We start from the raw sequence: 57,671 nt of genomic DNA, 5'->3' as shown, positions 1-57,671 counted from the left end.
AAAAGACTTTCAAGGAATTGATGTAAACGGTAAAGTGGCATTAATTTCGCGTGGCAGTATCGCCTTCGTTGATAAAATTGCAAATGCAAAGGCAAATGGAGCTGTCGCAACTATTATTCATAACTTTGCAGGTGGATCAAATGCACCGGACATTTCGGGCACATTCCTTGGTGATGCATTCGAATATCTGCCAACATTTGATATGTCCCAAACGGATGGCAATGCAATTCGCGCTGCATTAGCGGGCGGAAAAGGCAAAGTAAGCTTTAGTAAATTTGCTTCTACAAAGACACTAGGAGATGATGTAAACTCTTCTAGTTCACGTGGACCATCTACTCCAAACTTTGATATTAAACCAGATGTAAGTGCACCTGGTACAAATATTATGTCAACGATTCCAATGTATAAAAAGGATTTCCCAGATGCGGATTATGCGGAAGCTTATGGTCGCAAAACAGGAACTTCTATGGCAACTCCTCATATCGCAGGTATTGTGGCATTAGTTAAACAAGCCAATCCTAATTGGAATGCGTTTGATGTAAAAGTGGCATTGTCTAATACAGCACAGGTATTAGATAAAACAAAATACGATGTGTTTTCTCAAGGTGCTGGGCGTGTCAATGCGTATGCTGCAGCTCATCCAGAAATTCTTGCTTATGCACTTGATAGCGCAATTCTAGATGGAACGGGTGCAGTTACAGAAAACTTGAAAGGTACAGTTACTTTCGGTCCACAAACAATTAAGGATCAGGATATTTCTGTAACGAAACAAGTTTTAGTAAAAGACATTAAAGGAAACGGTGGCAATTATAATGTATCGGTTGATGTGACCAAAACATTTGGTGATGCAACTGTTACAGTAGATCAGCCAACATTTAACCTAAACGGTGAGCAAATTTTAAATATTACATTAACTGCTTCACAAGCTACGGCGCCAAACGGCTCTGAAATACTAGGATATATTTACATTAATGGAGGAGATACAGAAATCTCATTACCATTCGCTGCTGACCTTGGCGGTGAGGCAGTAACGGAAATTAAAGATTATAAGATTACAGAAACAGACCTATCCTTTAACGGAGATGGCGTGAAAGACTCAGCGGTCCTTTCATTCACATTAACTGGAGATGTAACAACTAACTATATCGAGCTTTGGGATATTATGAATCCTGAAGGTGGAGAATACGGAGACGGCTATATTGGTTATCTCCATGCAGGTACAGCGCTAGGAAAAGGCTCTTATACACTGAATGTTGGTGGGCAGTACAAACCATGGGGATCAGAACCTGCCACAAAGATTCCAGATGGTCTATATACAATTGACTTCACTGGTCTTGCAGCATCAGGTCAAGTTTCCGGTTATGTTGGACCTATTGTCGTGAAAACGACTAAACCAGAAATTACGGGTTCAGTGGCTGAAGGTGTCGCTACAGGACAAGTAACAGATAAATATATCGACTACAATGAAGAGTTAGCTTTATATGATTTAAATTACAATTTAAATGATAAATTAAAAGCTTCCTATATTGCGACGGTAAATGGCCAAGTAAAAGCGCCAGTTGCTTTTGAGTTAAATCAAGATGGTAGCTTTACATTCCCAGTAACAGCGGAAACTAATGCTGTCTCAGTAGTAATTACGGATGCTGCCGGGAATGTTGGTGAAGCAAAAATATATGAAAAAGAGATAGTAGAACCTGTAGTTACCCTGTCTGTAAATCCAACTGAGCTAGACCTAACAGTTGGGGAAACTGCACAGCTTAAGGTAACGGAAACCTCTACACCTGCAGAAGGTGATGCAACGGAGGAAGACGTAACGTCAAAAGCTACGTATGCTGTTGAGGATAAAAATGTTGCAACAGTAGCAAATGGATTAGTAACTGCCGTAGGTAAAGGCACAACTACAATTACTATTTCATACGGTGAAAATACTGTTACGTTAAATGTTACAGTTGAAGAACCTGTTGTAGTAGAACCAAACGTAACACTAGAAATTGACCAAGCACAGGTTGAAACTAGTATCGGTAAAGAAGTTACCGTTAAGATTACTGAAGTAACTACTGTCAATGGTCAAACAACAGTAAAAGATGTTACCAAGCTTGCAACCTACGAAGTAGCGAATGATCAAATAGCTACTGTCAGAGCAGGCATTGTAAAAGGAAAAGGTCAAGGGACTACGACAATTACGGTAACGTATGGTGACCACACACTAACATTTGATGTGTTAGTTGAAAAGCCAGGCAATGGCAATGGTAATGGCAACGGTAACGGCAATGGTAACGGTAATGGCAACGGCAATGGCAATGGCAATGGCAATGGCAATGGCAATGGTAACGGCAATGGCAATGGCAATGGCAATGGCAATGGCAATGGCAATGGCAATGGCAATGGTAATGGTAATGGTAATGGTAACGGCAATGGCAATGGCAATGGCAATGGCAATGGTAATGGTAATGGTAATGGCAATGGTAACGGCAATGGTAACGGCAATGGTAATGGTAATGGTAATGGTAACGGTAACGGTAACGGCAATGGTAACGGCAATGGTAACGGCAATGGTAACGGCAATGGTAATGGTAATGGTAATGGTAATGGTAATGGTAATGGTAATGGTAATGGTAATGGCAATGGCAATGGCAATGGCAATGGCAATGGCAATGGTAATGGTAATGGTAACGGTAACGGTAACGGCAATGGTAACGGTAATGGTAACGGTAATGGTAACGGTAATGGTAACGGCAATGGTAATGGTAATGGTAATGGTAACGGCAATGGTAATGGTAACGGCAATAAAAATAATCTTGAAGTTACAAAACTTGAGCCATAATTCACCTCCATTCAAACAAAAAGGGAAATTGCTCTATGCAATTTCTCTTTTTAATTTCTTATAAGGACATGCTTACTATGACTTATTCTTATAGATGCTCTCACTAAATACTTTAAATCAATCCAAAATAGCATCATTTATTGTAGATGCTTTTTCGTTTTCAACATAATGCATATATACATACCGTACTTACTTATGATATGGTTCATCGTATTTAGTGTAATGGTGGTTTTATTTAACTCTCTACCTCTCCCAAATTAATGTCATCTGTTGTAAATGTATAAACATTATCATATTTAGCCCTTAACGAATCAGGTATCTTCATTACAAAAATAGGATCATTTAATAGTAGCAATATAATTGCAATATAAATGCCATGAACGAAATCAAATTAACACCCCCTTGTTCTTTTTCTCAGAAAAATCTATGTTACGATGACTTTACATTAACAACTAAGAACGCACATGGAGGATTAATGAATGCTTAAAAAAATAATTTCAATTGTACCAGTTGCAATGCTTTCGGCAACTTTAGGTGCTAATGTTCAAGCCGCAACAATTACCGTACAAAAAGGAGATACTCTTTGGGATTTATCTCGTGCACATAATACTTCTGTAGAAAATATCAAAACATTGAATCATATTACTACTAACCTTATTCAACCTGGCGATGTCCTTACCATTGCACAACAATATACCGTTAAGCAAGGTGATACACTATGGGACATAGCTCTAAATCATCAAGTCACTGTTTCCCAAATTAAAGAATGGAACCAGTTACATACAGACCTCATTCATCCGGGTTTACATCTATCTATTATTGATGGGACAAAAACTAATACAGCTATAACTGACAAACCAATAAAGCCTGCAAAGGAAACTACAACTTCAGTAACAAATCATAAAACTGCAATGGAGAGTAAACCTGAAGAAACTGTTTCATCAACAAGTAAAACAGCTTCAAAGGATCGTGTCCCAGAAGTGACCGCTCCATCAACAAATAATACTGCTCCAAAAGAGAATACGCCTGAAGCAATTACGCCCTCATCAAATACTACTGCTTCAAAGGAACTTATAGTAGAAGCTTCGGCCTATACGGCCTCATGTGAAGGATGTTCCGGTATTACTGCTACTGGAATTAACCTTAAAACAAACCCACATGCGAAGGTCATCTCAGTTGACCCAACTGTCATTCCATTGGGTAGTAAAGTTTATGTGGAAGGCTACGGTGAAGCAATCGCAGGAGATACTGGCGGTGCCATTAATGGAAATCGAATCGATGTCTTTTTTCCTTCTCAACAAGATGCCATTAATTTTGGAGTGAAGCAATTAAAGGTCACAATATTAGACTAGCTTAACCAGCCTAATAAACAGCGAATGTTAAATTGTTAGAAGATGAGAATGATGGGTATAAGTTATCCATTAACTTACAGATTAATCGTAAAAATATTGGAATTAACAAATTGAAACATTATGCCACTAGAGAAATGGACCCTGAAGTATTGTTCTACAGGGTCTATATTTCGTTCATTTGTACATATCATCAAATAAAAAATGTAAAAGTTTAATACATTTCCCGTAAAACATAAGCCGCTCTATAAAAACTTAATACATATGACTTTTAACTATTTAATAGGTTTATACCTGCATATTGATAGAAAAATGAATGGAGTTGATAGCTTGGGAAAGTTCGACCCAGAAAAACTATTCGTTCAATATAGGCATGGTATAACTACAATGAAACCTGTCATTCCAAGACGTTATACACTTACTCACTCAGATGATACTGGCGATCTATTTTTAACGATAGGAAATGAGTATGCTTGGGATAAAGTGAATACTAAGATGAGAGATGAGGTCTTAGGTGAGTGGATTACTAATGGGGAATGCTTTTATTTCTATTTATATTTATATATAGAACAAGGAGAATACAATCAAAATGCAGCTGCAAAACGCAATGAAATATTTAGGCGTGAGTTACCACTTGCACTAACAGCCATTCGATATGGAGATAGATCACTATTTAATCAATACCCTAAACTTGATAGCGCTCATATTATCGTGAACTTTATATCCACTTATCCTCAATTTGCTAGGCAAGAGAATTGGGGTACATTCAGTAGTTATAGCAATCATTGAAGAAAACTCGCTATATTGATTTCCACCAACACAAGAAAAAGGACATAAAGGCGAAAAACAATGATAAATAAAATTAAACCACCTAAAACGCTGACATTCCAACGCTCTAGGTGGTCTTTTCAAAACCGCACTTACTTATGATACGGTTCACCGTAATAAGGATAAGTGAGGTTTTTATTTAAGTTACATTAGTTTCTTATTTTATAGACAAGTTTTTCTTATTTTTGTCCTCATTCAGACATAAACAACTCCGATTATCAGTAATAGCAAAGAGTTTAAACTGTTAGTACAGATCCATCTATTCAATCTACTACACTACTTGCTCTAAGTGATTCATTAATAATATCAGTTACTGCTAAATATAAATTTTCTGGTTGTTCTGCAATTCGATGACAAAGGTACAAATACCACTCACTTCCATACGTTAAATAGACTCTACAACGATATTCCTTCGTTCTTAATTCATTGAGTAACTCTGGACGTACACCATACAGCATCTCTACTTCAACATTCGATTTATGAAGATATTGACGTCGCTCTATCTCTTGAATAAGCGTTTCATCATGCGTGGCGATTGATATCGGGTGGTTTGCATTCACTAACTGTTCAACATACTCAAGATAACGGCTATTCAGTTCTTCTGATCTGATCATGGCTATATCAACAGGCTCTTGAAAAGCCCCTTTTACAAGTCTTATTTTTCCTGGATATTGAATAAGTTCTTGTAAATCTACCTCTGTACGATAAAGATGAGCTTGTATAGTTATTCCAATATTTGTGTAGTTTTTTGCTATTTTTTTATAAAGAGTGAGAATATCACTTGTCTTAGAGGATTCTTCCATACTTATCATTAAAGTTATTCCATACCATTGAGCTTTTTGTGCGAGCTCTTCAAGGTACTGATAAGCAATCTCATCGTTAATAGAAAGGCCTATATGAGATAAATCAAATGATACAGTTTGTTTTAAAGACAATATCCCCATTTCCTCAATTACTTGTAGAATCTCATCCTTTGCCCTTTTACATTCCGATAAATCGGTTGTATTTTCCCCAATATATTCTATGGAGATATTATAATTATCCTCGAGATATTCACGTGCAACCGTGATGACATCCTCTCTCTTTTCTCCTGTTACATATCTTTTTGCTGCTTTCCATAATAACGGATAGAGCTCTGTTGATTTTTGCACAGCATATTTCAAGCGCTCATCTCGTGCTGCGCTTTTTAAGGCTTGAATCACTAATTCTTCTGCTTTTTTCATATTTATTCCTCCTCTTGGATATTGATAAATACTTTATCATGATATAATTGGTTACTGTAGAACCACTTTAAGGAGATTTTAAAGGTACCACTTTTATATCGGAGGGATGAAAAATGTTATGGATACCTATTGATCGAGCATTAGATATTCCTTTAAATCGTCAAATCTATCAACAAATACGCGAAAAAATTTTACGTGGACACCTCCATGCAGGAGAAAAGCTAGCATCAACACGCGAGCTTTCAGTAGAATTGAAAGTATCAAGGAATGTCATTTTAGAAGCTTATGATCAGTTACTGGCCGAAGGGTTTTTAATTGCACGAAGAGGAGCCGGTACATTTGTTGCAGAGGGGGCGTTATTAACACAACAGACAAAGCCTTTTATTACAGATAAAGTAGGAAATTTGATAGCAGGGAAAGAAGTTATAAATTTTCGCTCGGGTATCCCTGCACTCAACTTGTTTCCTCGTAAAACATGGGCTAAGATAAGTCATCAACTTTGGCACGATAGTGAACCTTCCACTTTGGGATATGGAGTACCAGAGGGGCGCATAGAATTAAGGCAAACCCTTGCCTATTACCTATTAAAAACAAGAGGCGTTGAATGTCATCCAGAGCAAATTATCATTACATCTGGTGCTACACAAGCAATGATGCTTGTATCGAGATTGCTGTTATCACCTAATGATATAGCTATTATGGAAGATCCTATTACGAATGATATTCAAACCATCTTTAAGAACTCTGGTGCCACAATCTATCCAATACCGGTAGATGAATTGGGAATGAAAACGCCTCTATTACCCGACAATATGGACCCTAAACTAGTGTTTTTAACACCCTCTCACCAATTTCCATTAGGAAGTACATTACCAATTCAACGTAGAATTCAATTAATTGAGTATGCTAGAAAGAATCATTGCTTTTTAATTGAGGATGATTATGACAGTGAGTTTCGCTACGAAGGCCCACCTGTTAGCTCTTTGCAGGGCCTTGATCCAGAGCTTGTTCTCTACATCGGCTCTTTTAGTAAAATTCTCTCTCCGGCACTACGAATAGGATACATTGTCCTTCCAACACAGCTTATCGAAAAATGTCGCCAATTGAAATGGTTTACAGACTTACACACACCTTCCTTGGATCAACTTACCCTTTCTCGTTTTATCCAGGAGGGCTACATGGAAAGACATATCACAAAAATGAAAAAGTTTTATAAAAGTCAACGTGATTTTCTTATACAATGCTTACAATTAACTTTTTCACATAAAGTAAAGATATTCGGCTACTCTACAGGTATGCATTTAATTGCAGAATTTGAGAAGATAGAATTTACGCAAAACTTATTACTGAAAATTGAACAATTTGGTGTAAAGGTTTACCCTGTAGAGGATCATACAATTAAAAAGGGAATTTATAATAACAGATTAATTATTGGCTATGGTCATTTACAAAAAAATGAAATTGAACTAGGCGTCACTAGACTATTTCAAGCCATCAATAATTAGGAGAATATCTATGTTAGCTTCTATTGAAAAACCATCCAATCGCCATATCATATCAACTGCCCCTTTCAGTAGATGCCTTAGATGATTCTCCCATGCCGATGTAAATTATATTCATTTCAAAGTAAAAAAGCTTAAGCTGAAATATCAGCTTAAGCAAAAACCACCTTAACTTATTATGATAAGGTTCTCCGTAACCTGTCTAAGTGCGGTTTTAACTAGTAACCTACTTTACACGGAAACGGTCAACACTCTGTTTCAATTCATCCGCCAGCCCATAAAGCATAGCTGCAAAACTGGCTACCTCTTGCATGGCTGCAAGTTGTTCTTCTGATGAAGCGGCGATGTGAGCGGAATCGGCTGAAGAAGAATCTGCGATACCCTCCAGCACTGTTAGTGAAGCTGCAACTAACTCACTTCCTGATGACAGTTGTTCCGAAGCAGCAGATACTTCGTCAATCTGATCGGACACTTTCTGAATCGACTCCACGATCGAACTAAATGTTTGCCCTGCCTTATTTGCAATGTGTGTACCTACCTGGGCCTCTGTCATTGATTTATCCAAAGAAACCACTGTTTTACTCGTGTGATCGCTGATACCTTGGAGGATGTCAGTTATTTTCTCCGAAGAGATTTTGGACCGTTCAGCGAGTATACGAATTTCTTGAGCCACAACGGCAAAACCTTTACCATGCTCGCCTGCTCTCGATGCCTCAATCGATGCGTTAAGTGCAAGCAAATTGGTCTGATTAGCAATGCTACCTATTAATGTAACCATTTCACTAACTTGATCGCTTAATTTCTTCAGTCCATGGATTGCTTCGACCGATGTTTTCAAGTTTTGTTCAATTGTGCTCATTTGAGCAACTGTTGTTTCTATATCCTTCATTCCTGCATTTGCGCTATCTGCTGTAACCGAGGCCAATTCTGATACGACGGAGGATGCATCTACGATTCTATGAATACCCATTCCCATTTCCTTCATTGATTGTTGACACTCATTAGTGTGACGAAGTTGTTCATCGAGCCCAACAGCAATGTTTTGAATGGCATCTGTGATTTCTTGTGTAGCTGTTTCGGTTTGGGCAGCGCTTTCTTGTAATTGAGAAGAAGATACAGCAACTTCATTCGAAGATTTTTGTATGTTATGGGTCAATACCCGAAGTCCGTTAATCATCTGATTAAATGAACTTGCAGCCTTACCAATCTCATTATGGTTCAGTACAGGAATTTCAACGGTTAAATCACCTTTCGAAGCATGTTCAGACACTTCAGCTAAACGTGCAAGCGGGCGCAACATTTTACGAAGAATGAATACAACCAACCCAATTAACATAAGTACAAAAAAAATACCAACCGTGATATTCGTCCATAGAATCCGTTGAAGTTCCTTTTTAACAATCCCGTAATCGAAATCGACACCGAACAACGCAACTGGTTTCCCACTTTCGTCATTAATCGGCGCTAAATACGAGATGAAAGTCCCACCTTCATCAGTGTAAACATCAGTTAATGTGCTACCGTTTCTCATTGCATCTTCGTAATTTTTAAGAAATTCCGAATCTATTTCATATAACGTACCTAACTCTTCAGCATATTCACCTGGATCTCGACCATACTCTGAGTTATATAAGTATTCTTTGCCATCCTTCCTGATAATGTCCGGTGTTAATAAATAGACATCCACTACCATTTCATTAGATTTCATGGAATTCAAACTATTGGGGAGTTCCTCGAATGGTTTTCCCTCCAATGGTTGATGCTCAAGAATTGTCTTCGTTGCTTCGGCAACAAGAGGTTCATTTTGTTGAGTTATAGATTTGAATACTTTTCCATATTCATCAAATTGGCGAAAATACGCTCCACGTTGATCGCGTATGGACAGGGAAATCATTAATCCGATAACGATAATTATAAGGGCGGAGAGAAATAACGAGCTCGTCAATACTAAACTTCTAGATTTTGCTTTTTCAGAGAACTTAGTGTTCCTCCTGGTATTTAATAATTTTTTTCTTCCAATCAAGGGAAAACCCATTTTCATTACACCTTCTATTTTAGCTTTTATCTATAATAATACATATTGTTACGATTTAGATCCCTGCTTCACGCAAATATGTAATCCTTTTTATTGTGATGGAGGGCTTAATATTTATAGTAATACACTGTTTCAAATCAACCAGTTATACATAAGTTATACATAAATTATACAATTATAAAATATTTGGAGCAAAGTTTATTTTAGTTCCTCTTTATCCCCTGTTCATCAAAGTTAGCAGCAAAGGTATTGAGCTATATTATAAAATAATTTAAATTTTGTTTACTTGAATTTTAGCTGTCAGGGAAGAACCAGGGTTTTCTATAACAATTACAATCGGATAAAATTTAATAATAATAGAGAATGTACTTTCATAATCTCTATGTGTCATAGCATTATACTTAGCAAAAGAAAATAAAAACAGCCCAACTAATCTCTTAGTTAGACTGTCATCTCACAGCTATTTTCAACTTTATTAATAATTAATCTTCAGTACTGTAGAATACCTCACTTACTTATGATATGGTTCTCCGTAACTGATGTAAATGCGATTTTATACAAGTTTGATAGTTAATTCTATTAAATTTTCTTCATTACCATTCTTGTCCCTCTACAAATTATTGCAACAGTAATTTGTCATCATTGATATCCAAGTGTTAAAAAAGTATTACTATTGAATTAACTCTATTTTAGAATAGATTTCTATTACTCGAAAAATCAATTAAGTAATCTTTGTTGATGCCCTATTTAATCAGCTTCAACGAGAAAACATTCTGCAAATTCTATATGATTTAAATTTTATTTCGCTAATAGTGAATATATATATTGAAAACTTGGCTAATTACCTTAAAATTTTTAGGCAACGTACATACAATAATTTGATTAGATTAAAAAGGAGCGAATAAATGTCTATGAACAAACTTAAGTCGAGTAATGGGCAGTTATGGTAAGCGTCGTTTCCTGTTTTCTATCCGATAATCAGGGGCTGCCACTTGAACCAAATTTACCTGGAAGCATCATTTATAAAGAATTAACTTCAGAAAATTCACGTTCTGAAAAATGTGTAGTTCTCCCAGATGGATCCCATGTCAAACTTCAACAAGTAAAGATTCTAATCAGTGGCTTTGTGACTATTGTATTGGATAACGGAACACAACATACAGAACCTTTTTCTGAAACAAAACTAATCGTGCTATGTGCACCTAATGGCACACAAATTACCTGTTCATATACTGATTTTCATTGTTTCTCTCAAACCGTTTATTCTGATGACATCTTCCAAGGACTATTACTTTTTGTGGATTTTTGTTTATCGGTACAATCTTCATTTAACACTGTTATAAATATTACAACTCAATTTTGTAATCCAAGGGAAAATATATCAATTATCAAGACTATTCTTCCAGACCAATACCCTTTAATTTTACTTGATAAAGATCCAAAAACATCTACACCTCAACAAGATGAAAATCTATGTATAAAAGTCCCTAAAGTATATGATTGGGTTACCACACCAATTAAAATTCCACAGATTAATATCCCCTTTTCTTGTGTATACGAAGTAGCGCTCACTACTGGTCCTTGTAATGGGATTGCCGTAGGAGATTTTATTTGTAAACCTTGTACAGGTATGTGTGAAGAGACTTTAATTTGTAGTAATCAAAGTTGTACATTATTTTTAACTAGTATTTCTACCGACTGTATGTTTTGCCCTATAGGTGGAATTATTCTCTCATCAGACTTTGTTTGTACTACACCAAGTGGACGTGTACTTAATGTTAATTCAGGTAAGTACTATAACGACATTCAACCAGCGATTAATGACGCTGTAACTGATAATACTCTTATTGTTTTTCCAGGGACCTTTGTTGAAGCTACTCCTATTACTGTAAGTAAGCCGCTAACAATTACAGGTCTTTCCGCACTAAATACAGTTGTTGAGTTTCCAAATCCACCAGTAGAATCGAATCTGTATATAACTGCAGATAATGTAACTATTAAAAATCTTCATTTTATTAGCCCGACCATTACAGCTGCTGATGATGTATCGTTATTGAGAATAGAACATGCTCCTGGAAATGGTCTATATGATAATATTACGTTTGATAACGTAATTATTGAAGGAGGACCAAAGCGTCTCGCCATTATCAATGCTTCAAATATTTCCATTATTAATTCAACGTTTATTCATACAGGTACTCGTCACGCAATAGAATTAAGAAGCGGAACAGGCACGATGAATATCTCTGGCAACACTTTTTCAGGTGGACCCAATAGCCAAGACGCTATTATATTTCAGGTTGACACACCTACAGACACTTTTAGCGATGCCACTTATATTATCCAAAATAACAACATGACACGATTTTCTCATTTCGTATTATTTAACCTGGCAGCTAGCCAGAATATCTCTATAAATGTATCCCATAATACTGTTAACCAACTAGATCGACCTGGACCGACCATTACATTTATTCCTCCTACAGATCCCTATACTTTTTCAACAATTACACCTATTCTCATTGAAAATAATCAAATTACAAACCCAAATCCACCTATCGATAATATAGACCCGTTTTCAGTATCAAGTAACCTATCCGTTTATGTAGACTACACCTACACACTTGGGTTGCCGACATCCATCCCAGCAAATGGCCAGATACAAGTCTATAACAACAGTTTTAATGTCGCCTTACCATGGGGATTGGTAGCACCTCTCCCATTTGTTTATGATGTCGTTTTTTCAAGTGATCCAGTTGGTTATAATACAACTTTTGCACCTGGAACCATGTCATTAAGTGCTTTTGATCTTATGGGTAATGTCTCAACAGCTATTGTATGATAGATTCATTAATATAGGCCTTTCAATGAAGGAAAGATTGGTCCTCTTGTTGATATACACTTTCTTTTAAATAGTTTTCTCCGTTGAAAAACCGCACTTACTTATGATACGGTTCTCCCTTCATAATTCTAAAGCTTCGGTAAACCTGCTCTACGAGTACGAGCTTCATGAGCTGGTGGGGTAAGGTCATTTTGCCGAAGGATTGTTGCTCGTCGGCTCTTTTTAGGACGTCTTCGTGTAAGCCCAGAGAGCCGCCGATAACGAAGGCAATTTTGCTTTTGCCGTAGGTCATGAGAGATTCAAGATCAGCCGCCATTTGTTCAGAGGTTTTCATTTTGCCATTGATAGCGAGAGCAATTACATATGTGTCTGTACTTATTTTGGCTAGTATGCGTTCTCCCTCTTTTTTCTTCACGATTTCCATTTCTGCATCACTAAGCTGCTCGGGTGCTTTTTCGTCAGCTACCTCAATCAAATCTATTTTTGCATAGCCACCAAGTCGTTTTACGTACTCATCAATCCCCATTTTTAAGTACTTTTCTTTTAACTTACCGACTGATACAATCGTTATATTCACACGTTATCCACCTTTACAATTCATTTACAAACAAATTATCCACAAAAGTTATCAACATATCCACAAGTCGTTGCTATATATTGTGTAAAGTTATTTACTTGATACAATATATTCTGCTGGCTTTTCGCAGTAGCTACACTTTGTGGATAACTTTTGATCCTCTTCGATTTTATCCATAATTGGGAACACTTTTTGCTCTGCTACAAACATGTCTAAAGCGTGTTCTATATGGCTTTCACAGCTGTAATTTTCCATTTTTTGATGTCTCCTTATTTTCCGAAATTTCCACAAACTTATTCACATTTCGGTCTATGTTATCCACAATCTATTGTATCAAAGGAATAGCATCTATGGAAGAAGCCCCTTTTTCTCACTGTTTATTGTATAAAATCAGTATTCGCAATTTTCTAGTTATCCACAATATTTTATTAAAATACTTCTTTATCTCCACAAAAAAGCAGTGGAGATTATTTTTCAATCCCCACTGCTATTCATCTTTTTTACAATGAATTACCGTTTGTTAATGTAAGTGATAGTTCTACTAATTTACCTTGTCGGTAAACTTTTAATGTTAATTGATCACCAATTTTTTTCTCATTATATAGGTGTTTACGCAAATCAATAGCTGTTTCAATTTTTTGACCATCCATTTCCACAATCACATCATATTGTTGGACACCTGCTTTTGAAGCTGCAGAGTTATTCATTACATCTGTGATTACAACACCTGTTGTTACCTCAGCAGGTAATTTTAATGTTTGTTGTTGATAGAAGGCTGGGACATCTGTTAAGTCAGCTAATGAAATTCCCATAGTTGGACGTTTCATTTCACCATTTTTCTCTAGCTCCTCAATAATTGGAATGGCTGAATTAATTGGAATAGAGAAACCTAGACCTTCTACAGAGGATTGTGCAATCTTCATGGAGTTAATTCCTATTAACTCCCCAGCTAAATTGACAAGTGCTCCTCCACTATTCCCTGGATTAATGGCTGCATCTGTTTGTAATACTTCTTGTTGCCAGTCTTCTGTGCCATCACCGTTTAAGTCTACTGGTACAGAACGATCCTTACCTGAAACAACGCCTGTTGTCACAGAGCCATAGAAGTCTAAGCCAAGTGGATTACCAATTGCTATAACAGTTTCCCCTTGCTTTAACACATCAGAGTTACCAAATGTCGCTACTGTTTTTACATTCTTTGAGCTAATTGAAATGACAGCAAGATCTGTCCAAACATCGTGGCCCACTAATTCTGCCTGCTCTTTTGTTCCATCAGGCATTGTGACCTCTAATTGTTTAGCTCCTTCAATTACGTGATTATTTGTTACAATAAAGGCTTTATTACCTTCAATTTTATAAACTACACCGGAACCGCTTCCCGCTTCTTTTGTTGTTGTCGATTGAGGGCTCCAAAATCCTCCACTTGTTACTTCTTGGATATTAGTAATACCCACTACGGCCGGAGAGGCTTTATCAACGGCTTTTGTAACATCTGTCGTCACCTCTGTGGCAACTTGGTTTATGGTTGTATCATTTTTCCCTGTATTACTCGATGTTGTACCAGGCATTTGGTTGACCAGACCCGGCATCATCAGCCATACAAGTAAGGCACCAATAATGACACCGACCAAGCCACTAAAGAAATAACCACCTTTTCCTCCGCCTCCACCTTTCTTTTTATGACGCTTGGCTTGCATTTCTTGCTCCTCGCGCTCTAATCTTTCTTGAAGAGGTGATTTCGGGATTTCTTCATTTTTTAGGAAATCACTGTTTTTATCATCATCTTGAAAGTAACTCATGTTCCTCATCCTTTCCTATACTGCTTTTGTTAATTGTTACCCTAATCTTACGATTCAAACATTAAAATCAGATGAAAAACAAATAAAATGGACATAAAAATAGCTGCTCGACACATTACTTCAAATGTGTCGAACAGCTTTAAGTCTTACCTAAATAAATAGTCGTTAAACCGTAACCAATTTTGTTGGCTCCTCTGCATCGGTATCAAAGAGATGAACATGCTCGCCAACCATAATGCCACAGGACTGTAAGGTTTGTGAGACACTCATGCGTGCTAGTTCTTTCATATTATTATCCTTACTTAAATGCGAAAGATAGATATTCGTAGTCTTATCAAATACAACCTCACTCATTGCAATCGCTGCATCTTCATTGGATACATGTCCTACATCGCTTAAAATACGACGTTTAATGGACCAAGGATAACGTCCCATTTGAAGCATATTAACATCATGATTACTTTCAAAAACAAACGAGTCAGCTCCGCGTATAATACCTTTCATACGATCACTAACATACCCTGTATCCGTGATAATAACAAGCTTGCGATTATCCTCATGGAACGTGTAGAACATTGGATCTGCTGCATCATGTGAAACAGCAAAGGATTCAACCGCTAAAGAGCCAAAATGCTTCACTGTATCCATATCAAATTCAAAGCGTTGCTCTACAGGAACTTCACCAATTAGTCCGTCCATTGCCTGCCATGTTTTGGCGTTTGCATAAATCGGTACACTATATTTTCGTGCCAGTACGCCTATCCCTTTAATATGATCACTATGCTCGTGTGTAACGAAAATACCACTAAGCTGCTTCACATTACGATCGATCTTTGTAAATAGCTGCTCCATCTTTTTGCCACTAAGGCCCGCATCGACGATAAAAGCGTAATCATCATTCTCTACATAAATCGAATTCCCTGTACTGCCACTTGCTAAAACACTAAATCGCATTATTCAACTCCCCAGTCTTCTTCTTCGCCCTCTTGCTTGTCCTCCTGGATTTCAATGACTTTGCCTTCGACTGCATTGACAAAATACTCTTCTGTTTCTCCATCCGATAATTTCACTCGTATCTCCCATGTTGGCACTAATACCTGTGTACGAGTTAATTTAACAAGTGTTGAGTAACCTAACTTCATTTGCGTAATACGTGAATCTGGCTTGAGCGGTCCTTTTGCATATAAAGTTTGAATAATTTGAAGTGGAGGAATGACAGTTTCCTGTTGTTCCATTTCTTCAATATTATCAATCATTGTTTGTTCATACATTGTTACTTCATTGTTGGTATTCCATTTAATTTTCAATGAACCATTATAATAGAACATTCGATTATTCGTTTTTTGGAAAAAAACAGCGACTCGTTCTTCACAGTCTACTTTCCACAAAGCATAGGATGCTCCTTCATTTACGTTTGCAAGAGCAAAATCCGTAAAGCTTGCATCATCACTCACATTACGTAATTTAACAGGCTTGATGAAAATAGCACGTGCCTTTGTATTATTGTCCCTAAATTTTATTTGTTGATTGCTATTACTAAATTCATCTGTTGTGAATTTATGCACTTGAGCTGTCATATACGAAGCAGATTCAATATTATTTGGTAATGTGCCGTACGTAATATTATCATCCTTTAAACGAGCTTCTATTGTTTTTTCACCTGGAACCTCAATATCTTTCGCCTCATTATAGCGATTTACATAAAGTGAATATAAGAAGATGTTTAGAATTAAAAAAACGAATATAAAAATAGATTTTGTTCTATTCCAATCCATTTTTAACACCTCCTAAAACTTCAGGGGTTAGTTTAATCCAAGATCCATTACGAATGACAAACCAACATGGTTCAAATGTAAATATATTTAGTTCTTGATTTTGTGTTAAATAATAGCCCAAAACAATTTCATCAATATCTGCTAAGGCAATATTATTCGCATTTTTTAATCTTTCAGCAATATCTGCACCCGAAGGTAATTCCTTGATTTCCTTTTCAGCCTCAATATCCATATCTAATGAGAAATATGGACGTTTATAATGGAAAATCCGGCTATCTCCCCAAATTGTCGTCATTCGGGTAATGACATGATTACTATAGACCGGTAATCCCTGCAAATATAATTGATAATCCATTTGATTTTTATTGGTGCTAGTTGAAGCATAGCGGAAATCTGCAGTAAATCCTCCATGCTCGTTAATAAATTCAAAGCTATCTTTTAGAAGTTTTGAAGGCTCAATTCTAATACTGCTTTCTGCAGCTGGATAAACATAGTTTAATGACTTTAGATTTGTATCTAATGTCATTAATGACATACCATCTGTATATTTTTCAGAAGATGCACTTTCAACATTACGTCGCACTATATTTGGATCTGTAAATAACACATTTTTAAATAATTCTGGTGTGATTTCTTCAATATAGTACGTAAATTTTACAGATTCCATTTTATTGCTATCTACATAAAGGGCTGTTTGATTTTCTCGCTCAATTTCTTTAAAAGCGCCATATTTTTTTGCAGGCTCTATGACTTCTTGTATAAATTGGCTCATGTTTGGCACGCTGACATGTGAGCGGAATAATGATTGGTTATTCCCACTAATGTAATAAACCATTAACTCTTTGGTGTTCGAATTACTCCAGTCAATAATCATACGATTGAAGGTTGTTTCTGGTAACTCTTTTTCAGCAAACTGAAAAATTGTGTTAAATGCTGAAAATGGAACCTCACCAGTGAAGAAGATGGTCATTCGATGATCTGCTCCAATAATTTGATTCACATAGTTTGGTGAAAGATTGTTGTTAACAGGCTCTAAATCTAGGACGTTCCAGCCTTTAAATGTTTTCATCAAATTCTTCATCGCATTGTTAGATACTGTGCCTGTAAATTCTTCATCAAAACGGAAAATAGCCTTGTATGGACGAATAATATCCTCCATTTCCTTTTGCGGCTTAATTAAAATTTCCTTTCGCTCTGTATTTTCAATATATTTATAATCCGGTGTGTACGTCCAAATTAAAAAGGTTAGAATCACACTTAGCATGACAAGTAGAAATAAAACAGCAGATTTAACTGGCTCTATATATTTCATTCCCACTCACCCGCCTCACCAAATTCATCTGCATCGTATGGTAATGTGAAGAAAATTGTCGTGCCTTGCCCTTCCTCACTCTCAGCCCAAATCTTCCCGCCATGTGCTTCAATCATTTCCCGCGCAATAGCAAGTCCCAAGCCTGTTCCTCCCATGGAACGAGCACGGGCACGATCAACACGGTAGAAGCGATCAAAAATGCGGCCTACATTTTCTTTAGGAATCCCCATGCCATCATCTGAAATCATGACTTTCAACATATCGCCTTGTCCAGTGAACCCAAAGCGTATATTCCCACCGTCTGGTGAATATTTGATGGCATTTGAAATGATATTATCAATGACCTGTGTCACCTTATCCGTATCAATTTCTACATAAAAGGAGGTTTCAGGGAATAATCGTGCAAACTGTACTTTATCAGACTTGGACATTTCAAAACGATCGATAATTCGGTTAAAGAATGAATTGAATAAGACAATATCTTTATTTAACTCATAATCTGAACTATCCATTCGTGATAATTGCAATAAATCATTGACTAGTCGAATCATACGTTCTGTTTCAGTTTGCGTTACATTTAAAAAGGTAGGCGCAATATTTTCATCCTTCCATGCACCATCTGCTAGTGCCTCGAGATAGCTACGCATTGTTGTTAATGGTGTTCTTAATTCATGTGATACATTCGATACAAACTCTCGACGATCCATTTCTATCTTTTCCTGCTCTGTTATATCGTGTAGTACAGTTATAAGACCATTAATAAAGCCTGTCTCTTTTTGAATAACCGAGAAATTGGCACGTAATATATAAGGAGCATCTGACGTACTAAAATTTAAATTGATAGCATCGCTCATATGAATTAAATCTTCAAAGCTATATTCCTGATCAATCCCCAATACCGAGGCAATGGGACGACCTAATGTAATATCTCTTGAAATATGCAGTAACTGCAGCGCCGGGTCATTAATTAAAATAATACGTCCCTTGCGATCTGTCGCAATAACGCCATCCGTCATATTACTAAGGACTGAGTCTAACTTTCGCCGCTCTGCATCAGTAGTGGATTGTGCCTCTTGCAAACGATTCGTTAAATGATTAAAGGTAACGGCAAGCTGACCTATTTCATCCGTACCATATACTCTTACCTTGCGAGAATAGTTGCCCTTTGCCATCGCTTGAGCCTGCTTTCGCATATCAGCAATTGGTTGTGTAATTGTTCGCGCAACGAGAATACCTAAAAAGATGGTAAAGACTAACGACATAGCTGTACCGCCAAGGAAAATACGGTTAATTTCATTCATTTGTTCAAAAACGGACTCAATATTCGCTTCAATATATAGAACACCAATAATTTCATCATCTGGCCCTGCACCAGCTCGAATTGGGTTTGCTAATACCCATACTCGATTCCTCGTTTTGTTATCAAGTTTAATGATATCAAAGAGCGTTTCAGCAGATATAGCACGACGCACAAGGTCTGTGTTAGAGCGTTGTCCTATTAAATTTTGATTCTCAAGCTCAGATGTTGCCAGTATCCTTTGTCTATCATCAATGACACGAATTTCTAAAATATCACCATTAGAAACATCTCTTAAACCAGTTGAAAACTCCATAACGATTGATTTCAAGCTTTCCTCTAGTTTAGGCATGCTTTCATCGCGTTCCTTTAAAATTTCCTCACGAAGACTATATTGCATCAAGTCAACTCGCTGAAAAATAGAATCTTGGAAGTTGCTCTTCAAATTTTGTTCTAACTGACGGGCGAAATAAATACCGATAATTTGTAAAGCAAGCAATATTAATAAAATATAAATTAGCACGAGTTTGACATGAATGGATTTAAAGAAGCTCACTTTCTGCATTCCTATTACTCCTGTTCAGGATTTCGTAAGTAATAACCTACACCACGTCTTGTGACAATCCAAGCAGGGTGACTAGGATTATCCTCAATTTTTTCACGTAAACGACGAATTGTTACGTCAACAGTACGAACATCACCAAAATAGTCATAGCCCCATACCGTTTGTAATAAATGCTCACGGGTCATTACTTGGCCAATATGTTTGCCTAAATAATGTAGCAGCTCAAATTCCCGATGTGTAAGCTCAATGGCCTCATCACGCTTCATTACTAAATAAGCATCTGGTTGAATAACAAGGGATCCTACAACAATTTCGTTTGATTCCTCTTCTGCCTCTTCTGCTACAGGTGCAGCAACCTGTAAACGTCGCATATTGGCCTTTACACGAGCAATAAGCTCTCGTGTACTAAATGGCTTAGTAACATAATCATCTGCACCCATTTCTAAGCCTAAAACTTTATCAATCTCAGAGCCTTTAGCCGTCAGCATAATAATAGGGAAGTCATATTTTTTTCGTACCTCTCTACACACTTCCATACCATCACGCTTTGGCAGCATTATATCTAGGAGCATTAAATCTGGTTGTTCCTCCTCAACCCTCTTTAGTGCCTCATCCCCATCATAAGCACAAATCACTTTATATCCTTCTTTTATTAAATTAAATTGCAGAATATCTGCGATTGGTTTTTCATCATCAACAACTAAAATTGTTTTGTTCATTCATTTTCTCCCTTTCGTTTTTTATCTATTCTTAAACATTTTGTAATTGTAAGTTCACTACTCTTAACTCTATCATGCTTTCAGTTTCCTTGCATTAATCGTTCATCAATCACTTTAAATACTTTGACATAATGGGCTATATTTCAACAAATATTTCTCGGGAAATAATAGAAAAGACAGCCCACTATTTGGACTGTCTACTATTCAAAATGTTTATCGACCTACATATGATAACGGGTTAACTAATGAACCGTTCTTTTCAACTTCAAAGTGTAAATGTGTGCCTGTCGAATTTCCAGTAGAACCCATAATACCAATAACAGAGCCCTTTTCCACTACTTGTCCCACTTCAACATTAATAGAAGATAGATGTCCATATAGTGTTGTATAGCCATTATTGTGATTAATAACAATGCGATTACCATAGGTACCAGACGTACCAGCTGCACTAACTACACCATTATCAGCAGCCAAAATATTATAGTTACTTGGACGAGCGATATCGATTCCACGGTGGAAGGCGCCCCAACGTTCACCCATACCACTTGAGATATAGCCTCCTACTGCTGGCCATGAAAATTCTCCTGTTCCACGTGAAGAGATTACCTTTGTCCCTACTACTTCAATTTGATCCACTGGCTCTTGGACAATAGTTTCTTCTAATGCTACTTTTGATGTTTGTTTACCATTTTCAGATGTTAAAGCGTATGTTGTTTCTTTTTTACCGTTAGCGCCTTCTTGCTTGACGACCTTTTCACCTTTATACATGGTAGGATCTTCTTCCACTACTTTTTTGAATGGAATTACATCTGCTACTTTCTTTTTCTTTTTAACCTCAAGATTTACAAATGGCTTAGCCACTGTTACATTTAATTCCTGCCCAACTTGTAAAACAGAATCAACTGTTACATCTGGGTTTAAAGCTAGAAGCTCACTTGTCGTTAGATTATGCTTTTTGGCAACAGAACCTAATACATCGCCAGATTGAATTTTATAGCTATCTTGTTCAAGGAAGCCGCTCATTAAATAGTTTACAGCTTGCTCAGGTGTTAAGATTTGAGTCGGTGTAACTTTTTGTGATATCCCTGAAACTTCCTGTTTAAACGAAATATCTAAAAGTCGTGATTCACCTGCTTGTAATTCTGGCAAATTAATGGTAGATTGCTGGTTTTTCGTTAATTTATCTAACTCTTGCTGAGAAATATATTGTAGCTTCAACAATTGAACTGTTTTTTCATAGGCCTCTGTATTTTTTAATGATACGACTGGCTTATGATTTACTAGTAATGTAAAAGCATCGGATTTTGCTACTAATGATTGCTTAAGTTTTGATAATGTTTCTGCATCTTTTGTTTCATTCGTAAAAACTTGTTCCGGGATTATTTTGACAGATGAGCGAGCATCCATTGATAATTCTTTGAATTGCTGACTCGCTTCTTTTTCTTTTGATGTAATAATTTCTTGAATAGCATTCTCGTTAGATACTGCACCAATATAGTCTTCTCCCACATAGACGTGGTATATTTTATTTAAATTTTCTTTCGTATGTTCTTTAGCAAAACCCATATTTATCGTTAGGCTCGTCATTAAAACTGCTATAATCGAAACCTTTTTGAAAGAAGAAAAATTGTAGGTGAATCTATTGTTTTCTTCTTTTTTATTCCAAAACGAATTCATCAATAAAGCCCCTTCCAACTTTCCCCTGTGGTAGGATGATTTACCCACAAGGATTTTTTGCACCCTTATAATGTACCATAAAGAAAAAAGCGTTTGAATGATTTCACTCTTTTGTAATGTAAATGTATTATTTATCTACTAATTGTTACATAGAAAACATTTTATATAGTTGATAAATACTGTATTTTTATTCATTAAATGGGTGTTGAACAATGTTATTTGTTTTATGAATAACCATATACTTTGCCATTGGTATAGTATTCTTTTGTTATTTTCAAGTGAATTTAGGCATAATACTTTTTACTTTTTTAATATTCCGATAAAATATAAAAGAAGGCACATTATGGATTGGAGCGATTAAATTGAGTGATTCACAGACCTCTGATATGGCAACTAAAATGTTGCGGCATCAGAAAAGTAACATGCGTAAAACATTGCTAAGAATTATTATGGTATCGTTAGGTGCAATCATTATGGCTTTGGGCTTAGAGTTATTTTTAGTACCCAACCATATTATGGATGGAGGCATTGTAGGTGTTTCCATTATTACATCTCATTTATTACATTTACCCCTTGGTATTTTCATCTTCATTTTAAACTTACCTTTTATTTTTTTAGGCTATAAACAAATTGGTAAAACCTTTGCACTGTCTACAGGTCTAGGTATTACAGTACTCTCTACAGCAACACTTGCCTTACATAACCTACATCCATTTACGGAAGACACATTATTGGCTACAGTTTTTGGTGGAATGATTTTAGGAGTTGGTGTCGGTATTGTCATCCGTTATGGCGGTTCTTTAGATGGAACTGAAATATTGGCTATTTTATTTAATAGTAAGACTCCTTTTTCAGTTGGGGAAATAATAATGTTCTTCAACATCATTATTTTTGCAGTGGCTGGATTTGTATTTAACTGGGAACAAGCCATGTACTCCATCATTGCTTACTATATTGCTTATAAAATGATTGATATTGTCATTCAAGGTTTGGAAGAATCTAAATCAGTTTATATCATAAGTGATGCTATTGATGAAATTGGACAAACCATCATGGATCGACTTGGCCGTGGTGTGACGTTTCTTCACGGTGAAGGGGCTTATACAGGAAATGATAAAAAGGTCATCTTTACTGTCATTACTCGTTTAGAAGAATCCAAACTGAAAACAATTGTTGCGGATATTGATGACAATGCATTTTTAGCCATTGGTAATATTGCAGAGGTAAAAGGTGGTCGCTTTAAAAAGAAGGATATTCACTAAGAAAAGGGCGTACCATATACGGCACGCCCTTTTTATTGTTTTTATTTAATTATGCTTCCCAAACATCTACTAAAACGTTTGTTTGCTCACGAGCAGGTCCAACTGAGAAAGTAGCGATTTGAATACCTGTTAATTCGCTAACACGCTCTACATAGCGTCTTGCATTTTCAGGTAGCTCTTCTAAAGTACGGCATGCTGTTACATCCTCAGACCAGCCTGGAAGCTCTTCATAAATTGGTTCACATTGTTCAATAATATGAAGGTTTGCTGGGTACTCTGTAATCGTTTCACCTTTATAGTTATAGGCAGTACAGATTTTTACTGTCTCTAAACCAGATAAAACATCAATTGAGTTAAGTGCCAGATGTGTAATACCACTTACGCGGCGTGAGTGACGAACAACTACAGTATCGAACCAACCTACACGGCGTGGACGGCCTGTTGTTGTACCATATTCTCGACCAACTTCACGAATTTGCTGACCTACTTCATCAAATAATTCAGTAGGGAATGGACCATCACCTACACGAGATGTATAAGCTTTAGATACCCCAATAACACTTGTTACACGTGAAGGACCAACACCAGCACCAATCGCTACACCACCTGCTACAGGATTTGAAGATGTAACATAGGGATACGTACCTTGATCGACATCAAGTAAAATCCCTTGTGCGCCTTCGAATAATACTTTACCGCCCTCATCAAGTACATCATTCAAAATTTTAGATGTATCTGTCACATATTTTGCAATTTCTTGGCCATAGCCATAGTATTCCTCAAAAATTTCTTCAAAAGTAAGACCTTCAACTTCATAGAATTTCTCGAACAATTTATTTTTAATGGCTAAATTATGACGTAGTTTTTCTTCAAAAATATCCTTATCAAGTAAATCAGCCATACGGATACCAATACGAGCTACTTTATCTTGATAACATGGTCCGATTCCTTTACAAGTTGTTCCGATCTTATTATCACCGCGGCTTTCTTCATCCGCAATATCTTGCTTGATATGATAAGGCAAAATCACATGCGCACGATTAGAAATACGTAAATTATCTGTATTTATGCCACGCTCTTGTAAGCCTTTTAGTTCTGTTACTAATGATTTTGGATTGACAACTAATCCATTACCAATAACTGAAGTTTTTTCTTTATAGAAGATACCTGATGGAATTAAATGAAGTTTATATGTTTCACCATCAATTTTAATAGTATGTCCTGCATTATCTCCACCTGCAAAACGAGCGATTGCATCGGCTTTTTGCGAAAGGAAATCTGTAATTTTACCTTTTCCTTCGTCTCCCCACTGTGTTCCTACAACTACTACTGATGTCATAATCAGCACCTCCGTTAGATACCTGTGTATCTCAATTTTTAAGCCTCAACCATTGTAACAATGATAGAAACACCTCGTCAATAAAAAACAGTGAAAAAACACGAACATAAAATCAAAAAATCTGATTTAACGTTCGTGTTTAATAACAGAATGGTATGAATATTATCGAACATTCAGATTAATTCAGTCTAAGGTTAATTTGAAAAGGCAATTTATCTGAATGACGAGCAACATGACTAATCACGTGGCGGTGGCGGTGGCATTTGTGACCAATCCACATTAATGAATTTATTGAACTCTTTTTTAAAGGCAAGTGTAACTGTCCCCGTTGGACCGTTACGTTGCTTTGCAATAATAATTTCGATCATATTTTTACTTTCAGACTCTTTATCGTAATAGTCATCACGGTATAAAAAGGCTACAATATCTGCATCTTGCTCAATACTTCCCGATTCACGTAAGTCACTCATCATCGGACGTTTATCTTGTCGTTGCTCAACTCCACGAGATAGCTGTGATAGGGCAATAACAGGTACCTTTAATTCACGTGCTAGTCCTTTTAACGATCGTGAAATCTCCGATACCTCTTGCTGACGGTTTTCCCCTGGTTTCCCGCTACCTTGAATAAGCTGTAAATAATCAATAAGGATCATTCCAAGCCCATTTTCTTGTGCTAAACGTCGACATTTTGCACGAATTTCATTAATGCGAACACCTGGTGTATCATCAATAAAAATCCCCGAATTCGATAAACTACCCATTGCCATAGTTAGTTTACCCCAATCTTCCGTAGTTAAAGCACCTGTACGTAAAACTTGTGCATCAATATTTCCTTCTGCACAAAGCATACGCATGACAAGTTGCTCTGCCCCCATCTCTAAAGAGAAGATGGCAACATTTTCTCTTGCCTGTACGGCAACGCTTTGCGCAACATTCAATGCAAAGGCAGTTTTCCCTACGGATGGGCGGGCAGCTACAATAATTAAATCGTTGCGTTGGAAGCCAGCAGTAATGTTATCTAAATCACGGAAGCCTGTCGGTATACCCGTTACATCTCCCTTTTGCGATTGAAGCTGCTCTATGTTATCGAAAGTTTCCACTAGCACGTCTTTCACATGCTTAAAGTCCCCAGCATTCTTCCGATTAGCAACCTCCATCATTTTTTTCTCTGCTTCGCCTAGTAATGCCTCTACTTCGTCTTCTCGTGTGTAGCCATCTTCAACAATTTTAGTAGCAACACGAATCAATCGACGTAACAGTGCCTTTTCCTCAACGATTTTGGCATAGTGAGCGACATTGGCAGCTGTAGGGACAGCATTGGCGAGCTCTAGTAAATAGGATAGCCCGCCAACGTCTTCAATCTCTTTTTTAGCTGATAATTCTTCCGTAACTGTTACAACATCTATTGCTTTCCCTTGATCACTTAACCGCAGCATTGTTTCAAAAATTTTCTTATGGGCATTTAAATAAAAATCATCTGCCAATAAAATTTCCGATGCCGTGATTAAAGATTGTGGCTCAAGGAAAATAGCACCGATAACCGATTGCTCCGCCTCCCGGTTATGCGGTGGAACGCGGTCCATCATCGGTTCGTTCATGGATCGTCGCTCCTTATTCTTCCGTTACATGTACTTTTAATGTAGCAGTTACTTCATGATGTAGTTTTACAGGAACATTTGTAAAGCCCAGTGCACGAATCCCGTCATTCAAAGTCATTTTACGTTTATCAATTTTAATGCCATGCACTTTTTGTAAGGCATCTGCAATTTGCTTTGTAGACACTGAACCAAATAGACGGCCACCTTCACCAGACTTTGCTTTTAGCTCAACTGTTAATGTTTCTAATTTTTCCTTTAACGCTTGTGCTTCTGCTAGTTCGGCAGCCGCATTTTTTGCCTCTAATTTTTTCTGACCATCTAATTGACTTAGAGCTTGAGCGTTTGCCTCTGCTGCATAACCATTTTTAATTAAGAAATTTTGTGCGTAACCATCTGCTACGTTTTTAATCTCACCTTTTTTTCCTTTTCCTTTAACGTCTTTTAAAAATACTACTTTCATTAGTCAGAACTCCCTTCAAAGACCTCTTCTATGGCCTCTTCTAATTGTGTTTTCACGTTATCAATGGTTTTGGCTTCTATTTGGCAGGCGGCGTTTGTTAAATGGCCACCACCGCCAAGTCTTTCCATAATAAGCTGTACATTGACTTCGCCTAGTGATCGGGCACTAATTCCTATTTTTCCATCTGCCCGATGTGCAATCACAAACGATGCACCAACATCCTTCATAGTTAGTAAAATATCTGCTGTTTGTGCAATTAAGACAGAATCATACACTTTCGATTCCTCACCTACAGCCACAGCAATTCCTGGTTTAACGAATTTAACTGTTTGCACTATTTTGGATCGTTCAATATAAGTGTCTACATCTTCTTTTAAAAGACGTTGCACTAATACTGTATCTGCTCCATTCGTTCGTAGATACGAAGCTGCTTCAAATGTACGTGCTCCCGTTCGAAGTGTAAAGCTCTTCGTGTCGACAATAATACCTGCTAGTAGGGCAGTAGCCTCTAGCATATTAATCTTTGCACGCTTGGGCTGATATTCTAATAACTCAGTGACAAGCTCAGCTGTAGATGAGGCATACGGTTCCATATAAACAAGTGTTGGATTTTCAATAAAATCCTCACTTCGACGATGATGGTCGATGACAACAACCTTTTCAGCTAGCTTTAATAAGTGTGCATCAATAACTAAATTAGGTTTATGTGTATCCACAATAACAAGCAAAGATTTTTCAGTCATTTTCCCAGCAGCTTCCTCTGGTGTTAGGAAGTTTTCATAGAAATCTGATTTACTCTCTATTTCATTCATTAAACGTGTAACACTACCATTTAATTCATCAAAATTTATAATGACATAGCCCTTTACATCATTCATTTGTGCCATTTTCCGAACACCGACGGACGCACCAATAGAGTCCATATCAGGACTTTTATGTCCCATAACAAACACTTGATCACTATCTTGAATTAAATCACGTAATGCATGTGAGATGACGCGCGCTCTAACACGTGTGCGCTTTTCAACCGGATTGGTTTTCCCACCATAGAATTTAAGCTTTCCAGTAGGTTGCTTAATTGCGACTTGGTCACCACCACGGCCTAATACAAGATCCAGACTTGATTGTGCCAATTCACCTAGCTCCACTAGGGAGGACGAACCCGCTCCTACACCAATACTTAATGTTAAAGATAAATTCTTTTGCGCTGTTTTTTCTCGGATAACATCTAAAATAGCAAATTTTTTCTTTTCAAGCTCTGTTAAAATTGATTCGTTTAATACGGCTAAAAAACGATCTGATGATATTCGTTTTACAAATACACCATGCTCAGCAGCCCACTCATTGACGATTGAAGTAACCATCGTATTCGTTAAACTACGCGGCTGGTCATCCATGGCTTGTGTGATTTCATCATAATTATCAACAAATAAAATAGCGATAACTGTACGATCTGCAAAGTATTGCTTCTCAATAGCAATCTGCTCAGTAATATCAAAGAAGTATAGTAATCGTTCCTCTTTTTTATAATAAACACGATATTTACGATCACGTAATGTAATTGTAGCCTCATTTGTTTCTTCAGTCTTCATTAGTACGTAGATATCATCAGAAATATTAACAATTCCCTCTCCTACTAATGATTCCATATTTAAGATACCTTGCATATATGGATTCGACCATTCTATTTCATATTGCTCGTTTACCAACAGTATTCCAATTGGCATTTCAAGCAATGCTTCTTCCCCTACTTTTTTCATGCGGAATGAAATGGATTCTATATGCTTTTCAGTTTCTTCAAAAGCAATCTTTTCCACCTTCCATGTGTAGACCATCAGTAAAGCAAAACCTATTCCATAACCTAGACCTATCCCGATATTCCAAATACATAGAAGTACGAACGTCACAATTCCAAAAATGGAAAGAACAAAAAGCGGATAGCGAATTGGTCGTTTTCTAAAAGTTCCCATTACAATCAGCCCCTTATTCTTTAGTCTTCCCCTTTACAAGTGAACGTACGTCAAAACCTAAATCAACGATACCTAGTAAGATCATGAAGGATGATAATGGAATAGCTAATATGGTAGCAACCCATTTAACACCATTTGGCATCCCTTTTCTAGAAATGAAATAATGGATAAATGATATCCCTTGTAGAATGAGCAGCACCCATAAAATATAAGAAACATTCAATACGATAATATCTAGTGTTGAACCAGCCTCTGGACGCATGAATAAATTAATGCATAAAACGATCATATAATACCATAAAATAGAGCGTGGTAAGCGCATATTCTGAAATGGCGCAAATTTTGGAACATCGACACCAAGTCGTTTTAAAGCTGGTAAATTTAGCGCTATGATAATAAATGCGGCAAAAAATGCTAACATTGTTATTGTTGCAGGCATTGTCAGCTCGATCGTTTTAAACATAGCCTCGAGCTGTTCGGGCTTTATCGCTACTTGCCCTGTTACGTTTTTCGCAAATTCATTTGATTGCTCATAATTTTTGCGAGTCATCTCTAAACTCATGCTAATGAAATCAATCCCTGCAAATTTCACATAGGCAACATAAACAAGTGCCATCGAGATTAGATTAGCAATCCCCGTTGCCATAAATAAATACAGCTTACTCTTCTTCTGATAAATAGCGTTACCCATCACGACACCCAGTAACCCTAAAACAAAGGCAAATGGTAACATCGACATTCCAGTCGCTATACTTGTTAAAAAACAGCCTACTGTTGCTAATAGTATTGATGAGGAACGTTTGTAATTTGCACTATACCAAGCAACCGGTAGTGGAGCGAATATTAAAGCTACTATAAAAACGAATGGTACATATGCGGAAATCAGCATTAATATTGTAAAAAGTGCAACCATCATCGAGCCTTGGACAAGCGCTTTTGTTTGATTATTCGGCATTGAAAACCTTCCTTTTTTTCAGTCAAACTTACTACCCTTTATTGTACCATTTTTTCATAGTATTGAACAAAAAACGCTTAGCTCACTATATGCTTTATTAAGAATTTTATCTAATAATCTTCTACTTCATTTTTCGATAAAAAAAACCAGCATATCCGATACGAATATCGTAATATGCTGGTTTTCAAAATTGATGTAAGGTCCATTACCTTAACGTCATCAATCTTATTTATCTTCTGCTACGAATGGAAGTAATCCCATGATACGAGATACTTTGATAGCTGAAGTTAATTTACGTTGGTACTTAGCGCTAGTGCCAGTTACGCGACGTGGTAAAATTTTACCGCGCTCAGAGATGAATTTTTTTAATAAATCTACATCTTTATAGTCGATATGCGTAATGTTATTAGCAGTGAAGTAGCAAACTTTACGGCGTTTGCGGCCTCCGCGACGTGGTGCCATAGTGTGTCTCCTCCTTATCTTTTTTTAATATTCTTGAAGCATTAGAATGGAAGATCATCCTCAGATACTTCTATCGGTCCCTTGCTATTAGCAAATGGGTCCTCATCTACACGTGTATAGTTTGGCTGATTCATAGGTGGTTGATTTTGCTGATAAGCATCGCCGCCATAGGAACCCTGTCCTGGCATAGCGCCACCAAACTGCTGCTGTGGTTGACCACCGCCATAGGACGGTTGGTTATTACCGTAAGTTTGTCCACCACCGTATTGAGGAGCAGGAGCACTGCTACCATTACGTGGTTCTAAAAACTGTACGCTATCCGCCACAACGTCTGTTGTATATACTCGCTTACCGTCTTGTCCTTCATAACTGCCTGTTTGGATACGACCTTCTACCCCAATTAAACTTCCTTTTCGCATGAAGTTCGCTAGGTTTTCAGCCTGTTTTCGCCATGCAACACAGTTAATGAAATCAGCTTCACGTTCACCTTGTTGATTTGAGAATGCACGATTCACAGCAACTGTAAATCTTGTAGACGCAATTCCATTTGGTGTATAACGTAGCTCAGGATCTTTTGTTAGTCTTCCAACTAATACGACACGGTTTATCATCAGAATGCAACCTCCTTTTCAGCGTTTTGTTAAAAAATCATTCAATATTAAGCTTCTTGGCGAACTGCAATGTGACGAATGATGTCTTCGCTGATGTTAGCTAGACGTGTATACTCGTTGATTGCATCTGAAGTAGCGTTTACTTTTACGATTTGGTAGTAACCTTCGCGGAAGTCTTGAATTTCATAAGCTAAGCGGCGTTTGCCCCACTCTTTAGATTCGATGACTTCTGCACCGTTAGAAGTTAAAACTTCGTTGAAACGTTCAACTAAAGCTTTCTTCGCTTCGTCTTCAATGTTCGGACGTACGATGTACATTAATTCGTATTTTCTCATCTGTTTACACCTCCTTATGGACTAGGCTCTCCTATATTAAGGGAGCAAGGAGCAAGTAATAAATTATTACTCACATCAATGAATTGTAACATATAGGTACTTGTCTTTCAAGTCGCAAACTAACAATTCATTTTATATAATGAACCTAACATGATTCATTCGTGAAAGGAGAACTTTTGTGCTACCAAATAAAGAACCTATTGTTATTGAATTAGATATAAAAAAATTAATGATCGACAATATTGTGATTACAAGTGGTCTTGTCATATTATTTACAGCCATTCAATATATTTGCTTTAAAGATTTTCACTTTTCTTTTTGGCCTATCGTTGGTGGAACAGTACTGTTTGTTATTCTGTATATCATTTTCATAATGTTGCATGAGGCTTTTCATTTAATTGGTTTTATGCTTTTTGGTAAAGTACCTTTGGAGTCTTTAAAATATGGCATAAACTTAGAGCTAGGTGTTGCCTATGCAACTACTACAAAGCCGCTTTACAACCACGCAATGAAACGGGCATTGTTGCTGCCATTTTGGATGACTGGCGTTCTCCCTACTATTGCAGGATTTTATTTTAATAGTACCATTTTAATACTGGTAGGAGCTTTTTTAATGGCAGGTGCAGTAGGAGATTTTGCCATGTATAAGGAGTTACAGAAATATCCCAATAATGCCTTAGTACAAGATGACCCTGAATTACCAAAGCTTTATGTTTATACAGAGAAGGACCGTTCACCAAGGTAAAATACATACATACGAAAACTAGACTCTGTCGTTAGCCATAATGTCTGAGTCTAGTCATTCCTCTTAAGGAGTTAAAAATCCATGCTGTGCGGCTGTATACAAATTCCTCCAAATTCGATTTAATCGAGAGGTTTCTGTGATAGCATCCATGCCAAGGTTACGTATTAGTTTATTTGCAATCTCTATACAAGCAGCCGCAATTTCTTTACTCATTTGTGTAAATTGCATTAGTTCTTCCTCTGTCAATGATTGATCTTGTTGATGCTTTTGCCAATATCCTGACAAGGTTGTATAGAACTGCTGCTCACATTGTTTAAAATGCTTTTGCTGTTGCATGAATAAAAACTGTAAAGCTCCCATACGCTCAGTTCGATTAGCAGCATGATTTCGTTGCTTTATTAAAATAAATGCTTCTTCTAATAAATTTTCAGTTATTCCTAGACAAACGCTTAAAAAAGAAGCCTCGGCAAAGGTTGTAAATGGAAAGGTATGTACGGAATTCCCGTAGTTATTTCTAATCGTACCTATTTGGAAAGTAGCTTCCTGAGGTATCCATACATTGTTCACGCGAATTGTATGACTTGCCGTTGCCTTCAAGCCCATTGCGCGCCAATCATGTAAAACTTCTACATCTTGACGGTCTAAGGAGCAACTAATGATATTTTCTGTTTTCATGCCATTTTGCTCTATCAAACAATTCATGGTAAAGGTTGTAGCATAGTCTGAACCACTACAGTATTTCCATTGCCCTGTTACCACATAACCTCCTTCTACCTTTATAGCAATTCCCGTTGGATAGCCACTACCTGCGATAACAGCTTCTTTTGGGGAAAAGATTCTTTCGCACATTTCTTGGCTAAATGCAGGAATAAATGCATTGCCTCCAGTCCCGATTGTAACAAGCCAACCAACATTACCATCGAGGGCAGCTATTTGTTGAAATACTTTTATTCCTTCTACTAAATCTAGATTTTTACCTCCTAGTTCATTAGCAGTGAACAATTTGAACAATTTTTGTTCATAAATAAATTCTAAGATGTCCTGGGGTAATCTTCCTAGCTGCTCAAACTCTAGGCCACGTTCTTTTATTTCGGTTATGTTCATTTGACGTCACTCCCATACTCTAAAAATTCAGATAAAATAATGATTGAAAAAAGGCAATCATTAAGATTGCCCTCTGTTCGTCTTATACATTAAAGCGGAATAACATAATATCGCCATCTTGAACTTCATACTCTTTACCTTCAAGACGTACCTTACCTGCTTCTTTTGCCGCTGCTTGAGAACCTGCCTCTAATAGATCATCATAAGCAACAGTTTCAGCACGAATAAAGCCACGTTCAAAGTCTGTATGGATAATCCCTGCACATTGCGGTGCCTTCATACCTTTACGGAACGTCCATGCACGAACCTCTTGTACACCCGCAGTGAAATACGTAGCTAAGCCTAATAAGTCATAAGAAGTACGGATTAGCTGATCTAAACCAGACTCTTTAATTCCTAATTCTTCTAAGAACATAGCCTTTTCCTCATCGTCTAGCTCTGAGATTTCTTCCTCAATTTTCGCACAAATTGTAATGACTTGCGCACCTTCAGCTGATGCATATTCACGTACCTTTTGGACATATTCATTATTGTCAGCATCGGCCACTTCATCTTCTGAAACGTTTGCAACATACAGCATTGGTTTAATTGTTAACAAATGAAGACCTTTTATTACTTTCAGTTCATCATCTGAAAGCTCAGCTGCACGCGCTGGCTTACCGTTCTCTAACTGCTCTTTAATTTTTAAGAGTACTGGCTCTTCAATCATGGCCTCTTTGTCTTTTTGTTTTGCCATTTTACTAACACGTTGGATTCGTTTATCTACCGATTCTAAATCAGCTAGTGCTAGCTCTAGGTTAATAACCTCGATATCATCGATTGGATCCACCGCACCCGATACGTGTGTAATATTTTCATCTACAAAACAACGTACAACTTGGCAAATTGCATCTACTTCACGGATATGAGCTAAGAATTTATTACCTAGACCTTCACCTTTGGAAGCACCTTTTACAATTCCTGCGATATCTGTGAATTCAAATGCTGTTGGTACTGTTTTTTTAGGTACAACTAATTCTGTTAATTTATCTAAACGTGCGTCTGGGACTTCAACGATACCGACGTTCGGATCAATCGTGGCGAATGGGTAGTTTGCAGCCAATGCGCCCGCTTTTGTAATTGCGTTAAATAATGTTGATTTTCCAACGTTAGGTAAACCAACGATTCCAGCTGTTAATGCCATGAATGGACACAACCTTTCTATAATCAGTTCAATTTTCTCTCTTATAACCTTTTCTATTATATTGATTCACTTACAAAAAGTCTAATATGCCTGAAGTTAGGCCTCATTAGCAGAAAGTAAAACCTTTTTCATTTTTTTCTCAAATTCTCTACGTGGGATCATTACGCTATGTTGACAACCTTCACACTTAATTCGAACATCAGCACCCATACGAATAATCTTCCATTTGTTCGTACCACAAGGATGTTGCTTTTTCATTTCAACAATATCATTTAAACCATATTTCTTTGCTTCCACCTTACTCACTTCTCCCCTCACCTTTGTCATAGAACATCATTTTTGGATAAGCCATTGGAATACGATGTTCTTCAAAAAGTTTTGTCACATCTCGGCGTATACTACGAGCAACTCCATATTGTTGCTGCGGTAATGTTTCAGCAGCAATACGGATCGTTACCTCTGTACCTTTAACATTTTGTACACCTAAAAACACTGGTGCTGCTATTAATTCTTTATGTTTTTCTGGTAAAGATTCTAAATAGTGATTAATAACTGTTTCAGCTTTTTCAAAGTCAGCATCAGCGGTCATTTGTAAATCTATAAAAATTTTGGAGTTGTTAACAGAGTAATTGACGACCTCACCAATTGCACCATTAGGAATGATAAATTGCTCTCCCGTCCCCCCATTAATTTTCGTAGTACGTAAGCCAATTTCTACAACCGTACCTTCTGCTCCATTAATTTTTATATAATCCCCTACACCAAATTGATCCTCAAAAATAATAAAGAAGCCCGTGATAACATCCTTCACTAAACTTTGGGCACCAAAACCGACGGCTAAACCGACAATCCCTGCACCTGCTAAAAGACCCGCTACCTTTATATTTAAAGAAGATAGAATGCCAATGATTGCAGAGAAATAAACAACATAAGAAATTACACTTTGTAATAATCTCGAAATCGTACGTTGACGTCGCTCTGAATGATTTAATGGAGAACGCATACGGATTAAAAACAATTTTTTAATCAATTTTTTACCCATTCTTACAGCTATCCATGATACTAGTAAAATCAGCACGATCTCAATAGAAGTATCAATCACATCTTCCCAAAGCTTGTCAGATGTAAGCTTTTCCCAGTATCTATCCATTAATTTCTTATTCCATTCCATCGTTTCCACCTCTTGAATAACTTGCTAAAAATTTGCGTATACTGCATAAAAATTGAGCACTTCTAAAAATAAAAAGAAAGTGAGTTTTTTTATGAATACTATACCAAATTTGTTACTACCTTATTCCCTTCATCACGAAAGTAAAAATGCTGTTTGGCAATTAAGTACATTATTTTTAGAACATATACCGTTTCATCATGAACGATTAATTTTTTGCTGCATTGGCAGCGACCGATGTACAGGTGATACACTTGGACCGTTAACGGGTAGTTTCTTAAATAAGTCTGTTAGCTTCCCCTACGAAATTGTAGGTTCTTTAGAAGATCCTCTACATGCTCTAAATCTAAATTCAACTATGCAACAGCTACACAATCATACTACAAAACCATTCATTATTGCGATTGACGCCTGTCTTGGTAGTGAGCACAATGTCGGTCATATTTCCGTTCAAAGCGGTCCTATTTTTCCTGGCAAGGCTGTAAAAAAAGAATTACCCCCAATCGGTGACATTTCCATTAAAGGAATCGTCAATATTGGAGGTTTTATGGAAATGCTTGTTTTACAAAATACAAGACTTCATATTTCTTATGCTATGGCTGAGAAGCTTTCAAGAGCGCTATTACTGGCTGCCCACCGTTATTCATTGAAAAATGTAGAAGAAAGCAACCATAATACCAACAACGACGATACCTGGCAGCAAGTTAGCAGCCTTGATCTTAGTTAAACCAGCTATATTTAACCCTATTGCCATTATCATAACGCCGCCAACGGCTGTCATTTCGGTAATATACATTTGCAGCGCAGCATCAGGTATAAAAGAACTAATGACCCCTGCAAAAATAGCAATTAATCCTTGATAAATAAAAACAGGTATTGCCGATAGCAATACACCTATGCCTAATGTGGATGCTAGAATAATGGATGTAAATCCATCTATTAATCCTTTTGTAATCAATACATTATGATCGTTACGAAGGCCGCTATCAAGTGCACCAATAACAGCCATTGAGCCAACAACAAATATTAATGAAGCTGTGACAAACCCTTCTGCTATGCTAATTTGATTTTGGTCATTTCGTTTTGTGCGAAATAAAGACTCTACCCATTTGCCAAGGCGATTCATTTGCTTATCTAAATCTAACCACTCACCTACTACAGTACCCACCACTAAACTTACGATTAAGATAATAAAATTATCACTTTCAAATCCCATTTTTATCCCTAATAATGCGACTGCTAAACCAATTATGGATAGGACAGTAGACTTCATAGATTCAGGAATATTTTTGAAAATCCGCCCCACTAATGCACCTGCTATAATGAGCACAGCATTAATTAATGCCCCTAGTATTACCACCCTTTTGCCTTCCTTCTCTCTAAAAAATAGAGAGCGCCTGTTTGCTTGGCGCTCTGATTAAATTATAGAAATATCATTTATTCTTCTTGTAAATTTAGGATTTCTAAAATGCGCTCCAAATCATCTTCAGAGTAAAATTCTATTTCAATTTTCCCTTTATTGTTGTTCTTTCTAATTTGAACATTTGTTCCAAAATAATCTCTTAATTGAGATTCTTTCGCCGCCACAAATATATCTTTTTTCTTAGGAGGAATTGTTTCACGTGAAACTTCCTCATTCAGGGTTTGTACTAACATTTCAACTTGACGAACATTTAAACCTTGATTCATTACCTTCATTGCTACTTCAGAGATTCGTCTTTTATTTTTTAAGCCGAGTAATGCCCGGCCTTGTCCCATTGATAGGGTGCCATCATTCATAAATTTCCGGACATCTTCTGGCAAAGCAAGGAGGCGAACATGGTTAGCTATATGTGGTCTACTTTTTCCTAAACGCTTTGATAGCTCTTCCTGTGTTAGTTTCAAGTTTTCCATTAAGCTTTGATAGGCCTCTGCTTCTTCAATGACTGTTAAATCCTCGCGCTGAAGGTTCTCTAGAATAGCTAGCTCCATCATTTGTGCATCTGATAGCTCTTTAATGATTACTGGAATAACATCTAAACCTGCTAATAAACAGGCCCGATAACGACGTTCTCCTGCTACTATTTCAAATTTACGACCCTTTTTACGGACAGCAATTGGTTGCAATATGCCATGCTCATTTATCGAATCTGCTAATTCTTGTAAAGCTTCTTCATCAAAAATTTTACGAGGCTGAAATGGGTTCGCAACAATTAAATCTAATTGAATTTCTTCCACTTGCCCACTTTGTTCTAAAGACTCTCCTGGAAATAGTGCACCAATGCCCTTTCCTAAACCTTTAGCCATTTTTAATCACTTCCCTCGCCATCTCCAAATAAACTTCTGCACCTCTAGACCTTGCGTCATAAGTGATGATTGGTTGCCCATGACTAGGTGCTTCACTTAAACGCACATTACGAGGAATTATTGTTTTATATACTTTATCTTGGAAATATTTTTTTACTTCATCTATAACTTGCAACCCAAGGTTTGTTCGTGCATCTAGCATTGTTAATAAAACACCATCAATATACAACTGTTGGTTTAAATGCTTTTGAACAAGACGAACAGTAGATAACAATTGGCTTAGACCCTCCAATGCATAATATTCGCATTGTACAGGAATAATTAATGCATCTGAAGCAGTCAAAGCATTGATTGTTAAAAGTCCTAAGGATGGTGGACAATCAATAATTATATAATCGAAATCTTCTTTTACATTTTGTAATGCATGCTTCAAACGCACTTCTCTTGAAATAGTCGACACCAATTCAATTTCAGCGCCTGCAAGCGAAATTGTGGCTGGAACAATTGATAAATTATCTACATTTGTTTTTTGAATGACATTTTCAACATCTTCATCATCAATGAGTACATCATAAATACAACTTTGTATGTCTCCTTTATTAATACCGAGACCACTTGTTGTATTTCCCTGCGGATCAGTATCAATAAGTAGCACTTTCTTCCCCAAATAGGCTAGACAAGCGCTCAAATTGACTGAAGTTGTTGTTTTTCCTACGCCACCCTTTTGATTGGCGATTGCTATAATTCTCCCCATTTAAAAGCACCTGCTTTCATTTATCAACGCTTACTCTTTGTAAAACCAATGTATTTAACCCGCTATCTAACTTTCATTCTATCAAAAAAACAGTTAGAAGTTGTATAAAATATTAAGAATATATACAAAAAAGGAGACATCTCATTCAACTTTCTGAGATATCTCCTTTTTACAGTGAAGGAAAATGTAATAAATTATTATTTTTAGATAATTTGTTACACCTTTTTCTTTTTAGGTATCTTCACAGTAATTTGATAATATTCTTCTGTATCTTCTTCTTCCGTTTTTACCGTAATACCACTTTTTGTGACCATTGTTAATGATTGCTTAATAGTATTTAAGGCTATACGGACATCTTTACTAATGGCCTTGCGCTTAGGCTTTGCCTTCTTTGGTACCGACTCTTGCTCATCTGTTACAGGATGCAAGATAGCTTGAATCTGTTCCTCTAATTGGCGAACATTCCAATCATTATCAACGGTTTGCTGTAAGACCTCTAATTGTAACGGTTGATCTTTAATAGCAATTAATGCACGCGCATGTCGTTCAGAGATCTTTCGCTGTAAAATGGCTTGTTGCACTTCGTCTGGAAGCCTTAATAAACGTAATTTATTGGCTACAGTGGATTGTCCTTTTCCAAGTCTTTGGGCAAGAGCTTCCTGTGTGAGCTCATGCAGCTCCAACAATTTTTGATAGGCTACCGCTTCTTCAATTGCCGTTAATTCTTCACGCTGTAAGTTCTCTATTAACGCAATAGAAGCTGTCTCCTTATCGGTTAAATTACGTACAATAGCAGGAACCTCTGTCCATTGTAGCTTTTTCATAGCTCGATAACGACGCTCACCGGCAATGATTTCATATTGATTTTCTGATGTTTTACGTACAACAATTGGCTGAATCACACCATGTGTATGAATGGTTCTTGATAATTCTTCAATTTTTTCATCATCAAAAATAGTACGTGGCTGAAAACGGTTAGGTACAATTTGATCAATAGGCAATTTTATGACTTCTTCTGCTGTATGAACCGCCTCTGCTTGTTCTACTTCATTTTTCACAATAGGCTCTGTTTTACTTCCGCCTCCAAAAAAACGTGAAAAAGGACTTTTCATCCAAGTGGCACCACCTTTAAGTAACTATCTTGCTCTGTCTCATTCTATTATTATTTATTATATTTCTTCAAATGTATATAGTTCATAGATGACTTTTGCGTGAACCATCCATAACTAGTATGTATGCTCAAAATAGAAAAAATATATTCTACTTTGAGAAAGTTTCACATGAAACACTAATTATTGAATTGGTGTTTTATTCGGTACACCTGGCTTACGCGGGTATTTTTTCGGTGTTCCTTTTATTTTATCAAATATATATAAAATGCGGTCACTTTCTTCAACAGGTAGCTTGAAAGAATATTCTTCTTTCAGTTTAACACCTAGTGTTGTTAATGCTTTTTTAGCATCTTTTAATTCTTCTGCACCTGCCGCTGCTTTTAAGGCAACAAAATAGCCACCTTGTTTTGCTAATGGTACACATAGCTCCGATAAAACAGATAAACGAGCTACTGCACGTGCTGTCACCACATCGTATTGCTCACGATATTTTATATTTTGACCAAACTCTTCTGCACGAGCATGCACAAAATTCATATTTTCTAATTGTAACTCATCACTTAAATGATTTAAAAATGTAATTCTTTTATTTAAGGAGTCGACAATTGTGACATGTAAATGTGGGAAACAGATTTTTATTGGAATACTAGGAAAACCAGCCCCTGCTCCTACATCACAAACAGTGATTACTTTTGAAAAATCAAAATAAAATGAGGCACTAATAGAGTCAAAGAAATGTTTTAAATAAACACCTTCTAAATCTGTAATAGCAGTCAGGTTCATCTTTTCATTCCACTCGACAAGTAATTCAAAGTATTTTTTAAATTGAGTAATTTGCTTTTCGGAAAGCTCGATGCCCTTTTTTTTCAGTGCCTCAATAAATTGTTGTTCGTTCATGTAAAGTCTCCTTTATTAATCTAGCCCTACTAGTTCATCTTAACAATAGTATTGCTTTAAAAATAGGAAGCGGGCACAATGGTATGCCCGCCCCTTATTCACTTTACTGTTCTTATTAGCCGCTTATTTTTGCAATTTTACCTTGTTCAATATAAACAAGAAGAATAGAAATATCTGCTGGGTTAACACCAGAAATACGAGAGGCTTGTGCAATGGAAAGCGGTGTAACTTGTTTTAATTTTTGACGTGCTTCTGTCGCTAATCCAGAAATAGCATCATAATCAATGTTTTCAGGGATTTTTTTGTTTTCCATTTTATGCAGCTTCTCTACTTGTAGCAATGCTTTTTCGATATAGCCTTCATATTTAAGCTGAATTTCAATTTGCTCTTTTACTTCTTCTGTAAATTCAATATCTGCCGGAATTAATGAAGAAATCATCTCATAATGCATCTCGGGGCGTTTTAGTAAATCAGCACCTCGAATGCCGTCTTTTAATTCACTACCACCAGCAGAACGAATAACCGCTTGTGTAGCTTCATTCGGTTTAATAATTATTTCACGAAGACGTGCAATTTCATTTTCGATTAATGCCTTTTTCGCATTGAACTTGTCATATCTTTCTTGTGGTACCATTCCGATTTTATAAGCTAGCTCTAATAATCGTAAATCAGCGTTATCATGACGTAGCAGTAAGCGATACTCTGCACGAGAAGTTAGTAAACGATACGGCTCATTTGTTCCTTTTGTCACAAGATCATCAATTAGTACCCCAATATAGGCATCCGAGCGACTAAGGATTAATTCCTCTTTGCCAAGTACATTAGCTGCAGCATTCATTCCTGCCATTAATCCTTGGGCCGCTGCTTCTTCATAACCCGATGTACCATTAATTTGGCCAGCTGTATATAAGCCTTTAATGCGCTTTGTTTCTAGTGTTGGCCACAATTGTGTGGGTACAATTGAATCATATTCAATGGCATAGCCAGCACGCATCATTTCTGCATTCTCTAAGCCTGGGATTGATTTTAATAAACGTGTTTGAACATGCTCTGGTAGGCTTGTTGATAAACCTTGAACATAAACCTCACGTGTATTACGTCCTTCTGGCTCTAAGAAGATTTGATGTCTCGGCTTATCGTTGAAGCGTACTACTTTATCTTCAATCGAAGGGCAGTAGCGTGGACCCGTCCCTTTAATCATCCCAGAATACATCGGTGATAGATGTAAATTAGCCTCAATTATTTCGTGTGTTTCAGGGCTTGTATACGTTAACCAGCAAGGTAGTTGGTCCATAATGAATTCCGTTGTTTCAAAACTAAATGCACGTGGAACTTCATCTCCTGGCTGAATTTCAGTTTTATCATAATCAATTGTACGATTATTAACACGTGGTGGTGTACCTGTTTTAAATCGAACAAGGTCAAAACCAAGCTCTTTTAAATTATCAGCTAAGCGAATGGACGGTTGTTGGTTATTAGGACCACTTGAATATTTTATATCCCCAATAATAATTTCACCGCGTAGGAAGGTACCTGTTGTGACCACTACTGTTTTGGCACGATAAATAGCACCAATTTGTGTAATAACCCCTGTTACTTCTCCATCCTCAATGATAAGTTCTTCTACCATTCCTTGATGGATTGTTAAGTTTTCGGTTTCCTCTAATATGCGTTTCATTTCTTGTTGATACAAAACTTTGTCAGCTTGCGCACGTAATGCACGTACAGCTGGGCCTTTTCCTGTATTTAACATTCGCATTTGGATATGCGTTTTATCTATAACTTTCCCCATGACGCCACCTAAAGCGTCTATTTCACGTACGACGATTCCTTTGGCAGGACCACCAATGGATGGATTACATGGCATAAATGCAATCATATCTAAGTTGATCGTTAACATTAGTGTTTTAGCACCCATTTTAGCCGCAGCATGTGCAGCTTCTGAACCTGCATGACCTGCGCCAATGACGATCACATCAAACGTGCCTGCCTCATATTTTGTTGGCATGCTCGTATCTTCCTTTCTTTCTTAAAGTTATTTTCCTAAGCAAAACTGAGAAAATAGCTGGTTGATTAGGCTTTCTTGCACTGTGTCACCTATAATCTCACCAAGTAATTCCCAAGTTCTTGTGACATCAATTTGTACCATATCAACTGGAACTCCAGCTTGAGCAGCTGCTATTGCATCCTCAACTGTCGCCTGTGCTTGATGCAATAGTGCAATATGTCTTGCATTTGAAACATATGTTAAATCGCCCGCTTCAATTTGCCCTTCAAAGAACAATGCAGCTATCGCTTCTTCAAGCTCTGTAACACCCTCCTCCTGTAAGAGAGAGGTGGTTACAATGCGATGTTTACCTGCTAGCTCTTTGACACGCGCTAAATTAATTTTTTGCGGTAGATCTGTTTTATTGATAATAACGATGTAGTCCATCGCCTCAATCGTTTCGAATAAACGCTCGTCCTCAGCAGTTAACTCATCTGCATAGTTTAATACAAATAATATTAAATCTGCTCCACGTAGCGCTTCTCTCGAACGTTCTACGCCAATTCGTTCAACAATGTCTTCTGTCTCACGAATACCCGCTGTATCCACTAAACGAAGCGGAACACCGCGTACATTGACGTACTCTTCTATAATATCACGAGTAGTACCAGCAATATCTGTCACTATGGCCTTATTTTCCTGTACTAAGCTATTTAAAAGAGAAGATTTCCCTACATTTGGACGGCCTAAAATAACAGTCGATAAACCCTCTCGTAATATTTTCCCTTGAGAAGATGTTTGGAGAAGTTTAATAATTTCATCTCGTACCCATGTACATTTTTCTACTAAAACAGGTACAGTCATCTCTTCTACATCATCATACTCTGGATAATCTATATTAACCTCTACTTGCGCTAATGTCTCTAGTAAAGCTTGGCGCAAGTCACCAATAAGTCTTGATAATTTTCCATCCATCTGACCCAAGGCAACATTCATTGCTCGATCTGTTTTAGCTCTTATCAAATCCATTACTGCTTCAGCCTGTGATAAATCAATACGCCCATTTAAAAACGCACGTTTAGTAAATTCACCTGGTTCTGCTAATCTTGCCCCATTCGTTAATGCTAGTTGTAAAACACGATTAACTGAAACCAAACCACCGTGACAATTTATTTCAACTACATCCTCACGTGTGAAAGTTTTTGGACCACGCATCAATGATAGCATTACTTCCTCTACTACCTCGTTTGTTTTAGGATCCACTAAATGTCCATAATGAATAGTGTGCGAATCCTTTGTCGTTAAACTTTTTCCACCTGGTGATTTAAATATTTTATCTGCAATCGCCACTGCTTCGTCCCCACTTAAACGAACGATGGCTATGGCACCTTCACCCATCGGTGTGGATATCGCAGCAATTGTATCAAACTCCATTTAATGACCTCCTCAACGTTATCCACATGTGGATAATCGAAACCGACCAATACTTACTAACACCTTAGACTAACATATTTTCAGCAAAATCTAAAGTAAGGATCATTTCCAAATGTGGATAACAACCTTTTTTATAAAACTGAATTTCAACAAAAAATACAATTCTTTGTCTCATAAAAAAAGGTCATTTTATCACAAAGGATAAAATGACCTTTAAAACTATAGTGTCTGCATGTTTTAAATCTATTTATTTTTGACGGGCTCAATGACTAAATAACGATTTGGTTCTGAACCTTCTGAATACGTCTCAAGATCAAGACGATTGGCTAATTGATTATGAATTATTTTTCTTTCGTATGACGGCATAGGTTCAAATGCCACACGTTGATTTGAACGTAATGCTTTGTCCGCCATTCGATCAGCCAGTAACTCTAGTGCTTCTTGTCGACGTTCGCGATAGTTTTCCACATCTAATTTCACCATTAAGAACTGCTTAGCGCTTTTATTTAGCACTAACTGTGTTAATTGCTGTAAGGAATTTAATGTTTGACCACGTTTTCCGATAAGTAGAGCAGCTTTCTCACTTTTCAGCTGAAAATAAACGTATTTCCCTTCACGTGTTGTACTTATATCAAGATCATGAATATCCAATTGTTCAGCAATAGTTACTAAGTAAGTTTTTGCATCCTCAATTGGATTTGCTGAATCTTCTTCCTCATTTTGTTCGTTTACGACTTTTTGAACAGCTTCGATTTCATTTGGTTGATCAGAAACTTGTGAACTTATTGTTTCAACATCATCTACTGCTAATTGTTTGTCTAATTGAGTCGTTATTTGCGATTCGGCTTTTTCACTTTCAATGACCGGAATCTGAACTTCCTTTACAGTTACACGAACTTCTGCAGAGCGTGCACCAAAACCTAAAAATCCTTTTTTACCTTCTTGTAAAACTTCAACATCTACTTGTTCACGGGTTTTGCCAAGTTTCTGTAACGCTAATGAGATCGCTTCTTGTGTTGTTGCGCCTATTTGCGTAAGTTGTTTCACTTTTTAGCCCCTCCATTTTGAGCAGGTTGTGTTTTATCTTTATTCCAAGGTTTATAAATATACAGGTTTTGGAAAATCGAAATAATATTCCCGATTACCCAATATAATGATAATGCAGCTGGTAAGGCCATACCAAAGGCAATGATCATGAATGGCATAATATACATCATGATTTTCATTTGAGGATTATCCATTGCTGGTCCTGTACGTAATACGATAAATTGCATTAAACCTGCTGTAATTGCTAATGCAGGTGCAGGATCTGCTAGCGGGAAGATAAAGAAATTCCCTAAATCAAATGTAGATGTAGCATTCATACGGCTTATTGCATGATAAAAACCAATTAAAATTGGCATTTGAATGATTACTGGTAAACACCCTGCAAGTGGGTTTACGCCTGATTCACTCATCAGCTTCATCATTTCTTGCTGATATTGTTGTTGTGTCTGAGCATCCTTAGAAGCATACTTCTTTTGCAGTTCCTTCAATTTTGGCTGAATTTCTTGCATTTTTTTAGAACTCTTTGTTTGTTTAATCATTAATGGTAAAATTGCTAAACGAATAATGATCGTTACAGCAATGATCCCCCATGCATACGTGCCAAGTAGGTCAGCAAAGTATTTTATCGCTGATACCAACGGCCAAACAATGAATTCATTCCAGAAGCCAGTGCTTTCTTTGGAAATTGGTTCATTGAATTCTGTACAACCAGATAGTAGTAGAGCTACTGATACTAGTGACAAAATTACCCAATGTTGTTTTTTCAACCTTCTTCCCCCTACAATTACTATTCACTTTTTCAAATTCTATATGCATCTTCTTTATTCACTGACTGACAGTTTCCTGCCTTAAAATCTGTGACTTCTGACAGCAGCTTTATCTAAGCTTGAACAAAGATAAAGTTATCAGCTATTTTATCATGCCAATAACGTTTCACTCTACTAAATATTCTCACAATATACACTTATTCCTGAGTTTTGTGGCGAATTTAACATATTTTATAAGTGAAATCTAACGCTAGTAATACCCCTATGCGTATACCTACGTTATGGTATGCCATTTCACTCTTATTCTTAAAGCTAATCATACAGGCGCATTTTACCACTCGGTTGCATACATTACACTTTCCTCAATACCTTTGCGATTTTTAGTACATGTTGCAAACTTTGTTTCACTTCATGAAAATCCATAGTGGCCGCCGGTTGTCTGGCGATAATAACATAGTCCATATTCGGCTTTAAATCATCCTTTAAATCAAGAATACTATGGCGAATATAGCGTTTTATTTGGTTGCGTTTTACCGCATTCCCAAGTTTCTTACTAACCGATAAACCTACACGAAATTCTGTTTGTCCCTCTTTTTCTAAAAAGTAAACAACAAACTGACGATTAGCGAAAGATTTACCTTTTTTAAACACCTTTTGAAAATCATCATTCTTCTTCACTCTTTGGCGTTTTTTCATTTCTTTCACCTGCTAATAGATAATATCTTTGATCCTCACTTCTAGGTTTACCAAAAATAAAGAAAAAAAAGACCACTGATGTGGCTCAGTGGACTTATTTTATGCTGATAAAACTTTTCTTCCTTTACGACGACGAGCAGCAAGAACTTTGCGACCGTTTTTCGTGCTCATACGTGCGCGGAAACCGTGAACTTTACTGTGTTTACGTTTCTTTGGTTGGTAAGTACGTTTCATTTATATAGACACCTCCTGATATATGAGTTGAATTTTTCAACATACAGACTCGAATATTATATAAAGTAACTAGTTATTTTGTCAATGTATTTAACAAATTTCTTTTAGGTAACTATTCTATGTATCTAAATGCAACTACTTCATCTATCCTCAGAGCGCATTTAAATCCTCCGTAAAAGACACTCTATTATAACATTATTATAAAAATATTTATCCACAGAGGACTTGTTTTTTTTACACAAAGTTGTGTATAGTATTTTTTGCATATTTTTTTATCCACAACAATTATCTACAGCTTTTTCACATAAGCAGTGCTTGTGGACAACTCTAAAGTGCATAACTACAAGCTATGTGGATAAGTTTCATAAACTATTGAAATAGCTTTGTTTTTCTGATACGATTACTGTGCTTCACTTTGTTGAAAACTGAAATGAACATTTTAATTATCCACAACTGTTAATATGCTGTGGATAATTTTTATCACAGCCTTTGGTTAACTTTTATCCACAACTTGTGATTATGTGGACGAGTTGTAAAATGAACGTATTTACCATTTCTATAAATGCAATTTTTTTATGTATTGAACACTGTAAAGGAGATTAGTAGCTTGGAACATTTAGAAGAATTATGGAATAATGTCCTGGCTCAAGTTGAACAAAAAATTTCTAAACCAAGCTTCGAAACGTGGCTAAAATCTACCAAATTACTGTCCTACAATGGCAGTGGTTCAACTGTGACAATAGCTGCACCAAATTCGTTTGCTCGAGATTGGCTTGAGAATCATTATATTCATTTGATTACAGGTATATTAACGGAGCTTACAGGCGAAGACTTGCTTATTAAATTTGTTGTTCAAAAAAACCAGGATTCGGACGATTTTGATTTGCCGGCGCCGATTATCCAAGCAAAGAATAACGATCACCATGATATTTCACCGGGGATGTTAAACCCGAAGTATACTTTTGATACGTTTGTTATTGGCTCTGGTAACCGCTTTGCACATGCTGCCTCTCTAGCAGTCGCTGAAGCACCTGCAAAGGCTTATAACCCTTTCTTCATCTATGGGGGAGTTGGGCTTGGTAAGACACACTTAATGCATGCCATCGGTCATTATGTTTTAGAGCATAATCCTAATGCAAAGGTGGTCTATTTATCATCTGAGAAATTTACAAATGAATTTATTAACTCTATTCGTGATAACAAAGCACTTGATTTTCGCAATAAATACCGCAATGTGGATGTACTGCTAATTGATGATATTCAATTCCTTGCTGGAAAAGAATCAACTCAAGAAGAATTTTTCCACACGTTTAATACTTTACACGAGGAATCCAAGCAAATTGTTATATCGAGTGACAGACCTCCTAAGGAAATTCCTACATTAGAGGATCGGCTACGTTCACGTTTTGAATGGGGATTAATAACGGATATTGCACCTCCTGATTTGGAAACACGAATTGCTATTTTGCGTAAAAAAGCAAAAGCAGATGGTTTAGAGGTACCCAATGAAGTAATGCTCTATATTGCGAACCAGATTGACTCCAATATTAGGGAGCTTGAAGGTGCGCTTATTCGCGTCGTTGCCTATTCATCGCTCGTAAACAAAGATATTAATGCCACACTTGCTGCTGAGGCACTTAAAGATATCATTCCTAATTCAAAGCCACGAACTGTGACAATATTAGACATTCAAAATGCTGTTGGTGAGCATTTTAGTATACGTTTAGAAGATTTTACGGCGAAAAAGCGTACAAAGTTAATTGCTTTTCCTCGCCAAATTGCCATGTATTTATCACGTGAATTAACAGATTTTTCACTGCCGAAAATTGGCGAAGAATTTGGTGGACGTGATCATACAACTGTGATTCATGCTCACGAAAAAATATCTTCTTTGTTGAAAAATGACGTCCAGCTTCAACAAGATGTTAAACAAATTCGTAGCATGCTAGGGAAGTAATTACTGTGGACAATCCTACTATTTAAACACAAACTTATACACAGTCTATCTACATGTGGATAGACTGATTTTATTCATAAAAAGGCACTTATCCACAAATCCACAGAGCCTATTACTATATCTTTTTTATTTTATATAAATAAATAATATAAATATGTGAGGGAAAACGAATGAAATTTGATATTTTACGTGACCGTTTATTAGAGGGTTTAAATGATGTCATGAAAGCGGTAAGTTCAAAAACAACTATTCCAATTTTAACAGGCATCAAAATTGATGTAACTGAAGAAGGTATTCGCTTAACAGGTAGTGATGCGGATATTACAATTCAAACATTTATCCCCGTTGAGGAAGATGGACAACAGATCATTCACATTGCAGAAACAGGATCAATTGTTGTACAAGCCCGTATGTTTAATGAAATTATACGTAAATTACCAACAAATGATGTTGAAATTCAAGTAACTCCTGGTTTCCAAACGCATATTCGCTCAGGTAAATCGGAGTTCCATTTAATTGGCTCTGATGCAGCTGAATATCCATTATTACCTGAATTAACAGAGGATCAAAAATTTACTATTCCTGCTGATCTTTTAAAAACAATTATTCGTGAAACTGTATTCGCCGTTGCCACTTCTGAAAGTAGACCAGTGTTGACAGGTGTAAACTGGCAGATTAAAAATGAAACATTAATCTGTGTTGCAACAGATAGTCATCGTTTAGCAAGACGTAAGGTTCAACTGGAAAATTTACCAGAGGTTGAACATAGTGTTGTAATCCCAGGAAAAAGTTTAAATGAATTAAATAAAGTATTAGAGGATTCTACAAACCTTGTTCAAATTGTTATTACAAGTCAGCAGGTATTGTTTAAAACAGGGGATGTATTATTCTTCTCACGTTTACTAGAAGGAAATTACCCAGACACTTCCCGTTTAATTCCAGAAGAATACCAAACTAATGTTACAATTAATGGTAAATCTTTATTACAAGCTATAGACCGTGCTTCGCTTGTAGCAAGAGGGGATCGTAATAATGTTGTCCGTTTTGAAATATTGGGTCATCAAGCAGTTGAGGTTTCTTCTAATTCACCTGAAATCGGTAAAGTACAAGAAGAAATTCCTGTTGAGTCATTAGAAGGAGAAGGCTTGAAAATTTCCTTTAGTGCCAAATATATGATGGAAGCATTGAAAGCTATCGATGGCCAAGATGTAGTCATTCAATTTACAGGCGCAATGAGACCATTTATTTTACGCTCGGTTCATGACGATGCAATTTTACAATTAATTTTACCTGTACGTACTTACTAAAAATTTAAGATCTGTTAGGATAGTCGCAATTTGCGGCTATCTTTTTTACTTATGGCGAAATTTTAGGTATGATAGAGAGATAGACAGTCTGTATTTGGAGGGAAACACACTATGCAGGACATTAAAATCGATGAGGAGTTCATCACGTTAGGGCAGCTATTAAAAATATCTGATGCCATTAGTTCAGGTGGAATGGCTAAGTGGTTTTTACAGGAAAATGCTGTGTATGTCAATGGAGAAGTAGATGATCGTCGAGGTCGTAAATTACGAAACGGAGACGTTGTAAATATACCAGGATGTGGTCGTTTTCAAATCGTAGGACCAACTGGGCAGTAAACTATGCATATTGAACAAATAAAACTTACAAATTACCGTAATTATGATGCCTTAGCTTTAAACTTCTCTCCTAAAATTAATGTTTTCATTGGTGAAAATGCTCAAGGAAAAACAAATGTTATGGAGTCTATCTACGTACTAGCAATGGCTAAATCCCATCGAACAACGAACGATAAAGAATTGATACGTTGGGATTCAGACTATGGTAAAATAGAAGGGGCAGTTCAAAAAAGACATGGTATTTTACCGATAGAGCTTACGATTACAAAGAAAGGTAAAAAGGGCAAGATAAATCATATAGAGCAAAGTCGCCTTAGTCATTATATTGGCCAAATGAACGTCGTTATGTTTGCACCAGAAGATTTAAACGTTGTAAAAGGTAGTCCGCAAATACGCCGACGTTTTATTGATATGGAGATTGGGCAAATTTCGCCTGTCTATTTACACGATTTATTAACCTTTCAAAAAGTTTTAAAACAACGTAACCATTTCTTAAAGATGAACCAGGGCAAGTCCATGTCAAATGATGTGATGTATGAGGTTTATAATGAACAATATATTCATGCAGCTACCCAAATTATTCGTAAAAGATTTCAATTTATGGATTTATTGCAGGAGTGGGCTGAACCTATACATGCAGGTATATCACAAGGGAAGGAAACGCTCATTATAAAATATCGTACGGTAGCTGGAATAGAAAAAGAACATTCTTCTAGCGAAATTGAAAATACTTTACATCAAAAATTGATGGAAGCAAGAGAACGTGAATTTGACAGAGGTGTAACGTTAGTTGGTCCACATCGTGATGATTTGCAGTTTTTAGTAAATGGCTATGATGTGCAAACATATGGCTCTCAAGGACAGCAGCGTACAACTGCATTGTCTTTAAAACTTGCTGAAATTGAATTAATTAAACAAGAAACAAATGAAACACCCATACTACTTTTAGATGATGTCTTGTCGGAACTCGATGATTATCGTCAATCGCATTTATTAAATACCATTCAAGGTGAAGTGCAAACCTTTGTCACAACGACAAGTGTTGAAGGTATTCATCATGAAACGATGGAGCAGGCTCAACTGTTCCACGTGAAACAAGGTGCGATTGAAAAAAGTTAGCCAGGGTAGTTTTTTAGATTACAAAAGAATGGTAATAGTCAGCTCGGTTGACTGTTCATTCATTTACACACAATGATGTTATGAAGGAGTAGATGAAAGCCGTGGCTATAGAGAACGAAGGTTTACAAAACCAAGCTTATGAGGCCGATCAGATACAGGTATTAGAAGGTTTAGAGGCAGTACGTAAAAGACCAGGGATGTATATCGGTTCAACAAGCTCAAAAGGGTTACACCACTTAGTATGGGAAATCGTTGATAATAGTATCGATGAAGCTCTGGCAGGATTTTGTACTGATATACAGGTAACAATAGAAAAAGAAAATTGGATTCGTGTAGAAGATAACGGTCGTGGTATTCCAGTCAGCATTCAAGAAAAGATGGGTAAGCCTGCTGTTGAAGTTATCATGACGGTTTTACATGCTGGTGGTAAATTTGGTGGTGGAGGCTATAAAGTTTCAGGTGGTCTACATGGAGTAGGGGCATCCGTTGTAAATGCTCTTTCTGTTGAAACAATTGTGCAAGTTCACCGTGAAGGTCATATTCATGAAATCAAATTCCAACGTGGAAAAACGATACAAGAACTAAAGATTATTGGCGATACAGACCGTAATGGAACAACAACACGTTTTAAAGCGGACCCAGAAATTTTTAAAGAAACTACTGTTTATGAATATGATATTTTAGCTCACCGTATTCGAGAATTGGCATATTTAAATCGTGGAATCAAGATTACCATTGCTGATGAACGAGAAGGCGAGGAGCGTTCAACTACATATCACTATGAAGGTGGTATCCGTTCATATGTTGAGCACCTAAATCAATCTAAAGAGCCTATTCATGATCCGATTGATGTTCTTGGAGAAAAAGATGGTATCTCTGTTGAGATTGCTATGCAATACAATGCAGGTTTCTCTTCTAATATTTTTTCATTTGCTAATAATATTAATACGTATGAAGGTGGTACACATGAGTCTGGTTTTAAAACAGCTCTTACACGCGTCATTAATGATTACGCACGAAAAGGTGGATTGTTGAAAGAAGCGGATGCCAATTTGACAGGTGAGGATGTACGCGAAGGCTTAACAGCTATTGTCTCTGTTAAACATCCGGATCCTCAATTTGAGGGGCAAACAAAAACAAAGCTAGGGAACTCAGAAGTTAGTCAAATTACTAACTCTTTATTCTCGGATGGTTTTGAACGATTTATGTTGGAAAATCCAACTGTTGCACGCAAAGTTGTTGAAAAAGGTTTAATGGCAGCTCGTGCTCGTGTCGCAGCCAAAAAGGCCCGTGAGTTTACCCGTCGTAAAAATGCATTGGAAGTGTCAAGCTTGCCTGGTAAATTGGCGGACTGTTCTTCAACAAATCCAGCTGATTGTGAAATCTATATTGTTGAGGGTGATTCTGCGGGAGGATCAGCTAAATCAGGACGTGATCGTCACTTCCAAGCAATATTGCCTTTACGTGGGAAAATTCTCAATGTTGAAAAGGCACGCTTAGATAAGATTTTATCGAACGCAGAAATCCGTGCCATGATTACAGCATTCGGTACTGGTATTGGAGAAGAGTTCAATTTAGAAAAGGCCCGTTATCATAAAATCATTATTATGACAGATGCCGATGTTGATGGTGCACATATTCGTACATTGCTTTTAACATTCTTCTTCCGTTTCCTTCGTCCACTTATAGAGGCAGGCTATATTTACATTGCACAGCCACCACTTTATCAAGTGAAACAAGGTAAGCATGTTGAATATTGCTATGATGATGAAACATTAAAAGAAATTTTAGAACGTCTACCAAAAATGCCAAAACCGAATGTACAGCGTTATAAAGGTCTTGGTGAAATGAATGCTGAACAACTTTGGGATACTACAATGGATCCAGAGCACCGTACATTATTACAAGTAGAATTAGATGATGCAATTAAAGCTAACCAAGCATTTGAGCGTTTAATGGGCGATGAAGTTGAACCTCGTCGTCAATTTATCGAGGAAAATGCCGTTTACGCTAATTTAGATATCTAATTTTTCTTGAGAGGAGGTCTACACTTTGTCAGAACAAGAACGCTCCGGTGTTAAAGGAATTAATATTACAGAAGAAATTGAAACATCCTTTCTTGATTATGCAATGAGTGTAATTGTTTCACGTGCATTACCTGATGTACGTGATGGATTAAAACCAGTACATCGTCGTATTTTATATGGGATGCAGGAGTTAGGAAATACAGCAGATAAACCTTACAAAAAATCAGCACGTATTGTAGGGGATGTAATGGGTAAGTACCATCCACATGGTGACTCTTCCATTTATGACGCTATGGTACGTATGGCGCAAGATTTCAGCTATCGTTATATGCTTGTTGACGGTCATGGGAACTTTGGTTCTGTTGATGGTGATGGAGCTGCAGCTATGCGTTATACAGAATCACGTATGTCTAAAATTGCCATGGAAATGCTACGTGATATCAATAAAGATACAATTGACTATACAGATAACTATGATGGCTCTGAAAAAGAACCGATTGTTTTACCAAGTCGTTATCCAAACTTATTGGTAAACGGTGCTGCAGGGATTGCTGTTGGTATGGCCACAAATATTCCTCCTCACCATCTAGGTGAAACCATTGATGCGGTTATAGCACTTTCTGAAAACCCAGCTATTACCACAGAGGAATTGATGGAAATCATCCCTGGCCCGGATTTCCCTACTGGCGGATTAATTTTGGGCCGTAGTGGTATTCGTAGAGCTTATGAATCTGGCCGTGGTTCCATCATTATTCGTGCGAAGGTGGAAATTGAGCAAAAAGCTAATGGTAAGGAAACTATCCTTGTTCACGAGTTACCATACCAAGTAAATAAGGCTAAGCTGATTGAAAAAATTGCAGAGCTTGTCCGTGATAAAAAAATCGATGGTATTACGAATTTACGTGATGAGTCAGACCGTCGTGGTATGCGAGTAGTGATTGAGGTACGAAAAGATGCAAATGCTAATGTAGTTTTAAACAATCTTTACAAACAAACAGCTATGCAATCAAGCTTTGGTATCAATATGCTGTCATTAGTAAATGGTCAGCCAAAGGTATTAGGCTTAAAAGAAATGCTATACCATTATTTAGAGCACCAAAAAGTTATTATTCGTCGTCGTACTGAATTCGATCTTCGAAAAGCAGAGGACCGTGCACATATTTTAGAAGGCTTACGAATTGCATTAGACCATATTGATGAAATAATTGCGATTATTCGTGGTTCACGTAGTGGTGAAGAAGCGAAGCCTCAATTAATGGAGCGTTTTAATTTATCAGAACGACAAGCTCAAGCCATTTTAGATATGCGTTTAGTTCGTTTAAGTGGCTTAGAGCGTGAAAAAATTGAAGCGGAATATCAAGAGCTTCAGGTTCTAATCGCTGAATTAAAGGCAATTTTAGCGGACGAAGCTAAAATTGTTGATATCATTCGTACTGAAATTTTAGAGCTGAAAGACCGCTATAGTGATACACGCCGTACTGAAATTACTTCTGGCGGTATTGAAATGATTGAGGATGAGGATCTAATTCCTGTTGAAAATTCAGTCGTTACTTTAACGCATAACGGCTATATTAAACGTTTAGCTGCGAATACATATCGTAGTCAGAAACGCGGTGGTCGTGGTGTTCAGGGAATGGGTACAAACGAAGATGACTTTGTAGAGCATCTTATGAATACCTCTACACATGATACAATTCTATTCTTTACTTCCAAAGGTAAAGTATTTAGAGCGAAAGGTTACGAAATTCCAGAGTATGGTCGTACAGCTAAAGGGCTACCGATTGTTAACTTGCTCAATATCGATAAAGGTGAGAAAGTAACAGCGATGATTCGTGTTGGATCATTTGATGAAGATGCGTACTTTATCTTTACAACTAAAACAGGTATTACGAAACGTACACCTGTATCACAATTTGCCAACATTCGTACGAATGGTTTAATAGCTATCAGTTTACGAGAAGATGATGATCTTATTTCTGTTCGTTTAACAGATGGGGATAAGCAAATTATCATCGGTACACGTGATGGTATGCTTGTTCGTTTCCAGGAAGATGATATTCGTTCTATGGGACGTACAGCTGGTGGTGTACGAGGTATTAAACTTCGTGATGGTGACGAAGTAGTAGGTATGGAGATTGTTGAACCAGGACAAGAAATTTTAGTAGTTACTGAAAAAGGTTATGGTAAACGTACTTCTGAAGATGATTATCGTTTACAAAGCCGTGGTGGCGTTGGATTAAAAACAATGCAAATTACTGATAAAAATGGTCCGATGGTGGCTGTGAAAACAGTTGATGGTTCAGAGGATATTATGCTTATTACTATTAACGGCATGCTTATTCGTATGGATGTTAATGATATTTCATTAATTGGACGCAGCACACAAGGTGTTCGTTTAATTCGCTTAGGTGATGATGAATTAGTTGCAACTGTAGCTAAGGTTGAAAAAGAAGAAGAGTTGCCTGAAGATGAAGAGGAAATAGAGGAATAACTTAAACCGATGACGACAGCGTTCATGTCGTTCATCGGTTTTTTATTATAAATAATGAAAAATAAGTAATTATTTTGAATTACATGATAAAATAAAGGTACCCTTATTTGAAGCAAGTTAAAGTGGAGAGGTGTTCATTTCATGGAAACAATACATGTTCCAATTTCAGAGTTAGGCGTTGGTAGAGTAATTTCTGAAGATATTTTTGCTAATACACAGTATCCTATCATCTTTAAAGATACAACGATTTCCCATGTACATTTACAAGTTTTTCAGGCATTTAATATTTTTAACGTCCCTGTTTATAAAAATCAAAACGATATTCATTCAGAAAAGAGAGAAATAGATGTAGAAGTAGTAGTAGAGGACATTCCGACTTTTAGAAAATCTTATAATCATTCTATTGAACAATTTAAAAAGGAATTCAAAAATTGGGAAGCAGGTTCTAAGGTAGATATCGCCAAAGCGAGAACCATTATATTGCCTTTGGTGGAGATGGTATTGGAGGATCGAACAATTATTTTTGATTTAAATGAGTTTTCTAATCCTAAAGACTATTTATATCACCATTGTGTAGCTACTGCCCTGATTTCCTCTGTAGTTGCTCAAAAGTTGGGTTATGATAGGGGGACTACAATTCAAATTGCGATAGGTGGTCTATTGGCTGATTGTGGAATGGCTAAAGTACACCCCCGAATTCGAGATAAAAAGACACCTCTTACTGAGCAAGAGTTTGATGAAATTTATAAACATCCAATTTATAGCTATAACATGGTGAAGGATTTAACCATTTTAAAAGAAACTATGAAAGAGGCAATATTCCAACACCATGAACGTTTAAATGGTAGTGGATACCCGAAAGGTGAAAAGATTGCTAATATTTCTATCTTTGCACAAATCATTGCTGTGGCAGATGTATTCCATGCTATGACATGTGAACGAGTATACAGGTCCAAGCAATCTTCATTTAAAGTAATAGAAATGATTAATGAATCTGAGTTTGGTAAGTTTGATATTAAAGTGGTACGTGCATTAATCGATATTGTAGCGGATCTTCCTATTGGTACAATTGTTGAACTTTCTAACTTGGAGCGTGGAGAAGTCATGTTTGTAAATAAGTTTGCGCCAACACGTCCACTCATTAAATTAGTTCATACAGGTGAAATTTTTGATTTAGGAAAAAATCGCAGTTTTTATATTTCTCGAATTATTACTAATTTATAGAAAGGCACGCCATAACTATGGCTGCCTTTTCTCATTCATATTAAGGATAATAAAGAGAAGAGGTAGGCTATTACGTAAAGTAAAACACCTTCATTTACATTACTCTTTTCTACAGGCAATATAATATTTTCACGTACAATTAAGTATTTGAGTGACTAAAATATAATCTATTGAAATATTTTTAGATAATATGTTGACATAGTTGTCGAATCTTGATATTATAAATAAGTCGCCAAGAGGTGACGCTGAAATAAACAACATGAACCTTGAAAACTGAACAAGCAAAACGTAATCAATAAAGTTTTAAGTAGCTAGCCTAGCTAGTGAACGAAACAAAATTTTGGACATCAAAATGATGCCAGCAAAACAATTTGAGCTAATCAAATTTCTTTTATGGAGAGTTTGATCCTGGCTCAGGACGAACGCTGGCGGCGTGCCTAATACATGCAAGTCGAGCGAACAGAGAAGGAGCTTGCTCCT

Annotated in this window: 49 protein-coding genes and 1 rRNA gene (1 of these 50 running past the window's edge); 16 read left to right on the top strand and 34 right to left on the bottom strand. The window is 36.8% G+C overall.

The window, feature by feature from the left end; genetic code table 11:
* The 3 genes from AC3CH7_RS20835 to AC3CH7_RS20825 all read left to right on the top strand — a co-directional run.
* A protein-coding gene (locus AC3CH7_RS20835) for a S8 family serine peptidase (protein WP_488381866.1) crosses the window boundary here: on the top strand, positions 1 to 2,824 show its 3' portion. It extends 1,373 nt beyond the left edge of the window; the window shows 2,824 of its 4,197 coding nt (coding positions 1,374-4,197); its start codon lies off the left edge, out of view; it ends in the stop codon at positions 2,822 to 2,824.
* Between the two features lie 479 nt (positions 2,825 to 3,303).
* Positions 3,304 to 4,176 (top strand): LysM peptidoglycan-binding and 3D domain-containing protein, encoded by an 873-nt coding sequence (locus AC3CH7_RS20830; RefSeq protein ID WP_332292092.1) that lies wholly within the window; start codon positions 3,304 to 3,306, stop codon positions 4,174 to 4,176.
* 327 nt (positions 4,177 to 4,503) lie between these two features.
* A complete protein-coding gene (locus tag AC3CH7_RS20825) occupies positions 4,504 to 4,962 on the top strand; it encodes a staygreen family protein (RefSeq protein ID WP_031416817.1) in 459 nt (152 codons plus the stop codon).
* Between the two features lie 302 nt (positions 4,963 to 5,264).
* Here the strand turns inward: AC3CH7_RS20825 and AC3CH7_RS20820 are convergent, their stop codons facing one another.
* Entirely contained in the window at positions 5,265 to 6,224 is a 960-nt protein-coding gene (locus AC3CH7_RS20820; protein WP_488381865.1) for a proline dehydrogenase family protein, read from the bottom strand.
* A gap of 113 nt (positions 6,225 to 6,337) precedes the next feature.
* On the opposite strand from AC3CH7_RS20820, the gene pdxR reads away from it, so the two are divergent.
* Entirely contained in the window at positions 6,338 to 7,729 is a 1,392-nt protein-coding gene (pdxR, locus tag AC3CH7_RS20815; protein ID WP_012296182.1) for a MocR-like pyridoxine biosynthesis transcription factor PdxR, read from the top strand.
* A gap of 223 nt (positions 7,730 to 7,952) precedes the next feature.
* Here the strand turns inward: pdxR and AC3CH7_RS20810 are convergent, their stop codons facing one another.
* Positions 7,953 to 9,761, bottom strand: coding sequence for a methyl-accepting chemotaxis protein (locus AC3CH7_RS20810; protein ID WP_488381864.1), 1,809 nt, complete (start codon positions 9,759 to 9,761; stop codon positions 7,953 to 7,955).
* A 943-nt stretch (positions 9,762 to 10,704) separates the two neighbouring features.
* On the opposite strand from AC3CH7_RS20810, the gene AC3CH7_RS20805 reads away from it, so the two are divergent.
* The gene (locus tag AC3CH7_RS20805; protein WP_488381863.1) at positions 10,705 to 12,603 is read left to right on the top strand and encodes a BMQ_0737 family morphogenetic spore coat protein; all 1,899 of its coding nucleotides are present in this window, start codon (positions 10,705 to 10,707) and stop codon (positions 12,601 to 12,603) included.
* 97 nt (positions 12,604 to 12,700) lie between these two features.
* On the opposite strand, the gene rlmH is transcribed toward AC3CH7_RS20805, so the two are convergent.
* The 9 genes from rlmH to AC3CH7_RS20760 form a co-directional block, all read right to left on the bottom strand.
* Positions 12,701 to 13,180: a 23S rRNA (pseudouridine(1915)-N(3))-methyltransferase RlmH gene (gene rlmH / locus AC3CH7_RS20800; protein ID WP_012296196.1), complete on the bottom strand. Its 480-nt coding sequence runs from the start codon at positions 13,178 to 13,180 to the stop codon at positions 12,701 to 12,703.
* Positions 13,181 to 13,270: 90 nt separating this feature from the next.
* Positions 13,271 to 13,435: a CxxH/CxxC protein gene (locus AC3CH7_RS20795; RefSeq protein ID WP_036163672.1), complete on the bottom strand. Its 165-nt coding sequence runs from the start codon at positions 13,433 to 13,435 to the stop codon at positions 13,271 to 13,273.
* Between the two features lie 245 nt (positions 13,436 to 13,680).
* Positions 13,681 to 14,979 (bottom strand): S1C family serine protease, encoded by a 1,299-nt coding sequence (locus AC3CH7_RS20790; protein ID WP_036163673.1) that lies wholly within the window; start codon positions 14,977 to 14,979, stop codon positions 13,681 to 13,683.
* A gap of 165 nt (positions 14,980 to 15,144) precedes the next feature.
* Positions 15,145 to 15,933 (bottom strand): MBL fold metallo-hydrolase, encoded by a 789-nt coding sequence (locus AC3CH7_RS20785; RefSeq protein ID WP_031415812.1) that lies wholly within the window; start codon positions 15,931 to 15,933, stop codon positions 15,145 to 15,147.
* Positions 15,933 to 16,754, bottom strand: a complete 822-nt coding sequence (locus AC3CH7_RS20780) for a two-component system regulatory protein YycI (protein ID WP_488381862.1) — start codon at positions 16,752 to 16,754, stop codon at positions 15,933 to 15,935. The genes AC3CH7_RS20785 and AC3CH7_RS20780 overlap by 1 nt, the downstream gene beginning before the upstream one ends.
* Positions 16,741 to 18,066, bottom strand: a complete 1,326-nt coding sequence (locus AC3CH7_RS20775; protein WP_031415815.1) for a YycH family regulatory protein — start codon at positions 18,064 to 18,066, stop codon at positions 16,741 to 16,743. Before AC3CH7_RS20775 ends, AC3CH7_RS20780 begins: the two co-directional genes overlap by 14 nt.
* Positions 18,063 to 19,928, bottom strand: a complete 1,866-nt coding sequence (walK, locus tag AC3CH7_RS20770; protein WP_036162489.1) for a cell wall metabolism sensor histidine kinase WalK — start codon at positions 19,926 to 19,928, stop codon at positions 18,063 to 18,065. Before walK ends, AC3CH7_RS20775 begins: the two co-directional genes overlap by 4 nt.
* 5 nt (positions 19,929 to 19,933) lie before the next feature.
* Positions 19,934 to 20,647 carry a response regulator YycF gene (gene yycF, locus AC3CH7_RS20765; protein WP_031415820.1) on the bottom strand — a complete coding sequence of 238 codons (714 nt, stop codon included), beginning with the start codon at positions 20,645 to 20,647 and terminating at the stop codon, positions 19,934 to 19,936.
* A gap of 213 nt (positions 20,648 to 20,860) precedes the next feature.
* Positions 20,861 to 22,324: a peptidoglycan DD-metalloendopeptidase family protein gene (locus AC3CH7_RS20760; RefSeq protein ID WP_036163677.1), complete on the bottom strand. Its 1,464-nt coding sequence runs from the start codon at positions 22,322 to 22,324 to the stop codon at positions 20,861 to 20,863.
* A 398-nt stretch (positions 22,325 to 22,722) separates the two neighbouring features.
* Between AC3CH7_RS20760 and AC3CH7_RS20755 the strand changes: the two genes are divergently transcribed.
* Complete coding sequence (locus AC3CH7_RS20755) at positions 22,723 to 23,586, top strand: YitT family protein (RefSeq protein WP_051800251.1); 864 nt, start codon at positions 22,723 to 22,725, stop codon at positions 23,584 to 23,586.
* Between the two features lie 49 nt (positions 23,587 to 23,635).
* On the opposite strand, the gene AC3CH7_RS20750 is transcribed toward AC3CH7_RS20755, so the two are convergent.
* The 8 genes from AC3CH7_RS20750 to rpsF all read right to left on the bottom strand — a co-directional run bounded on the left by AC3CH7_RS20750 (position 23,636) and on the right by rpsF (position 31,316).
* Positions 23,636 to 24,925: an adenylosuccinate synthase gene (locus tag AC3CH7_RS20750; RefSeq protein ID WP_012296206.1), complete on the bottom strand. Its 1,290-nt coding sequence runs from the start codon at positions 24,923 to 24,925 to the stop codon at positions 23,636 to 23,638.
* Positions 24,926 to 25,161: 236 nt separating this feature from the next.
* Positions 25,162 to 26,523 (bottom strand): replicative DNA helicase, encoded by a 1,362-nt coding sequence (gene dnaB, locus AC3CH7_RS20745; RefSeq protein ID WP_012296207.1) that lies wholly within the window; start codon positions 26,521 to 26,523, stop codon positions 25,162 to 25,164.
* A gap of 13 nt (positions 26,524 to 26,536) precedes the next feature.
* On the bottom strand, positions 26,537 to 26,983 hold the full coding sequence (gene rplI / locus AC3CH7_RS20740; RefSeq protein WP_012296208.1) for a 50S ribosomal protein L9: 447 nt from the start codon (positions 26,981 to 26,983) through the stop codon (positions 26,537 to 26,539).
* Positions 26,983 to 28,953, bottom strand: coding sequence for a DHH family phosphoesterase (locus AC3CH7_RS20735; protein ID WP_036162492.1), 1,971 nt, complete (start codon positions 28,951 to 28,953; stop codon positions 26,983 to 26,985). The genes rplI and AC3CH7_RS20735 overlap by 1 nt, the downstream gene beginning before the upstream one ends.
* Positions 28,954 to 28,966: 13 nt before the next feature.
* Entirely contained in the window at positions 28,967 to 29,908 is a 942-nt protein-coding gene (locus tag AC3CH7_RS20730; RefSeq protein WP_488381861.1) for a YybS family protein, read from the bottom strand.
* Positions 29,909 to 30,133: 225 nt separating this feature from the next.
* On the bottom strand, positions 30,134 to 30,370 hold the full coding sequence (rpsR, locus tag AC3CH7_RS20725) for a 30S ribosomal protein S18 (RefSeq protein WP_012296211.1): 237 nt from the start codon (positions 30,368 to 30,370) through the stop codon (positions 30,134 to 30,136).
* A gap of 41 nt (positions 30,371 to 30,411) precedes the next feature.
* Complete coding sequence (ssb, locus tag AC3CH7_RS20720; RefSeq protein WP_036163682.1) at positions 30,412 to 30,981, bottom strand: single-stranded DNA-binding protein; 570 nt, start codon at positions 30,979 to 30,981, stop codon at positions 30,412 to 30,414.
* 47 nt (positions 30,982 to 31,028) lie between these two features.
* Entirely contained in the window at positions 31,029 to 31,316 is a 288-nt protein-coding gene (gene rpsF / locus AC3CH7_RS20715) for a 30S ribosomal protein S6 (protein WP_031415833.1), read from the bottom strand.
* 178 nt (positions 31,317 to 31,494) lie between these two features.
* Between rpsF and AC3CH7_RS20710 the strand changes: the two genes are divergently transcribed.
* Positions 31,495 to 32,061: a DUF3267 domain-containing protein gene (locus AC3CH7_RS20710; protein WP_012296213.1), complete on the top strand. Its 567-nt coding sequence runs from the start codon at positions 31,495 to 31,497 to the stop codon at positions 32,059 to 32,061.
* A 63-nt stretch (positions 32,062 to 32,124) separates the two neighbouring features.
* Here AC3CH7_RS20710 and AC3CH7_RS20705 read toward each other — a convergent pair whose 3' ends face one another.
* From AC3CH7_RS20705 to AC3CH7_RS20690, 4 genes are all read right to left on the bottom strand, one after another.
* Positions 32,125 to 33,165, bottom strand: coding sequence for an acyl-CoA dehydrogenase family protein (locus AC3CH7_RS20705; protein WP_012296214.1), 1,041 nt, complete (start codon positions 33,163 to 33,165; stop codon positions 32,125 to 32,127).
* 82 nt (positions 33,166 to 33,247) lie between these two features.
* Positions 33,248 to 34,348, bottom strand: coding sequence for a redox-regulated ATPase YchF (gene ychF / locus AC3CH7_RS20700; protein ID WP_012296215.1), 1,101 nt, complete (start codon positions 34,346 to 34,348; stop codon positions 33,248 to 33,250).
* A gap of 96 nt (positions 34,349 to 34,444) precedes the next feature.
* Positions 34,445 to 34,645, bottom strand: a complete 201-nt coding sequence (locus tag AC3CH7_RS20695) for a DUF951 domain-containing protein (protein ID WP_012296216.1) — start codon at positions 34,643 to 34,645, stop codon at positions 34,445 to 34,447.
* 1 nt (position 34,646) lies between these two features.
* Complete coding sequence (locus AC3CH7_RS20690; protein WP_031415837.1) at positions 34,647 to 35,519, bottom strand: mechanosensitive ion channel family protein; 873 nt, start codon at positions 35,517 to 35,519, stop codon at positions 34,647 to 34,649.
* 91 nt (positions 35,520 to 35,610) lie between these two features.
* Here AC3CH7_RS20690 and yyaC point away from each other — a divergent pair, with 91 nt between their 5' ends.
* A complete protein-coding gene (gene yyaC / locus AC3CH7_RS20685; RefSeq protein WP_031415838.1) occupies positions 35,611 to 36,243 on the top strand; it encodes a spore protease YyaC in 633 nt (210 codons plus the stop codon).
* On the opposite strand, the gene AC3CH7_RS20680 is transcribed toward yyaC, so the two are convergent.
* The 11 genes from AC3CH7_RS20680 to rpmH all read right to left on the bottom strand — a co-directional run bounded on the left by AC3CH7_RS20680 (position 36,160) and on the right by rpmH (position 46,730).
* Positions 36,160 to 36,876, bottom strand: coding sequence for a DUF554 domain-containing protein (locus tag AC3CH7_RS20680; protein WP_012296218.1), 717 nt, complete (start codon positions 36,874 to 36,876; stop codon positions 36,160 to 36,162). The two genes, yyaC and AC3CH7_RS20680, sit on opposite strands and share 84 nt — an antisense overlap.
* Positions 36,877 to 36,953: 77 nt before the next feature.
* Positions 36,954 to 37,802, bottom strand: coding sequence for a ParB/RepB/Spo0J family partition protein (locus tag AC3CH7_RS20675; RefSeq protein ID WP_012296219.1), 849 nt, complete (start codon positions 37,800 to 37,802; stop codon positions 36,954 to 36,956).
* Positions 37,795 to 38,556, bottom strand: a complete 762-nt coding sequence (locus tag AC3CH7_RS20670; RefSeq protein ID WP_008177971.1) for a ParA family protein — start codon at positions 38,554 to 38,556, stop codon at positions 37,795 to 37,797. The genes AC3CH7_RS20675 and AC3CH7_RS20670 overlap by 8 nt, the downstream gene beginning before the upstream one ends.
* Before the next feature lie 215 nt (positions 38,557 to 38,771).
* On the bottom strand, positions 38,772 to 39,668 hold the full coding sequence (gene noc / locus AC3CH7_RS20665) for a nucleoid occlusion protein (protein ID WP_012296220.1): 897 nt from the start codon (positions 39,666 to 39,668) through the stop codon (positions 38,772 to 38,774).
* Between the two features lie 180 nt (positions 39,669 to 39,848).
* Positions 39,849 to 40,565, bottom strand: coding sequence for a 16S rRNA (guanine(527)-N(7))-methyltransferase RsmG (gene rsmG, locus AC3CH7_RS20660; protein ID WP_012296221.1), 717 nt, complete (start codon positions 40,563 to 40,565; stop codon positions 39,849 to 39,851).
* A 115-nt stretch (positions 40,566 to 40,680) separates the two neighbouring features.
* Positions 40,681 to 42,573, bottom strand: a complete 1,893-nt coding sequence (gene mnmG / locus AC3CH7_RS20655) for a tRNA uridine-5-carboxymethylaminomethyl(34) synthesis enzyme MnmG (RefSeq protein ID WP_012296222.1) — start codon at positions 42,571 to 42,573, stop codon at positions 40,681 to 40,683.
* A gap of 27 nt (positions 42,574 to 42,600) precedes the next feature.
* Positions 42,601 to 43,986, bottom strand: a complete 1,386-nt coding sequence (gene mnmE / locus AC3CH7_RS20650; protein ID WP_012296223.1) for a tRNA uridine-5-carboxymethylaminomethyl(34) synthesis GTPase MnmE — start codon at positions 43,984 to 43,986, stop codon at positions 42,601 to 42,603.
* Positions 43,987 to 44,229: 243 nt separating this feature from the next.
* On the bottom strand, positions 44,230 to 45,033 hold the full coding sequence (gene jag / locus AC3CH7_RS20645; RefSeq protein ID WP_012296224.1) for an RNA-binding cell elongation regulator Jag/EloR: 804 nt from the start codon (positions 45,031 to 45,033) through the stop codon (positions 44,230 to 44,232).
* Entirely contained in the window at positions 45,030 to 45,800 is a 771-nt protein-coding gene (yidC, locus tag AC3CH7_RS20640; protein ID WP_012296225.1) for a membrane protein insertase YidC, read from the bottom strand. Before yidC ends, jag begins: the two co-directional genes overlap by 4 nt.
* Positions 45,801 to 46,151: 351 nt before the next feature.
* The gene (gene rnpA / locus AC3CH7_RS20635) at positions 46,152 to 46,496 is read right to left on the bottom strand and encodes a ribonuclease P protein component (protein WP_031415843.1); all 345 of its coding nucleotides are present in this window, start codon (positions 46,494 to 46,496) and stop codon (positions 46,152 to 46,154) included.
* 99 nt (positions 46,497 to 46,595) lie between these two features.
* Positions 46,596 to 46,730, bottom strand: a complete 135-nt coding sequence (rpmH, locus tag AC3CH7_RS20630; protein ID WP_004233310.1) for a 50S ribosomal protein L34 — start codon at positions 46,728 to 46,730, stop codon at positions 46,596 to 46,598.
* A 562-nt stretch (positions 46,731 to 47,292) separates the two neighbouring features.
* On the opposite strand from rpmH, the gene dnaA reads away from it, so the two are divergent.
* From dnaA to AC3CH7_RS20590, 8 genes are all read left to right on the top strand, one after another.
* The gene (gene dnaA / locus AC3CH7_RS20625) at positions 47,293 to 48,687 is read left to right on the top strand and encodes a chromosomal replication initiator protein DnaA (RefSeq protein WP_419185265.1); all 1,395 of its coding nucleotides are present in this window, start codon (positions 47,293 to 47,295) and stop codon (positions 48,685 to 48,687) included.
* Positions 48,688 to 48,857: 170 nt separating this feature from the next.
* Entirely contained in the window at positions 48,858 to 49,994 is a 1,137-nt protein-coding gene (gene dnaN, locus AC3CH7_RS20620; RefSeq protein WP_012291829.1) for a DNA polymerase III subunit beta, read from the top strand.
* Positions 49,995 to 50,105: 111 nt separating this feature from the next.
* Positions 50,106 to 50,330 (top strand): S4 domain-containing protein YaaA, encoded by a 225-nt coding sequence (gene yaaA / locus AC3CH7_RS20615; protein WP_012291830.1) that lies wholly within the window; start codon positions 50,106 to 50,108, stop codon positions 50,328 to 50,330.
* Between the two features lie 3 nt (positions 50,331 to 50,333).
* Entirely contained in the window at positions 50,334 to 51,449 is a 1,116-nt protein-coding gene (recF, locus tag AC3CH7_RS20610; protein WP_012291831.1) for a DNA replication/repair protein RecF, read from the top strand.
* Positions 51,450 to 51,541: 92 nt separating this feature from the next.
* Positions 51,542 to 53,476: a DNA topoisomerase (ATP-hydrolyzing) subunit B gene (gene gyrB / locus AC3CH7_RS20605; RefSeq protein ID WP_012291832.1), complete on the top strand. Its 1,935-nt coding sequence runs from the start codon at positions 51,542 to 51,544 to the stop codon at positions 53,474 to 53,476.
* 25 nt (positions 53,477 to 53,501) lie between these two features.
* Entirely contained in the window at positions 53,502 to 55,967 is a 2,466-nt protein-coding gene (gyrA, locus tag AC3CH7_RS20600; protein WP_012291833.1) for a DNA gyrase subunit A, read from the top strand.
* Between the two features lie 141 nt (positions 55,968 to 56,108).
* A complete protein-coding gene (locus AC3CH7_RS20595) occupies positions 56,109 to 57,191 on the top strand; it encodes an HD-GYP domain-containing protein (protein ID WP_012291834.1) in 1,083 nt (360 codons plus the stop codon).
* Positions 57,192 to 57,581: 390 nt separating this feature from the next.
* A 16S ribosomal RNA gene (locus tag AC3CH7_RS20590) occupies positions 57,582 to 57,671 on the top strand; the annotation flags it as partial.

Source organism: Lysinibacillus sp. F12 (assembly GCF_057773605.1).
Note: the sequence above shows the minus strand (reverse complement) of the source record. Positions and strands in the feature narration are given on the sequence as shown.

Coding starts and splice junctions, on each gene's coding strand:
- AC3CH7_RS20830 (WP_332292092.1), top strand. CDS start 3,304: ATGCTTAAAAAAATAATTTCAATTGTACCAGTTGCAATGCTTTCGGCA.
- AC3CH7_RS20820 (WP_488381865.1), bottom strand. CDS start 6,224: ATGAAAAAAGCAGAAGAATTAGTGATTCAAGCCTTAAAAAGCGCAGCA.
- pdxR (WP_012296182.1), top strand. CDS start 6,338: ATGTTATGGATACCTATTGATCGAGCATTAGATATTCCTTTAAATCGT.
- AC3CH7_RS20810 (WP_488381864.1), bottom strand. CDS start 9,761: ATGGGTTTTCCCTTGATTGGAAGAAAAAAATTATTAAATACCAGGAGG.
- AC3CH7_RS20805 (WP_488381863.1), top strand. CDS start 10,705: ATGGTAAGCGTCGTTTCCTGTTTTCTATCCGATAATCAGGGGCTGCCA.
- AC3CH7_RS20795 (WP_036163672.1), bottom strand. CDS start 13,435: ATGGAAAATTACAGCTGTGAAAGCCATATAGAACACGCTTTAGACATG.
- AC3CH7_RS20790 (WP_036163673.1), bottom strand. CDS start 14,979: ATGAGTTACTTTCAAGATGATGATAAAAACAGTGATTTCCTAAAAAAT.
- AC3CH7_RS20785 (WP_031415812.1), bottom strand. CDS start 15,933: ATGCGATTTAGTGTTTTAGCAAGTGGCAGTACAGGGAATTCGATTTAT.
- AC3CH7_RS20780 (WP_488381862.1), bottom strand. CDS start 16,754: ATGGATTGGAATAGAACAAAATCTATTTTTATATTCGTTTTTTTAATT.
- AC3CH7_RS20775 (WP_031415815.1), bottom strand. CDS start 18,066: ATGAAATATATAGAGCCAGTTAAATCTGCTGTTTTATTTCTACTTGTC.
- walK (WP_036162489.1), bottom strand. CDS start 19,928: ATGCAGAAAGTGAGCTTCTTTAAATCCATTCATGTCAAACTCGTGCTA.
- yycF (WP_031415820.1), bottom strand. CDS start 20,647: ATGAACAAAACAATTTTAGTTGTTGATGATGAAAAACCAATCGCAGAT.
- AC3CH7_RS20760 (WP_036163677.1), bottom strand. CDS start 22,324: ATGAATTCGTTTTGGAATAAAAAAGAAGAAAACAATAGATTCACCTAC.
- AC3CH7_RS20755 (WP_051800251.1), top strand. CDS start 22,723: ATGTTGCGGCATCAGAAAAGTAACATGCGTAAAACATTGCTAAGAATT.
- AC3CH7_RS20750 (WP_012296206.1), bottom strand. CDS start 24,925: ATGACATCAGTAGTAGTTGTAGGAACACAGTGGGGAGACGAAGGAAAA.
- dnaB (WP_012296207.1), bottom strand. CDS start 26,523: ATGAACGAACCGATGATGGACCGCGTTCCACCGCATAACCGGGAGGCG.
- rplI (WP_012296208.1), bottom strand. CDS start 26,983: ATGAAAGTAGTATTTTTAAAAGACGTTAAAGGAAAAGGAAAAAAAGGT.
- AC3CH7_RS20735 (WP_036162492.1), bottom strand. CDS start 28,953: ATGGGAACTTTTAGAAAACGACCAATTCGCTATCCGCTTTTTGTTCTT.
- AC3CH7_RS20730 (WP_488381861.1), bottom strand. CDS start 29,908: ATGCCGAATAATCAAACAAAAGCGCTTGTCCAAGGCTCGATGATGGTT.
- rpsR (WP_012296211.1), bottom strand. CDS start 30,370: ATGGCACCACGTCGCGGAGGCCGCAAACGCCGTAAAGTTTGCTACTTC.
- ssb (WP_036163682.1), bottom strand. CDS start 30,981: ATGATAAACCGTGTCGTATTAGTTGGAAGACTAACAAAAGATCCTGAG.
- rpsF (WP_031415833.1), bottom strand. CDS start 31,316: ATGAGAAAATACGAATTAATGTACATCGTACGTCCGAACATTGAAGAC.
- AC3CH7_RS20705 (WP_012296214.1), bottom strand. CDS start 33,165: ATGAACATAACCGAAATAAAAGAACGTGGCCTAGAGTTTGAGCAGCTA.
- ychF (WP_012296215.1), bottom strand. CDS start 34,348: ATGGCATTAACAGCTGGAATCGTTGGTTTACCTAACGTTGGAAAATCA.
- AC3CH7_RS20690 (WP_031415837.1), bottom strand. CDS start 35,519: ATGGAATGGAATAAGAAATTAATGGATAGATACTGGGAAAAGCTTACA.
- yyaC (WP_031415838.1), top strand. CDS start 35,611: ATGAATACTATACCAAATTTGTTACTACCTTATTCCCTTCATCACGAA.
- AC3CH7_RS20675 (WP_012296219.1), bottom strand. CDS start 37,802: ATGGCTAAAGGTTTAGGAAAGGGCATTGGTGCACTATTTCCAGGAGAG.
- AC3CH7_RS20670 (WP_008177971.1), bottom strand. CDS start 38,556: ATGGGGAGAATTATAGCAATCGCCAATCAAAAGGGTGGCGTAGGAAAA.
- noc (WP_012296220.1), bottom strand. CDS start 39,668: ATGAAAAGTCCTTTTTCACGTTTTTTTGGAGGCGGAAGTAAAACAGAG.
- rsmG (WP_012296221.1), bottom strand. CDS start 40,565: ATGAACGAACAACAATTTATTGAGGCACTGAAAAAAAAGGGCATCGAG.
- mnmG (WP_012296222.1), bottom strand. CDS start 42,573: ATGCCAACAAAATATGAGGCAGGCACGTTTGATGTGATCGTCATTGGC.
- mnmE (WP_012296223.1), bottom strand. CDS start 43,986: ATGGAGTTTGATACAATTGCTGCGATATCCACACCGATGGGTGAAGGT.
- rnpA (WP_031415843.1), bottom strand. CDS start 46,496: ATGAAAAAACGCCAAAGAGTGAAGAAGAATGATGATTTTCAAAAGGTG.
- rpmH (WP_004233310.1), bottom strand. CDS start 46,730: ATGAAACGTACTTACCAACCAAAGAAACGTAAACACAGTAAAGTTCAC.
- dnaA (WP_419185265.1), top strand. CDS start 47,293: ATGCAATTTTTTTATGTATTGAACACTGTAAAGGAGATTAGTAGCTTG.
- dnaN (WP_012291829.1), top strand. CDS start 48,858: ATGAAATTTGATATTTTACGTGACCGTTTATTAGAGGGTTTAAATGAT.
- yaaA (WP_012291830.1), top strand. CDS start 50,106: ATGCAGGACATTAAAATCGATGAGGAGTTCATCACGTTAGGGCAGCTA.
- recF (WP_012291831.1), top strand. CDS start 50,334: ATGCATATTGAACAAATAAAACTTACAAATTACCGTAATTATGATGCC.
- gyrB (WP_012291832.1), top strand. CDS start 51,542: ATGAAAGCCGTGGCTATAGAGAACGAAGGTTTACAAAACCAAGCTTAT.
- AC3CH7_RS20595 (WP_012291834.1), top strand. CDS start 56,109: ATGGAAACAATACATGTTCCAATTTCAGAGTTAGGCGTTGGTAGAGTA.